This window comes from Planococcus maritimus, from assembly GCF_001592825.1.
Lineage (GTDB): Bacteria > Bacillota > Bacilli > Bacillales_A > Planococcaceae > Planococcus > Planococcus maritimus_C.
In genome coordinates this window covers 1,611,534-1,669,204 of sequence record NZ_LTZG01000001.1, presented here as the reverse complement: position 1 = coordinate 1,669,204, position 57,671 = coordinate 1,611,534, and the positions used below count along the sequence as shown (strand labels likewise).

The window sequence follows — 57,671 nt, the reverse complement described above, 5'->3', positions numbered from 1 at the left end:
TTTGTTCCGTGCTCCAGGCAATAAAGCACTCGCTGACCAAGCGAGCCATACCATTCATTACGGCCATATCGAAGATCCCGCGACAAACGAAATAGCGGAAGAAGTCATGGTCGCCTTAATGAAGGCACCGAAAACATTTACGAGGGAAGATGTGGTGGAGATTAATTGCCACGGCGGCATCGTATCGGTTAATCGTGTGTTATCACTGGCCCTAAGAGCCGGTGCACGGCTTGCGGAGCCTGGTGAATTCACTAAGCGCGCGTTCCTTAATGGGCGCATCGATCTGTCTCAGGCAGAAGCCGTGATGGACCTGATCCGCGCGAAAACGGACCGGGCCATGGACGTCGCGCTGACGCAAATGGAAGGGCGTTTATCCCGTCTCATCAGCTCGCTGCGCCAAGCGTTATTGGAATCGATCGCTCAGATGGAAGTGAACATCGACTATCCCGAATACGACGATGTGGAAGAAATGACACGCCCGATGATGCTTGAAAAAGCACAATGGGTGCAAGCGGAAATCGCTAAATTGCTCCAAACTTCCCAGCAAGGCAAGATTTTGCGCGAAGGCTTGTCCACGGTCATCATCGGCCGCCCAAATGTCGGGAAATCCTCGCTATTGAACAGCCTGGTGCAGGAAAACAAAGCCATCGTGACGGAAATTGCCGGTACGACGCGCGATATTATCGAAGAATATGTGAATGTGCGTGGAGTTCCACTGCGTCTCGTCGATACGGCAGGCATTCGGGAAACAGAAGACATCGTCGAGCGAATCGGTGTCGAACGTTCTCGTAAAGTGCTAAAAGAAGCCGATTTGATTCTCTACGTATTGAATTACGCAGAGGAATTGACTGAAGAAGACTTATTATTGTTTGAAGCAGTCCGTGACATGAATTATATCGTCGTCATCAACAAGACCGATTTGCCGCAGCAAATCGATTTGGAACAAGTCAGAGAGATTGCTGGAGACAAACGCCTCGTGACTACCTCATTGATTGAAGAAGAAGGCATCGATCAGCTCGAAGAAGCGATTGCCGAATTGTTCTTTGAAGGAGAAATTGAAGCAGGGGATATGACTTATGTCTCCAATGTCCGTCATATCTCGCTGTTGCACCAAGCGCATCAAACGATTTCCGACGCTATTTCAGCCGCCGAAATGGACGTGCCGGTTGATATGATCCAGATCGATGTGACCCGTACATGGGAAATTCTCGGTGAGATCATCGGCGATACGGCAGATGACGGCTTATTGAACCAATTATTCTCGCAATTTTGCCTAGGAAAATAAATTTTGAAGGGACTGAACGAACATGCCACAATATGAAGCAGGCACGTTCGATGTCATCGTTGTAGGCGCAGGCCATGCAGGGGCGGAAGCAGCACTTGCATCTGCACGCATGGGCGCTAAAACGCTTGTCTTGACGATGAATCTCGACATGATCGCCTTTATGCCTTGCAACCCGTCCATCGGGGGGCCGGCAAAAGGCATCGTCGTACGTGAAATAGATGCAATGGGCGGGGCAATGGGCCGCGTCATCGATAAAACACATATTCAAATGAGAATGCTTAACACAGCCAAAGGGCCGGCTGTCCGCGCACTTCGCGCACAAGCCGATAAAGTGCTTTACCAGCAAGAAATGAAGCGTTTGATGGAAGAGCAGAAAAACTTGAGCTTGCATCAAGGAATCGCGGAAGAATTGATTGTCGAAGACGGTGAAGTAAAAGGCCTCGTGACACAAGTAGGCGGCATTTACCGCGCCAAAACTGTGGTCATCACAACGGGTACGTTCCTGCGCGGCGAAATCATCATCGGTGATTTGCGCTACTCCAGTGGGCCGAACCATCAGCAGCCTTCTATCAAACTCGCGGAAAACCTGGAACAGCTAGGCTTTGAGACGGTGCGTTTCAAAACCGGAACACCACCGCGCATCAATAGCAACAGCATTGATTACTCGAAAACAGAAATTCAGCCAGGAGACGATGTGCCGCGCGCATTCAGTTTTGAAACGACGGAATTCATCATGGATCAGATGCCGTGCTGGTTGACTTACACAACTGCTGAAACGCATCAGATCATCGATGAGAACCTCCATTTGTCTCCGATGTATTCTGGGATGGCAAAAGGTACTGGGCCACGTTATTGCCCGTCGATTGAAGACAAAATCGTCCGTTTCAGCGATAAACCGCGCCATCAGATTTTCCTCGAGCCAGAAGGTCGCTCCACGCGTGAAGTTTACGTACAGGGCCTTTCTACGAGTTTGCCAGAACACGTTCAGCGCAAGCTGCTCGAATCGATTCCTGGCCTTGAGAAAGCAGATATGATGCGTTCAGGCTATGCCATCGAATACGATGCCATCGTGCCGACGCAATTATGGCCGACTCTTGAATCCAAGCAACTTCCTAACCTTTATACGGCAGGCCAGATCAACGGCACGTCCGGTTACGAAGAAGCAGCGGGGCAGGGGCTTATGGCTGGCATCAACGCCGCAGCAAAAGTACTAGGCAAAGAAGAAGTTATCCTCAGCCGTTCTGACGCATATATCGGTGTCTTGATCGACGATTTGGTAACGAAAGGGACGAGCGAGCCTTATCGCTTGTTGACATCTCGTGCCGAATATCGCCTATTGCTGCGCCACGATAACGCAGATTTGCGCTTGACGGAACTCGGTTATCAGCTCGGCATGATCACAGAAGAGCGGTATGCGCGCTTTCTTGAGAAAAAAGATCATATCGAAGAAGAAATCAAGCGCTTGCGCGGCATCATCATCAAGCCGAATGAGCAAACGCAAGAAGCGATTCGCAATGCAGGCGGCAGCGAGCTGAAAGACGGCATCCGTGCAGCCGATTTGTTGAAACGTCCAGAAATGAACTACGATATGATCGCGTCATTGACTGAATCCGACATCGCACTTAGCGACGAAGTGAAAGAGCAAGTCGAGATTCATGTGAAATACGAAGGCTATATTGAAAAGTCCCTTCTTCAAGTCGATAAGCTGAAGAAAATGGAAAACAAAAAAATTCCGGAAAACATCGATTACGATGCCATTTCAGGGCTTGCGACGGAAGCGCGCGGCAAACTGAAAGAAGTGCAGCCGCTCTCGATTGCACAAGCAACACGCATTTCCGGCGTTAACCCTGCTGACATTTCGATTTTATTGGTGTATATTGAACAAGGAAGAATCGCTAAAGTCTAGTTGGGATTTGAGCTCACTGGGCGGCACATAACAGAACTCGAAATGGGCTGGTATCCGCCAGCCCATTTGCTTTTACATAAAACGAAAATTCCGCTCCCGCAACTTTGCGGTGAGACCGGTGAGAGGGGGACCTATCGTGAACGAACAGCAATTTGCACAAGCACTTGAACAACAAGGCATCGAACTGTCCGAGCGTCAGCTAGAACAATTCCGCATCTATCACAAAGAACTTGTCGAATGGAATGAAAAAATGAATTTGACGGCAATCACGGAAAAAGAAGACGTGTATTTAAAGCATTTCTACGACTCCATCAGTGCTGCCTTCTATATGGATTTCACACAACCGCTATCACTGTGTGATGTTGGGGCAGGGGCTGGATTCCCGAGCATCCCGCTTAAAATCTGCTTCCCCCATATCGAAGTGACGATCGTCGATTCGTTGAACAAACGCATTCAGTTTTTAAATCATTTGAGCGAAGCCTTACAACTGGATAAAGTTTCTTTTGTCCACTCGCGTGCAGAAGATTTTGGCCAGTCCGAGCACCGTTCAAGCTACGACATCGTAACCGCCCGCGCTGTGGCCAGGCTGTCGGTATTAGCTGAACTATGTGTGCCGCTCGTTAAACAAGGCGGGGCATTTGCGGCCATGAAAGCTGCTTCCGCTCCTGACGAGCTGAAAGACGCAGACAAGGCGCTTCAAGTGCTTGGAGTGAAGCAAGAAGCCGTTCATTCCTTCCTCTTGCCAGTGGAAGAAAGCGAACGCCACATCCAAGTGTTCCGGAAATTCAAGGCAACGCCAAAGAAATACCCAAGAAAAGCAGGCATGCCGAACAAATCGCCAATCAGTTAATGTTTCACGTGGAACATACAGACCCAGGATTGCGTCTTTGGAATAAAACAACAAGAGCAAGTTTTTAATAAGGTGGTGCTTGAGCATGAAAAGTCCTTTTGCCCGTCTTTTCGGAGGCGGCGACAAAGCAAATGATGCAACAACAGCAGAAGCTTCAAGCCATGCTTCTGAAGAAGTCGTTAAAATTCCATTGGAGAAAATCCATGCGAACCAATTCCAGCCACGGACCGTTTTTGACGAAGAGAAAATCGAAGAGCTGGCCCGGACGATTCATGTCCATGGCGTCATCCAACCGATTGTCGTCAGAGATTCACAGCGGGAAGGCTTCTATGAAATTATTGCAGGTGAACGTCGCTTCCGTGCAATGACGTCTCTTGGCTGGGAGGAAGTTCCGGCGATCGTTCGTCAATTGAGCGATAAAGAAACAGCCTCTATCGCGTTGATCGAAAACCTCCAGCGCGAAGAATTGACGGCAATCGAAGAGGCGCATGCTTATTCTAATTTATTGCAGATCCAGGAAATCACACAAGAAGCGTTGGCTCAGCGCCTTGGTAAAAGCCAATCGGCTGTTGCCAATAAATTGCGGCTGTTAAAGCTCCCGGAAATTGTTCAGCAGGCATTGCTTTCACGGAGCATTACCGAACGCCATGCCCGTGCTTTGCTGCCGGTAAAAGACCCTGAACTCCAGCAACAATTACTCGAACAGTTATTGGAAGAAGGGCTTAATGTCAAAGAACTGGAACAACGCATCCGGAATTTGGCGGACCAAGCCGAGGCGAAACCTAAAAAGCGCAGAAAAGCCGTCAGCCGGGATATGCGCATTGCCATGAATACCATTAAAGAGTCATTGTCGATGGTCAAAAAAAGCGGCATCAAACTCGATACACAAGAGGAAGAACACGAGGATTATTATCAAATCACCGTGAAAATTCCAAAAAAACGCTCATAATCGCTCTTTCCGTTGAGGAAAGGGCTTTTTTTGGCAGATATATCTCTATGAAACAGGAAATTTGATACAATATAGAAATGAAAGCTGTCGCGGATAGCCATAAAAGCGTTTCCGCAGTAAACTAAAGACAGTATCGAAGAAAGTTGGTGCACGAGTGGGTAGAACGATTGCCATCGCCAATCAAAAGGGCGGTGTAGGAAAAACAACTTCATCAGTTAATTTAAGTGCCTGTCTTGCTTATCTCGGCAAGAAAGTGCTGTTAATAGATATCGATCCACAAGGCAATGCAACGAGTGGCGTCGGCGTCAATAAAGGCGATGTCGATCAATGCATCTACGAAATTCTGATTGACGATGTGGATGTCAAAGACACGATCATGGAGACAAAAGTCGAAAATCTTCATGTGGTACCGGCGACCATTTCACTGGCCGGTGCGGAAATTGAATTGGTTTCGACCATTTCACGCGAAGCACGCTTGAAAAATGCTTTGGCAGAAGTAAAAGATTTATACGATTACATCATCATCGACTGTCCGCCATCTCTTGGGTTGTTGACCTTGAATTCCCTAACCGCTTCAGACGGAATTATTATTCCAGTACAATGTGAATATTATGCTCTAGAAGGTTTAAGCCAGTTATTGAGTACCGTTCGGCTGGTCCAAAAACACTTGAACCATGACCTGATGATCGACGGCGTATTGTTGACCATGTACGATGCCCGGACCAATCTCGGCATGCAGGTCATTGAAGAAGTGAAGAAATACTTCCAGGACAAAGTGTATGACACGGTGGTCCCGCGCAACGTCCGGTTGAGCGAGGCTCCTAGCCACGGAGAGCCAATCATCATCTATGATCCGAAGTCGAGAGGCGCAGAAGTTTACCTAGAATTGGCGAAGGAAGTGATTCGTAATGGCTAAAGGATTAGGAAAAGGCATTAATGCATTGTTTCCTGGAGAAACGGTCAATGAAACGGATAAAGTAATGCAAATCAAAGTGACCGATATTAAAGAAAACCCTCATCAACCGCGAAAAGTATTCGACCAGCAAGCCTTAGAAGAACTGGCCGAATCGATTCGGGAGCATGGTATTCTGCAGCCAGTTGTCGTGCGCAAAAAAGGCGCGAAATTTGAACTTGTAGTCGGGGAACGCCGTTTTCGGGCGGCCAAGCTATGCAAATTGAAGGAAGTTCCTGCAATCGTCAAAGAATTCAACGAGCAGCAGATGATGGAACTGGCGATCCTTGAAAACTTGCAACGTGAGGATTTAACGCCGATCGAAGAGGCGGAAGCCTACCAGAAGCTCATGGATACATTGAATTTGACGCAGGAGCAACTAGCGTTCCGGCTTGGCAAAAGCCGTCCGCATATTACCAACCATATCCGTTTATTAACTTTGCCGAAAGAAGTGCGTGACCTCATTTCGGATAAGAAGTTATCGATGGGGCATGGCCGTACTTTGCTTGGTCTGCGCAGCAAAAAAAATATTTCCGAGACCGCGAAAAAAACGGTCAAAGAAGGATTAAATGTGCGCCAACTGGAAAACTTGGTGCAGCGATTAAATGACAATGTTCCACGTGAAACACCAGAAAAGAAAAAGGATATCTTTATAGAAGAAAAACAATCTGAGCTTCGTGACCGCTTCGGTACAAATGTCCAGATCAAAAAGCAAAAGAATAAAGGCAAGATCGAAATCGAGTTTTTCTCAGAAGATGATTTAGAGCGGATCTTGGATTTGTTGAAATAATGCGTTGACGTACGTGGCATTTTTAGTGGCCAGTATGCTTTTTACGAATTGAATGGTTACCTCAGCTTGAAGACGGCCTATTTTCCGGAAACGGGAAGTAGGCGTTTCTTTAGATGCGGGCCTCACAAGATTTGTCGAATGGATTAAAAGAGGGAGAAGAACTAGACGCCTATACCGAAGCATAGAGAGAAGGGAGCTCGATTATGGTTCTTTGGGGAACATTGGTTAACGCAGTTTTAATAGTCATCGGAACATTGATCGGGCGGGCATTGCGCAATATTCCCGACAAAATGAAAGAGACCGTTATGTATGTCATTGGGTTAGTGGTTGTCGTCTTAGGCTTGCAGATGGGCTTTGAGAGCCAGAATTTCATCATCGTCATCATTAGTTTGGTGCTCGGTGCCGTCATCGGTGAATGGGCAAGGCTGGAAGATAAATTGAATAGCTTTGGCCGCTGGATTGAACGAATGCTCGGCACGAAAGAAAGCCAAGGCAGCCTGGCACAAGGCTTTGTCACAGCGACCTTGATTTTTGTCATCGGCGCAATGGGCATTATCGGTGCATTGGAAAGCGGGCTCAGCAATGAACACGGTGTTCTTGTGTCCAAAGGGATCATCGATGGTTTTACGTCCATCATTCTCGCATCAACACTTGGCATCGGTGTTATGCTGTCGGCGATTCCGGTATTTGTGTACCAAGGCTTGATCGCCTTGTTCGCTACACAGATCAGTTTGCTTATTCCAGAAGCGGCGCTTGACTTGTTCATCACCGAGATGACGGCAACCGGAGGGGTAATGATTGCCGCAATTGGGCTTAATTTGATGGGCATCACGAAGATCCGTGTGGCGAATTTATTGCCGGGAATCCTCGTAGTTGCGTTTCTGGTCACGGCCGTGTTTAAATTCAATCTGATGTGAGTAATTTAAAGAAGGTGTAGACGTGTTTTTCGAAAGAAGTGTTGTGGAAAGATTTGTTAATCAGATGGTCACGAAGCTGCTTGATGAGGAAATGTGGGTCGACATTTCAGGAACGGCGCTGCGTGTCATATTAATCGCTGTCGGTGCCTATCTATTGACGCGCGTCGTGCGGGTCATTATCCGCAAATCGTTTTCGGTCCAATTAAAAGGGCCCCTTAAAACAAATGGACGCCGTCACCAAACTTTATCGAAATTAGTAGAAAATATTGCTACATACGTCATTGGATTTATGGCAGTAGTCGCCATTCTATCGGCTTTCTCAATCAATATTAGCGGGATCATCGCCGGTGCTGGTGTTATTGGCCTCGCTGTCGGTTTTGGTGCACAAAACTTGGTGCGCGACGTCATCACCGGATTTTTTATTATCTTTGAAGACCAATTTTCAGTCGGTGATTATGTCCGTATCAACCAAGCCGAGGGAACCGTCCAGGAAATCGGGCTGCGCACGACGAAAGTTCAAGCGTGGACCGGTGAGCTGTTTATCTTCCCAAACGGCACGGTGACAGAAGTCGTCAACTTCTCACTTCACAATTCCACTGCGGTCGTGGACTTGAGCGTTTCGCACGATTCCGATTTGGCTAAAGTAGAACGGCTGATCTTGGAGTTTTTGGAAACGGTCCAGCCCACTTATGAAGAAGTGATCAGTCCGGCCGAATTGCTTGGCGTGCAAAACATGACAGCAACCGAAGTGGTCATGCGCCTGACGGCTGAAACCTTGCCGATGCAGCATTTTGCCGTATCCCGCAGAATGCGCCGCGACTTGAAAGAGTTTCTCGATCAGCGTGGAGTCGAATTGCCGTATCCTCGCATGGTGGTCATGCACCGCGATCCCGGCGATCCGGTTTCATCAAATGCCAATAAATGATGGGGGAATGCAGCCATGGAAATGAAGGAATTTGGGTTACATGATATTGTCGAGATGAAAAAAGGGCATCCTTGCGGGGCGAATGCCTGGAAAATTATCCGCATGGGCGCAGACATCCGCATTAAATGCGAAGGCTGTCAGCACAGCGTTATGCTGCCTCGCGCGGAGTTCAATAAAAAAATGAAAAAAGTATTAGTGAAGGCCGAGGCGGAATGAGGAATGGACATTTCCGCCTCCTCTTTCTATAATGGAATGGTTGCAAAATTTGTGAGCGAAAAAGAAAGGTCGTGAATCCTTTGGCATTAACTGCAGGGATTGTAGGATTACCAAACGTAGGGAAATCCACATTATTCAACGCTATTACAAAAGCGGGCGCCGAAGCGGCGAACTACCCGTTCTGTACGATAGATCCAAACGTCGGCATCGTCGAAGTGCCAGATGAGCGCCTCGACAAACTGACAGAATTGGTCGAGCCGAAAAAAACCATCCCGACGGCGTTCGAGTTTACGGACATTGCGGGAATTGTCAAAGGCGCCAGCAAAGGAGAAGGGCTTGGAAACAAATTCCTTGCACACATCCGTGAAGTTGACGCCATCACGCAAGTAGTTCGCTGCTTTGCTGATGACAACATCACGCACGTATCGGGTGGAGTTGATCCGGTTTCTGATATCGAAGTCATCAACCTGGAGTTGGTACTTGCAGATATGGAAAGCATCGAAAAACGCATTAGCCGCAACGCCAAGCTATTGAAGCAAAAAGACAAAGACGCTGTTGCAGAAGAGCCGGTATTGGTGAAACTTCGCGAAGCTTTCGAGAACGGCGAATTGGCCCGTTCGATCGACTTCACAGAAGATGAGCTAAAAATCGCCAAAGGCTTGAACTTATTGACGCTCAAGCCAATGCTTTATGTCGCGAACGTATCAGAAGATGAAATCGCTGATGCGGCGAGCAACAAATACGTCCAGCAAGTTCGCGATTACGCAGCTGGCCACGATTCTGACGTCATCGTCGTTTGTGCGAAGATCGAAGAAGAAATGGCAGAGCTTGATGATGAGGAAAAAGAAATGTTCCTCGAAGAGCTTGGCATCGAAGAATCAGGGCTTGATCAATTGGTCAAAGCTGCTTATAACTTGCTTGGACTTGCGACCTACTTCACTGCGGGTGTGCAGGAAGTGCGTGCATGGACGTTCAAAAAAGGCATGAAAGCCCCACAATGTGCGGGCATCATCCACTCCGACTTCGAACGCGGCTTTATCCGCGCTGAAACCGTTGCTTACGAGGAATTGGTGGAAGCCGGTTCAATGGCTACGGCAAAAGAAGCCGGAAAAGTACGTCAAGAAGGCAAAGAGTACCTCGTGAAAGACGGCGATGTTATGCTGTTTAGATTCAACGTATAAGGCTTGTGCCGAATAGTTTATTGTCAGTCAGTGCCATGGAAACAAGTTAACAACGAAGTGGCGGCTGGAAAAAATACCGAACCGGGTGCTTTTTGAGCATCCGGTTTTTTATGAGGAGGGAAACGAATGTATTTATTCGCATATGGAACCTTAAAAAGAGGCGGCAAATACCATTTTTATTTGGAAGAAGCGGAATTGGTGGAAGAGCATGTGACGATTTCGGGAAGCTTGTATGATACGGGGCTTGGTTATCCGGCACTTGAATTGGCAGGAGACGATGTCATTCAAGGCGAGCTATACGACATTCCGGATGTCCTATGGCCGGCGATCAACGACCTGGAAGATTACACGGGGAACGCAAAAACGGACATGTACGACCGTTTGACGATCGATGTCGAGACCAAGCGGGGCACGAAACAAGCGATTGTCTATACGGCAAAAGCAGAGCGCTTGCTGAAGGAATATATCCCGGAAGGCGTATGGGATGTGGAACGGTCGTTTGCGAGATAAGAATTAAAAAGAAGGCATAGCAGGAAATCTGCTGTGCCTTCTTTTTTTATTTGTGCGGAACCTGCCATTCATTCATCTAGCGATGGGTAGCTGGAATAGACGTGGAGGCGGGGGAGATTTTGGTCGTCCAATATCCACGCATCGTTCGGCTCTTTGCGCAGTTCCCTGTACATGAGGAAGTCGCCGAATGCGCCGGCCGTCAGCATGGCGCCGAGCAAGACGAGTACTTGGTCGCCGGCCCAAAAGCCGATGACGCTCGGCAAAACCGCCGTCATCCAAAATGGCAGCAGCAGAACTGCCCGCATCGCCCGGTTTTTCACGGGCCGGTCGCTTGTCGCATAAGCAATGCCCAATTTTAAATTGAGGCCGTATTGAAGCGACGACAGCGGCACTTTGCCGAAAACGACAAAGCCGATCAAATGAAACAATTCATGCAGCACGATCAATAAGACGTAGCCGCCCAAAAAATAAAGGATGCCGAACAGCGAAAAGCTGAAAGACAGCGGCTCGCGGAACAGCTGGTAGGCGAGCGCGAAAACGACGACCAGGCCGATGTTGAACCACAGGGCTTTTGGGGCGATTTCTTCGATGTTCAAATCGATAATTTTATGCGGTTCCATTGGCAACACATCCCGAATTTTAATGCTTTCAGTATAGCCTAAATTACAACTTGCCGGAAGTCTATGCGTATGCTACAATATGTTGATGTGAGTAATATTTATGATTGCTTGCTCCTTGCCCGCTGGAATCAGCAGGGCCCAAGTCCATAAGGAGGTGACAATACGATGAGAGAATATGAAGTAATGTACATTGTACGCCCGAACATTGAAGAGGACGCTAAGAAAGCTCTAGTTGAGCGTTTCAGCGAAATCCTAACTTCTAACGGTGCGGAAATCATCGAGTCGAAAGAATGGGGTAAACGCCGTCTGGCTTATGAAATCAATGATTTCAAAGAAGGTTTCTACCAGATCGTTAAAGCTAATGCTGAGACAGAAGCTATCAACGAGTTTACACGTCTTGCGAACTTCAATGAAGACATTATCCGCCACATGGCTGTACGCCTAGACGTATAAGCAATAAGCGGAATACAGATAATACACGACTTGAAGAAGGAGGTTGAATTCTGATGATCAACCGGGTTGTATTGGTCGGAAGACTGACAAAAGATCCCGATCTTCGTTACACACCAAGCGGCGCGGCGGTGGCTCGTTTTACACTTGCTGTAAACCGGACATTCTCCAATGCGCAAGGTGAACGCGAAGCGGATTTTATCAATTGTACCGTTTGGCGCAAGCAAGCTGAAAACACAGCGAATTTCCTTAAAAAAGGAAGTCTCGCCGGTGTCGAAGGCCGCATTCAGACTGGCAGCTACGAAGGTCAAGATGGCAAGCGCGTTTATACGACGGAAGTGGTGGCAGACAGCGTTCAATTCCTTGAACCAAAAGGCGCCAACTCCGGATCTGGGGATCGTTCAAACGATCGCTCGTATGGACAGCAGCCGTCTTATCAACAGAACCAACCGTCTAGTCCAAGTCAGCAAAACAATACTCGTGTAGATGACGATCCGTTTTCAAGCGGAAGCGGGAAGATCGAAGTTTCAGACGACGATCTGCCGTTCTAAACCAGGCGCCCATCAGCGAATAGAAATCTGAAGATGAGGGAGGTAATTCGATATGGCACCACGTCGCGGAGGCAAGAAGCGTAAAAAGGTTTGTTATTTCACTTCAAACAACATTACACGCATCGACTACAAAGACACTGATTTGCTTAAGAAATTCATTTCTGAGCGAGGCAAAATTTTGCCACGTCGTGTTACGGGCACAAGCGCTAAATGGCAACGTCGTTTGACAATTGCAGTTAAACGCGCTCGTATCATGGCACTTCTACCGTTCGTAGCGGAAGAAAAATAAGATTTTTCAAAGAGGCCGGGAAACCGGCCTCTTTTTTATATGCTTTGGGAATGTATTCAAGTGAGTGGAAAAGATAAGGTGCGCTGCAAAGCTTACAATTGATGCGAAAGAAATATAAAGAAGTGAGTGGAATAGCTTGCACTATTAGACTGCGTTGCAGGGGGCTGCTTGGGGCTCGTAGGATACTAGAGAAATAATAAAGAAGTGAGTGGAAAAGCTTCCGCTTTTCGACTACGTTGCAGGGGGCTGCTTGCCGTGGGGCGGGTGTTGAGCCAACGTGCCGCAAAGGGCGCGACACGATTGTCTCGCCAGCCCGCGCGGTCCCACAGGCGTCAGCCCCCTTCCACTCCGTCTCTAGTTTTAGAGGGGAAGATTGTTTTTTCAGCTCATTAAATATTAAATGTAGAAACAACTCAGGTTTTCTATCTCAAGTCGTCTCTGGTGTTGAGAGACTAGTTAGTTCTGGTTCGCCAACAAAATTTTCGATCTAATCGCCAATATGCCAGACTCTACATCTCGAGAAGCGATTCCCCCGCTAGCCGGCAACATAATAAAGAAGTAGATCGATTTAAACGCACCCAAATCAACGAAATCTCTCAGCCGCCGAGCGTAAAGGGGTGAGCCGATGCCATAAGACAGGCGTTCTTCCTGGCTTATGGCAAGAGGCCAACCCAAAGTACGGCGGCGAAGAATAAGCAGAAGTACAAATAGAATGCTGAAACTGTTCGACCCGAAAACCCTTGCTATCTTCTTATCTGTTTTTCCGGGAAGTGATTTCCCCACTAGCCGGCAACTGAGTACAGAAGCAGACCTGTCTAAACACACTCGAATCAACGAAATCACCAAGCCGCCCGGCGTAAAGGGGTGAGACGATGCCATAAGACAGGCGTTCTTCCTGGCTTATGGCAAGAGGCCAACCCAAAGCGGCGCGGCGACTACTAAGCTGAAGCACCAATAGAATGCTAAAACTCTTCAACGCCTAAACTCTCACTAGCTGCTTCAAACATATCTCGGGAAGTGATTTCCCCACTAGCCGGCAACTGAGTACAGAAGCAAATCTGCCTAAACACACTCGAATCAATGAAATCAACAAGCCGCCCGGCGTAAAGGGGTGAGTCGATGCCAGAAGACAGGCGTTCTTCCTGGCTTACGGCAAGAAGCCAACCCAAAGTACGGCGGCGAAGAATAAGCAGAAGCACCAATAGAATGCTGAAACTGTTCGACCCGAAACCCCTTGCTATCTTCTTATCTGTTTTTCCGGGAAGTGATTTCCCCACTAGCCGGCAACTGAGTACAGAAGCAGACCTGTCTAAACACACTCGAATCAACGAAATCACCAAGCCGCCCGGCGTAAAGGGGTGAGCCGATGCCATAAGACAGGCATTCTTCCTGGCTTATGGCAAGAGGCCAACCCAAAGCGGCGCGGCGACTACTAAGCTGAAGCACCAATAGAATGCAAAAACCTTTCAACACCCAGACTCTCACTATCTTCTTATACATTTTGCCAGGAAGCGATTCCCACACTTTAATTTCCAACGATTATTCCCATCTACTGCCAAATCGGCGATAATCATTTTCTACAAGCTGCTCTTGAAAGACAGACACTTTTTCTTCTCAAAACGGAGAGCTAGGTGTACAGTAGGACAACCTCCCTTTTTTGTTCGGGAGATTGAATCATGGTACAATTATACGGATGAAATAAACCCGAAAGAAGATGAAAAACGCAGATATGCCTAACCAAAAGACAAGTCAACTAACGAACGGAGCCATGATGACGGCGCTGTTTGCCGTCCTATTGGCTATTTCTGTATATGTACCGGTGCTGAGTTTAGTCAGTACCTTGTTTTTGGCATTGCCGATCGCTTGGTATAGCGCCAAGTATCCGGCAAAGGCGTCGGCGCTGGTCGCAGTGGTCGGGGTCGTGTTAAGCTTCCTGATCGGCGGATTGCTGTCATTGCCACTGGCGTTGATTCACATTCCGCTGGGGCTTATGATCGGGCTGTCGATCCACTATAAAAAAAGCAAATTGTTCATGTTCATGGGCTCGAGCATCGTGTTGCTGCTATCATTGATGTTGCAATATGTAGCGGCGATTGCCTTTTTAGGAATTAATTTCCTGGAAGAATTCACAACGACGATGCGGAGTTCGTACGAACAGGCCGGAACATGGCTCGAACGGCTTGGTTCGGAATCGATGGAGGAATACGAGGAACTGGTCGCGCAGATCATGCTGACTTTTGAGACTTTGCTTCCGACGCTATTGATTTTGACGACGTTTACGACGGTGTGGGTGTTGTTGTTGATCCTATTGCCTATTCTAAAGCAGCTCGGGGTTGAAGTGCCGAAATTCCCGCCATTCCGCGAGATGCGCTTGCCGAAAAGTGTATTATGGTATTACCTAATCGTCATTTTAGTGTCCTTGCTGTCCGATTTCGAGCAAGGGACCATGGCGTATTTCATTTTCGCAAATGCCTCGATGCTGTTGCAGTTTCTATTGTTCTTGCAAGGGGTATCGTTCTACCATTTCTATATCCACCAAGAGGGCTGGCCCCGCTGGGTAACGGTGATCGTGACGATTTTTGCAGTACCGTTGCAGTCGTTTACGAGCATCATCGGAATTTTGGATCTTGGCTTCGATATCCGGGGCTGGATCAAGCGGGCGCATGAGTTTAAAGGAAAGTAAGGAGCTGAAGAGAAATGTCGGCTTTTTTCAGGAAACGTAATCTAAGATACCCATTGCTGGCATTGCTAGCTCTTGGAATGGCCGCTGTGATTCTTATTTCGCTATGGTCGGAGTGGGGCGCAGGCATTTTCGCTATCCTTTATGGGGCGGCCATCGCCTCGGCGTGGGTACTGGAGAAACGCAACTATGAAGAGACTGAAAAGCATATCGAAACGCTATCTTACCGAATGAAGAAAGTCGGCGAGGAAGCTTTGCTCGAAATGCCGATCGGGATTTTGCTGGTCAATGAAAACCAGCAGATTGAATGGGCCAATCCCTATATCACTTCAGCGCTTGATTATGAGACGTTGATTGGTGAATCGGTTTACAGTTTGACGGAAGAATTCAACCAATTGGTCAAATCGACCGAATCGAATGAAATGGTCATCTCGCTTGGCGGCCGTAAGTACCGCGTCTATTACCGGGCGGATGACCGGCTGTTCTACTTATTCGATATTACCGAACAAGTAGAGATCGAAACTTTGTATCATGCGGACCGGACCGTCCTCGGCATTTTGTTCATCGATAATTACGATGAATTGTCACAAGGGATGGACGACCAAGTGCGCAGTAATTTAAATAGCCTGGTGACGTCCTTGATCAATCGATGGGGGACGGACAATGGCATTTTTGTGAAACGAATTTCCTCGGACCGCTTTTTGGCGGTGTTCAATGAATCGATTCTCCAAAAACTGGAGGAAACGAAGTTCACGGTACTCGATGATATTCGTGAAGTGACAGCGAAAGACAATATGGCGCTGACTTTGAGCATCGGCGTCGGGGCGGGTTCCGCTTCGCTGATCGAACTTGGCGCCATGGCGCAGTCCGGGCTCGATTTGGTGCTTGGACGCGGCGGTGACCAAGTGGCAATCAAGCATCCGAGCGGCAAGGTCAAGTTCTATGGGGGCAAAACCAATCCGGTCGAGAAACGGACGAGGGTCCGTGCACGCGTCATTTCGCATGCGCTGCGTGATTTGATCCAGGAAAGTGACCAAGTGTTTGTCATGGGCCATAAAATGCCCGATATGGATTCGATTGGCGCGGCGGTAGGCGTGGCTAAAATGGCAGAGATGAACCGTGTCAAAGGCCGTATCGTCATCGATTTTGATGAATACGATCGCAGCGTTATGCGTTTGATGGAAGAAATCGAAAGTGATCCGCATTTGTTTGAACGTTTCATCACCCCAGAAGAGGCGCTATCGGAAATGACTGAGCATTCTTTGCTGGTCGTGGTCGATACGCATAAACCATCGATGGTTATTGATGAACGGCTGCTTCAGCGTATGGATCGCGTCGTGTTGATCGACCACCATAGAAGAGGCGAGGAGTTCATTACCAATACGATGCTCGTCTACATGGAGCCGTACGCATCGTCTACGGCGGAGCTGGTCACCGAGTTGATCGAATACCAGCCGAAACACGAAAAATTGACGATGCTCGAAGCGACCGCAATGCTTGCCGGCATCATTGTCGATACGAAAAGCTTTACGCTGCGCACGGGCGCCAGGACCTTTGAAGCGGCTTCCTATTTGCGCTCGAACGGTGCTGATACAGTCCTCGTGCAGCGCTTATTGAAAGAAGACCTCAATACGTATATTGAACGGGCGAAAATCGTTCAGAGCGTGGAATTTGTCGGCGACGGCATTGCCATCGCTAAAGGTGAATCGGGACGCATCTATAGCCCTGTGCTGATCGCACAGACGGCGGACATTCTGCTGACGATGAAAGACGTTAACGCGTCGTTTGTTGTCGCAGAACGGACAGAAGGCGGCGTTGGCATCAGTGCCCGTTCGCTTGGTGAAGTCAATGTCCAAATCGTAATGGAAAATCTCGGCGGCGGCGGCCATTTAACCAATGCAGCCACACAAATGCCGGACGCAAGTATTGAAGAAGCGGTCGGGCAACTAAAGACCGTATTAACCGAAAATGATAGAGGAGGATCTGAAGAATGAAAGTAATTTTCTTGAAAGACGTAAAAAATGTAGGCAAAAAAGGCGATATCAAAAACGTGGCGGACGGCTACGCGAATAACTTCTTGTTGAAGAACAACTTGGCAGTAGAAGCTGATCAAGCGGCCATGAGCAAACTGGCTGGCCAACAGAAGAAACAAGAAAAAGAAGCTGAACAAGAGCTAGATGAAGCGAAAGAGCTAAAAGCAAAGCTTGAAGCGTTGACTGTTGAATTGACAGCAAAATCCGGTGAAGGCGGCCGCTTGTTCGGTTCGATCACTTCAAAACAGATTGCCAAGGAGTTAGAGAAAACTCATGGCTACAAGCTCGACAAGCGTAAAATGGAACTCGATGACGCAATCCGCGCGCTTGGCTACACGAATGTGCCGGTGAAGTTGCATCACGATGTAACCGCGACATTGCGCGTACACGTTACTGAAGAAGCGTAAGGGGAATAGATATGAACGAATCGATTGACCGCGTCCCACCGCATAACCAGGAAGCCGAGCAATCCGTTATCGGGGCCATTTTCCTGGAGCCACAGGCACTGGTTTCCGTAGCGGAAATCGTCATGCCGGAAGATTTTTACCGCGTCGCCCATCAGAGGATTTTCCAGACGATGATCGATTTGACGGACCGCGGCAAAGCGGTGGATTTGGTCACCGTGACAGAAGAGCTATCGGTCAAAAAGGAGCTCGAAGATGTCGGCGGCTTATCGTACCTGACAGAGATTGCTAATGCGGTGCCAACAGCCGCAAACGTCGGGCATTATGCCCACATCGTGGAAGAGAAAGCCTTGCTCCGCCGACTCATCCGTGTGGCCACTACGATCGTCGAAGACGGCTTTACGCGCGAAGACGAAGTAGAAGCATTGCTTGCGGAAGCCGAGAAAAAAATGATGGAAGTGTCGAGCCGCAAAAATGCGGGCGACTTTATCCATATCAAAGACGTCTTGGTAAAAACTTACGATAATATTGAGCTATTGCACACGCGTAAAGGCGATGTCACGGGGATTCCGACCGGATTCCGCGATTTGGACAAAGTGACGGCAGGTTTTCAGCGCAATGATTTAATCATTGTCGCCGCTCGTCCGTCCGTTGGTAAGACAGCTTTTGCGCTCAATGTTGCGCAAAACGTCGCGACCAAGACCGAAGAAAACGTCGCCATTTTCAGTTTAGAGATGGGAGCAGAGCAGCTCGTTATGCGGATGCTTTGCGCTGAAGGCAATATCGACGCTCAAGTCATGCGGACCGGTGCGCTTCAAAATGAAGACTGGCGCAAACTGACGATGGCGATGGGCAGTTTATCAAATGCAGGCATCTTTATCGACGACACGCCAGGGATCCGCGTCAACGACATCCGCGCGAAATGCCGACGCTTGAAACAAGAATACGGCCTTGGCATGATCATGATCGATTATTTGCAGCTGATCCAAGGGCCCGGCAAAGCCGGCGAAAACCGCCAGCAGGAAGTATCCGATATTTCCCGTTCCTTAAAAGGGCTAGCGCGTGAACTCGAAGTCCCGGTCATCGCCTTGTCGCAGCTGTCCCGTGGGGTTGAGCAGCGGCAAGACAAACGGCCGATGATGTCCGATTTACGTGAATCCGGATCGATCGAGCAAGATGCCGATATCGTATCGTTTTTGTACCGTGAAGATTATTACGATAAAGAAACTGAAGACCAGAACATGATCGAAATCATCATCGCCAAGCAGCGGAACGGCCCGACCGGCACCGTCAAACTGGCGTTTGTGAAGGAATACAACAAGTTCGTCACCATCGATTGGGCAGACCATGAAGGCGGCGATTTCTAAAACATCTATTAAACACGAACGTTAAATGCAGAAATGCATTTTTATGTTCGTGTTTTCTTATGTTTCATATTGACGTGGCTAGTCTCTATTGGTACAATAAAGACTGTTTGAAACAGGGCGACAAGCCTAACGGAGGTGCGGACGATGACATCAGTCGTAGTAGTAGGAACGCAATGGGGAGACGAAGGAAAAGGGAAAATCACGGATTTTCTATCAGAACATGCAGAAGTAATCGCACGTTATCAAGGCGGAAATAATGCTGGGCACACCATCATTTTTGGCGGCGAAACGTATAAATTGCACTTGATTCCATCGGGGATTTTTTATAAAGAAAAAACATCGGTAATCGGCAACGGCATGGTCGTTGACCCGAAAGCGCTAGTGCAAGAGCTGAAAGGCCTTCACGATCGTGGAGTGACGACAGAGAACTTGCGCATTTCAAACCGCGCGCACGTCATTTTGCCATACCACATCAAGCAAGACGAAGTGGAAGAAGCGCGCCGAGGCGCCAACAAAATCGGTACGACTGGAAAAGGCATCGGGCCTGCATATATGGACAAAGCGGCACGCGTCGGGATCCGTATTGCAGATTTGCTGGACCATGTCGTATTCGAAGAAAAACTGCGCATGAACTTGAAAGAGAAAAACCGCATGTTCGAGAAATTCTATGAAACAGAAGGCTTCACGGTCGAGGAAATCATGGAAGAGTATTATCAATACGGGCAGGAAATTGCCCAATACGTGACCGATACTTCGAAAGTGCTAAACGATGCATTCGATGCCGGCCGCCGCGTGCTATTTGAAGGCGCACAAGGCGTCATGCTCGATATCGACCAAGGTACTTACCCATTTGTCACATCGTCCAATCCAGTAGCGGGCGGCGTTACGATTGGTGCTGGCGTAGGCCCGACGAATATTTCACACGTCATCGGCGTCTGCAAAGCTTACACATCGCGTGTCGGTGACGGACCGTTCCCGACTGAATTATTTGATGACATCGGCGACAAGATCCGCACAGTCGGCAAAGAATTCGGCACGACAACAGGCCGTCCGCGCCGCATCGGCTGGTTTGACAGCGTCGTCGTCCGCCATGCACGTCGTGTCAGCGGATTGACGGATTTGACCGTCAACTCCATCGACGTCTTGACGGGCCTCGATACGGTGAAAATCTGTACGGCTTACCGCTACAAAGGCGAGCTGATCACAGAATACCCAGCGAACTTGCGCATGCTCGCAGACTGCGAACCGGTCTATGAAGAAATGCCAGGCTGGTCTGAAGACGTAACATCGTGCAAATCATTGGATGAATTGCCAGAAAACGCGCGCCACTACCTAGAGCGCATTTCGCAATTAACCGATGTCCAGATCTCGATCTTCTCTGTCGGACCAGACCGCAACCAGACAAACATCGTCAAAAGCGTTTGGCGTTAATCGAATACTTACAAGCCACTGCCTAAAAGCGCAGTGGCTTTTTTAGTTGGCTACAATTTCGCCACAAATGAAACAACCGTTCAATGACCTTATATGATGTTTGTGACAAAAAAATCACAAAGAACGGCCACGAAATGGAAAACAAGGACAGAAATCATAATTTTTTTGCCTCTATTTGCAGAATTAAAGAAAATCATGACATTAAATGGATAATACTGTCTGATACATAACATATCAGTAACAATGAGTTTATCAGGTGAGCTATTGAAAACAGATGTGATAGAGTGGGGAAGTTAAAAAACCTCCTCACGGAAAGACGAAAGGAGCCCGACCCGCAACATGAACGCGAAACACCTAAACAAAGACAAATTGAACCTGCGCAAATGGAAAATCGGAACCGCCCTTGTGCTTGCGGCCAGTGCGTTCGGCGCCAACACGATTTTTGCCGAACCGAATGAACCGCAACACCTGGAGCCCGTTTATCATATCTATCACAACGCCAGCTACCTCGGAGCCGTCTCAGACGATGCGCCGATCGATGACTTAATTGATGAAAAACTGAAGACGACCGCAAGCGATTACGATGATTTGCGTCTCGCACCGAGTGAGGACCTGATCATCCGTACCGAACAAGCCGTAGCCTCGAATCCGACAGACGATGAAACGATCATCAGCCAGCTGGACGAGCAATTGGCCATCCAGGCAGAGGCCTTCGCCTTGCGAGTCGACAATGAATCAGAAGTCTATGTAAAAGACCGTGAAGCCTACGAAGAAACCATTCAGCTCATTAAAGAAACAGCTGTAAGCGAAAAGGAGCTCGAGCAATTCGAGCAGCAGCAAAACGAAACGGATTTGCCTGAGCTCAAAGCAGGCGAGTCGCGCAACACGGATATTTCCTTTTCGCAGCCGGTCAATGGCTTGTCCAAACAAATCGACCCGAAACAAGTCATAGCGCCAGATGAAGCGGCACAATACGTAACCGATGAACTCGGCGTAGACGTGCTTGTCAATAAAGCCGAAAAAGCATTAAAGAAAATGCCATATGAAACGGTCAAAAAAGACAGCGAAGACCTTTATATTGGCGAAACGAAAGTCAGCGAAAAAGGCCAACGTGGCGAAAAAGCGGTTAGCTACGCCGTACGAGAAGTTAATGGCGAACGTGTCGGCCGCTCCGAGACACGCGAAAAAATCCTGGACGAGCCGGTCGACAAAATCATCTTAGAAGGCGACAAGGAACTGCCGGGCGCCGGCACAGGCGAATTTACATGGCCCGCAGACGATGGCTACGTATCGAGCAAAAAAGGCCAACGTTGGGGCCGTGCCCATAAAGGCATCGACATCGCACGTCCCGAAACACTTGATATCGTCGCGGCTGACCACGGCACGGTCACCAAAGCCGGTGCAGCCGGCACATTCGGCAACCGCGTCGTCGTCGACCACAAGAACGGCTATGAGACGATCTATGCGCACCTGTCGTCGATTGACGTCCAAGTGGGCGACAAAGTATCCCCGCATACGAAACTCGGCAACATGGGCACGACAGGACGTTCTACAGGCATCCACCTGCATTTCGAGCTATCATACGAAGGCCAGGACCGTGACCCTTTGGATTATGTGAAGAAATAAACTAGTAAGAAGCTTCCGGCGTGCTGGGAGCTTTTTTTGTATTTCAGATAGATAGCTTGTGGGATAGTTTGAAAAGGATGATTAGAAAAGCTTCCGCTTTTTGACTGCGTTGCAGGGGGCTGCTTGCCGTGGGGCGGGTGTTGAGCCAACGTGCCGCAAAGGGCGCGTCACGTTTGTCTCGCCAGCCCGCGCGGTCCCACAGGCGTCAGCCCCCTTCCACTCCGTCTCTAGTTTTAGAGGGGAAGACAACTTCTTCTGTCCACTCGATAAAAAATGAGGAGATGCTACATGTCTGGTAGCTCATATCGTTTGGATCAAAGAGAGCGTGATTTCAGTTCAAACAGCTATTTGTCAGACACCGCATCTCAGGGAGCGATTCCCCAACTAGCCGGCAACTGACTACAGAAGCTGAACTGCCTAAACACATTCGACTCAATGAAATCTTCAAGCCGCCCAGCGTAAAAGGGTGAGCCGATGCCGTAAGACAGCTGCTCTTCCTGGCTTATGGCAAGAGGCCAACCCAAAGCAGGGCGGCGACTACTAAGCTGAAGCACAAACAGAATGCTGAAATAGTTGAATACGTAAACTCTCACTATCTACTTCAAACTCATCCCAAGAAGCGATTCCCCCGCAAGCCGGCAACTAGGTAAAGAAGCAAATCTGCTTGAACACACCTCAATCAACGAAATCTTCAAGCCGCCCAGCGTAAAAGGGTGAGCCGATGCCGTAAGACAGCTGCTCTTCCTGGCTTACGGCGAGAGGCCAACCCAAAGCAGTGCTGCGAAGACCAATATGATGCTTAGTTAGCATACAAAAATATGTCTGCACGAAATCCCTCACTCTTATCGCCAGGCTTTCACGCCTCTAGAACCCGTACACCGCTGAGCCCCGCTGTGACCACCCAAAGGTGCGAAATACGTGGAATAATGATAAAGTAAAGGGTAGCAAAGAATGTCAAAACGGCTAGGTACATGTGAAATAATTGGGATGCAGAGGGGGAGAAGATAGATGAACAAAACAATATTAGTTGTGGATGATGAGAAGCCAATTGCGGATATTTTGCAATTTAATTTGAAAAAAGAAGGCTTTAATGTGGTAGTAGCTTACGACGGCGATGAGGCCATCAAAGTGGCAGAAGAAATTCAGCCGGACTTGATGCTGCTTGATATCATGCTGCCAAACCGCGACGGCATGGAAGTGTGCCGCGAAGTGCGCAAGAAATTTGATTTTCCAATCATCATGCTGACGGCGAAAGACTCCGAGATCGACAAAGTGCTCGGACTGGAGCTCGGAGCGGATGATTACGTTACGAAGCCGTTCTCGACGCGTGAATTGATTGCGCGCGTCAAAGCGAACTTGCGCCGCCAGAACGTTGTGCCGGCAGAAGAGGAAGGCGTCGGCTCGAACGATATTCAAGTCGGATCGCTGACGATCCAGCCGGATGCGTATTTGGTGTTGAAACGTGAAGAGACAATCGAATTGACGCACCGGGAGTTTGAGCTGTTGCATTATTTGGCGAAGCATATTGGCCAAGTGATGACGCGCGAGCATTTGCTGCAAACGGTATGGGGTTATGATTATTTCGGCGACGTGCGGACAGTGGACGTTACCATTCGCCGCTTGCGTGAAAAAATTGAAGACAATCCGAGTCACCCAGCGTGGATCGTGACGCGTCGCGGCGTCGGCTACTATCTGCGGAATCCTGAACAGGAGTAGGCTGAATGCTAAAAACCAGTTTTTTTAAGTCGATTCATGTGAAATTTGTCTTGATCTATATTTTGCTGATTCTTTTAGCGATGCAGATCATCGGCCTTTATTTTTCCGAGCAGCTCGAAGAAACGCTACGGAAAAACTTTGATGATTCTGTTAGGGACCGGATGGAAATCATCGAATTCAGCGTACGCGAAGAGATGATTCGCAACCGGACGGAGGAGGACCTGACCATTGAGCAGAGCCTCCGGTCGGTCTTGACGAATTTTGACTCAGGCGACATCAATGAAATCCGCGTGGTTGATAACCGCTACCGGATTTTGGGCACGTCTTTAGGCGAGAATCAATCGCTCGTCGGCCAACGTTCGACAGACGACCAGATTCGCCGTTCTATCGTTGGGGAGACGCTTCTAGAGCAAACCTATATAGACGAGAGCATGGAAGAGCGGGTGTGGGTAAGAACCTTGCCGATTACAGCGGTCGGGGGCGAAATGCTCGGCACGCTGTACGTCAAAGCGGAAGTTGAGAATGTCTATGACCAAATGGACACCATTAACTCGATTTTGGCAGGCGGTACCGCCATTGCTCTCGTTATTACGGCGGTGCTCGGCATATTGGTTGCACAGACGATTTCACGGCCAATTGCCGATATGCGCAGGCAAGCACAAGCGATGGCGAAAGGTAATTTTTCGCGCAAAGTGCGTGTTTACAGTGAAGATGAAATTGGCCAGTTGGCCCGTGCGTTCAACCATTTGACGAACCGGCTGCAGGAATCACAGCAGTCGACAGAAAGCGAACGGCGCAAACTCGCCTCAGTGCTTGCCAATATGACAGATGGCGTGCTGTCGACCGACCGCAGAGGGCGCATTATCCTGATCAATGAGCCCGCCTTGCAGTTATTGAATGTTTCACGTGAAACGGTCATCAACCGTCCAGTGACGACAGTGCTTGGCTTGGATGAAGCCTACACATTCGAAGATTTGATCGATATGCGCGATGCGATCACGCTCGATATCAGCTCGCATGATCAGGCGACGCTCCTGCGTACGACGTTCTCGGTCATTCAAAAAGAGACCGGTTTTGTAAACGGTTTGATCGCTGTGTTGCACGATAATACAGAACAAGAGAAAATCGACATCGAGCGGCGCGAGTTTGTGGCGAACGTCTCGCATGAATTGCGGACACCGCTTACGACGATGCGCAGTTATTTGGAGGCGCTCGCTGACGGCGCTTGGCAAGATCCGGACCTCGCACCGAATTTCCTCAACGTCACGCAAACCGAAACCGAGCGGATGATCCGTCTCGTCAACGATTTGCTGAAACTGTCGAAGATGGATTCGAGCGAAGCGGACTTGAGCCGCGAAATGGTCGAATTCGGCGTGTTCTTTAACCGCATCATCGACCGTTTTGAGATGTCGAAATCGCAAAATGTGTCGTTTGAGCGTAAAGTGCCGAAATCACAGTATTTTGTGGAAATCGATACCGATAAATTGACGCAAGTCATCGATAATATTATTTCCAATGCCTTGAAATATTCTCCGGAAGGCGGCAAGGTCCGCTTTTCAGTCCGCGAGAAAGAAGGGGAATTGCTCGTGTCGATTAGCGATGAAGGAATGGGCATTCCGAAAGAAAACGTCGAGCGTATTTTCGACCGCTTCTACCGCGTGGACCGTGCGCGTTCGCGTGCAATGGGCGGGACAGGCCTTGGCCTGGCGATTTCAAAAGAAATGATCAATGCACATGGTGGGAAAATCTGGGCGGAAAGCCGTTACGGCAAAGGAACTTCGATTTATTTCACCTTGCCATATGAAATTGATGATGGAGGTGAATGGGATTGAAGTATTTGGAGCATGTAAAATCTGTTGCCTTATTCGTCCTGATTATGCTCAGCCTCGCACTGACATTCACCATTTGGACCTTCACCCCATCGCTTCAGGAGATTGAAACGCCGACACAAGTGGATGTAGCGATTGGCGACAATCGAACGGCCGATGAAGTGGTGCGCCCTGTGAAAGTGTTGTATCACCACGAAGAAGAAGTAACCGGTACATCCTCCCAGGCCGACATTGAAGCGATGCTGGAAACCATCCAGCGATGGGAGATTTCCGATGTCCAATTGTTTGAAGAAGAAGCGGGAACGGATGCCCTTAAGCAATATTTGCAAGAACCGGGGCGCACCGTACTGTATTATCCGGGTGCTGTACCGTTTCCTGTATTCGATGTCATTATGGACATTACCGATAATAATTTGCCGGAATCGACATTCAACCGCGTTGTTGTGGAATGGGGCACCGAGGAAAATCCTGAGTCCACGATGTACTTTATCAATACCGGTTCCGGCCGGATTTATGAAGCACAAGTATCGGAGGCTGAGTTGATCGAGTTCCGCGGGGATTATGTGCAACAGTCAAAAGAATATGACCGTTACGTAACGGATTCACGAATTGGCCGACTGCCGGTGTATGTGCCAGAAAATCCGCTAGAGAAGACCAGCTTTGATTATTTGCTGGACGAGACATCGCCTGCTACATTCGCCGATGCCATTATGGACAACCCGACGGCGGAGTTTGCGGGAGATTTGCAGAGCGAAGAATTTACGGATGATTCGGGGGCCATCATGCGTGAGTTGAATGGCCAAAAAAGCATCAATTACGTACAGCCAAAAGCCGAAACGTCTGATCCCGCCATTCCATCCGACCTCGTGTATAATTCGATTAACTTTGTGAACGAACATGGTGGATGGACCGACCAATATGTGTATTTCGGCATGAAATCGGTCAATCAACAAATCAGTTATCAATTGTTCTTCGAGGGCGCGCCGGTCTTTAGCAATACGACCGCTGTCAGCCTTGATGTGGAATGGGGCATTGATGATGGCATCGAGCAGGCATTCCGCTATAGCCGCCCAACCTATTTGCTCGATTCGGTCGTAGAAACCCGCACCATCGAAATGGCGTCTGGCGAAGCGGTTCTCGAGGCTGTGTCGCGCCTCGATATCGACCTTGAGACGATTGAGGCCGTGATGATCGGCTACGAGCTGACACGCAGCGAAGACGAGCAATTGATTGAATTGATCACGTTTCAACCGGCTTGGTATTATAAAGCAAATGGCAAATGGACACGGCTATCTGACGAATCAGTAGGAGGCGTGAGGCTTGGATTGGAGTAAAACAAAAACGATTTTCATTATTGTCTTTTCGATTCTCAATGTCTTTTTGTACTCACTTTATATCGACCGCTACACGGAAGCAGAACAGATTCAGCCGCTTCCGGAATCGACCATCGATGAAAAATTGAGAGGCGACAATATCACGTATTCGGCCTTGCCAGATTCGTCTGAGGACAAGCCTTATGTGCGCGGCGAGTCGAAGGCGTTTACCGAAACGGCAGTGGATATTGACGGTGTCGTCAATGTGCTCGATGGCCGAATGCTGCAAATCACTTACGATGAGCCGATTGAGCTTGATGGCGACAAAGAAGATGCGCTTGTGACATTCATCGAAGAAGAAGTACCGGAAAGCTCAGAATACTCGCTATGGCAAATCGATGAAGATCAAAACCATGCAGTGTTTTTCCAGAAGATTTCAGGCGTTCCACTGTTCCACAGCAAAGGCGGCCAATTGACCGTCTTTTGGAACGAAGACGATGAAGTGATCGGCTTTGAGCAAACTTTATTCGACAACATCATCGAAAATGAAGAACAGAAGAAATTGATTTCGCCATTGGAATCGATTCATACGCTTTACCAAAAGGGTCTGTTGAAAACGAACAGCCGCATCACCGAAGCTGAACTGGGCTATTCAACACATGTACAAGTGTCGGAGAACCGGCAAATGTTCGTTCCAACCTGGCGCATCCGGGTCAAAGATTCCGAAGGCAAGGAAACCGACCTTTACGTTAATGCCATCAAGGATGGGGTCATTGAATTGAACAAACAGAACGAGGAAACAGCAGAGTAAGGAGATTTTAACTATGCGCTTTAGTGTATTGGCCAGCGGTTCGACTGGCAATGCCATCTATATAGAAAACGACGAGCATGCATTTTTAGTGGACGCAGGACTCAGCGGCAAGAAATTGGAGTCGCTGTTCGCCTCTATCGGCCGCGATATGGGCAAGCTCGACGGCATTCTGGTTACCCATGAGCATAGCGATCATATTAAAGGGCTCGGCATCGCCGCCCGCCGCCACAAAGTGCCGATTTACGCCAATGCCAAAACGTGGACGGCGATGGACGGGCTCGTCGGCGCGATTCCCATCGAGCAGCGTTTTCATTTCGATATGGAGACGACGAAATCATTTGGCGGCCTCGACATCGAATCGTTCGGCGTGTCGCATGATGCGGCGGACCCAATGTTCTACGTGTTCCACGAGAACGGCCGCAAGCTCGCGCTGATCACCGATACAGGCTATGTCAGCGACCGCATGAAAGGCATCATCGGCGCGTCCGATGCCTATGTGTTTGAGAGCAACCACGACATCGGCATGTTGCAGATGGGGCGTTACCCGTGGTCGGTCAAACGACGCATCCTGAGCGATGTGGGGCACGTGTCGAATGAAGATGCGGCGGTGGCGATGTCGGAAGTATTGGCAGAAAAGCCGACGCGTATTTATTTGTCGCATTTGAGTAAAGATAACAATATGAAAGACCTCGCACGCATGAGCGTCGAGCAGACACTGCAGACAAAAGGCATCTTCGTCGGCGATTATGTCGATTTGTTTGATACGTCTCCGACTGAGGCGACGCCTTTGGTTGTGGTTTGAATAGAGGTAAGAGGAGAGACTGTTCTAGAAGCCTGAGAAATGGCTTGTAGGGCAGTTTTTTTTGTTTTTAGAGTCGCTGATGTCCGTGAAAGTGGACGCTTTCGGGCCCACAGGACGTCGCGGTGCCAGCTGCCGTGGGCATCGGGTAACTATGTTGCTCCCACATCTGCGATGCAGATGCGTCGCAAATAAATGGGCTTAGCGTGACTTCGCCCATTTATTCGCCGCTTACATTCCCAGCTAGTGTGGAATAAATAAAGAGAGCGCACCAACAGTTGTTGGAGTACATCATCTAACTGTCTTGTGCGCCAAATCACCAAGTTAAAAAGTGTACAAAGTAAGTTGGATAGAAGCTTTCTGAGAGGCTTGTAGAGGGAGGATTGCTTGCATTTTGACGGGTACATCTTATGATAAAAAGAGAAGCATAAGAGAGGATGGAGGCTATGGGTTATTACAATCAGACGCCGAATGGCCGGCAGCCGAAGCCGAGCCGTGCGGGTAGTTTTTTTGCAGGGGTGTTCGGCGTGATGATCGGGGCGCTGTTGATGTGGGGATTGTTTTCGCAAGCACCGGGTTTGTTGCCAGGGACGGATTCAGCGGATACCGGCACCCAGATCCAGCAGCAAAGCCGTGAACAGCAAGGCGCGTCGCTCGATATTACGACCGATGTGACGAAAGCAGTGGACGAAGCGTCGGACGCGGTCGTTGGCGTATCAAATCTCCAGACGGGCGGGGATTTCTTCTCGCAAAGCCAGGAGCAGGCAGTAGGAACGGGTTCTGGTGTTATTTATAAAAGCGAAGGCGATACGGCTTATGTCGTGACTAATTATCACGTTGTCGAAGGTGCTAGCAGCATCGAAGTGACTTTGGCCGATGGTGCGAAAGTGGAAGCACAAGTAGTCGGCAGCGATATTTGGACCGATCTTGCTGTCCTGAAAATGAGTAATGACAAAGTGCAGGACGTCGTGGAACTGGGCGATTCGGATGCGTTAAAGCGTGGCGAAGCGGTTATCGCGATCGGCAACCCGCTCGGACTTGAGTTTTCGGGTTCTGTGACGAGTGGTGTCGTATCAGGTACCGACCGGGCCGTTCCAGTCGATTTGGATGGTGACGGAACACAAGACTGGCAGGCAGAAGTTTTGCAGACGGATGCGGCGATCAATCCTGGCAACAGTGGCGGCGCGCTCGTCAATTTAGCAGGGCAATTGATTGGCATCAATTCCATGAAAATTGCTACTTCACAAGTCGAAGGCATTGGGTTTTCAATACCGATCAACTCAGCGCTTCCGGTCATCAATCAGCTCGAAGCAACGGGTGAAATGGTGCGACCGGCGATGGGCATTACCTTGATGGATTTGGCGCAAGTACCAAGCGCTTACCGAGCAGATACATTGAATTTACCGGAAGACATCATATCTGGTGTCGTCGTTAGTTCGGTCGTATCGTCTTCTGCGGCGGATCAAGCAGGCATGCGTCAATACGACGTCATCGTTGAGATGGATGGCGAAGAAATCGGTGATATCATCGAATTGCGTAAGCATCTCTATAATGAAAAGCAAATTGGGGATATCCTACAAGTAAAGGCATATCGAAACGGTGAATTGCTCGAATTTGAGCTTGAACTCACCGACAATTCCACTTTGTAAGATCCAGCAGTTCCAGAAGGTGTTTTATGCACCGATCGGAACTGTTTTTTTACGTGATTGAAATTGAGAGGAAGAAGCAAAAACGAGCTGAATATTATGCACTTTGCAGCTCAGATTTTGGACTGGCAAAGCCTAATTGTTCGGAAAAAGACCATGTGGATAACTTTTTTGTTAAATTTCGATTATTAACAATCCACAGGCAACAAAAGCTTCGCTATCCGTAGTGTTTTATATCTGTTAAAATGGATTGTGGATAAAAGGGAACGAAATGTGCATAACTGTGTTGAATATTCGGAAATCGAAAGGAGGCGTAAAAATGGAGCTATTTTGCTGCCAAACGCATGTGGGACAAGGGCTTGACGAATTCGTCGCCAAAACAGAAAGCTATCCTATACTGACTGAATTATCAGATAGCAAAAAGTTATCCACAAAGTGTAATTACTGCGAAGAGCAGGCATTGTATCTTGTGGCGAGTAAATAAAATTCTACAAGATGTAGAAATGCCTGTGGATATGTGCATAAACTCTGTGGGCAACTTGTTTGTAAATTTCATGTAAAGGGGGATAAGTTGTGAACATTTCAATTGTGACGGTCGGAAAACTGAAAGAGAAATACTTAAAAGCGGGCATTGCAGAATATGCAAAACGTTTAGGGGCTTATGCAAAAATCGCAGAGGTAGAAGTCGCGGATGAAAAAGCGCCGGAGCAATTGAGCGAAGCGGATATGGAAATCGTCAAAAAGAAAGAAGGCGAGCGCATACTCGCCAAAATCCCACAAGACGCCTACGTCATCGCCTTGGCGATCGACGGCAAAATGAAGACTTCCGAGCAGCTCGCCAAAGACATGGAATCGCTCATGACTTACGGCCGCAGCAAAGTCGTCTTCGTCATTGGTGGGTCGCTCGGCTTGCATGATGAAGTGTTGAAGCGTGCGGATGAGAAACTGTCGTTTTCCGAGATGACGTTTCCGCATCAATTGATGAAGTTGATCTTGTTGGAGCAGATTTATCGAGGTTTCCGGATAATGAAGGGTGAGCCTTATCATAAGTAAATGAGGTAACTTAGAATATACTCTTTGCTTGAATCTTACTTCAACCAATTTAGTGAGAAGAGACTAAGATATATGAGTTCATTATCCCAATGAATGAATAAGTATTTCGAAAAAAGATGTAGTTACTTGAAGGCCCTACGTCCTTCAATACTATTTCTAATGTAGTAACTAAAGGTGAGGAGAAGAATGTGATAATGATATTTCCACGTCAACTAATACAAGAAATTTCAGAAGGTATTAAATTTGCTGAAGAAGAAACACTAACTGATTATGATTTAAAGAATATCAATCAAGAAGATCCAATAACTTCAAGACTAGCCACTAGGATTCAAGACGAATCTAACAGGATTATTCAAAAGTCAAAATATAAAGGACTTTGGAGGTGTGATGTCATTGAATTATCAAATAAAGGCCCAAAGTCTTTAGAAAAAAAACATGGTTTTGATATGGGAATTACTATAAAGGATGATAGTCGAAAATTTGTCAAATCGTTAATAATACAAAATAAAATGGAAAATAGCGTAACGCAAAATTTAGAAGAACAAATCGAAAATATGAGTTCCTTATTTCCAGTATCTAGGGGTTATGTAGGTTTAGTCGACAAAGCGGGGATATACATTACTACAGGTGCTGAGATAATAAAACACAATTATGATCTTAAAGAGTTAAATTCTAAGGATATGACTAGACTACCAGACTTAGTTAGTGACTTTTTAAAATGTAAAGTAGGTCGAAGAAATTTAGATTTACAAAAACTATATGCTTATCGTAGATACCCTAAAAAACAAAAAAAAGATATCGTAGTAATCAATTTTGAAAAAATAAAACCGCAAATTGAATGAGTTTGCAGAAAGATATCATAAATAGATGAGGTTTTGACAAAGGAAAAATTTCTAACAGAGGCAAATTAAATTGTAAAAAGAATCGTTTTCTATTCAATTTTGAGAACTAAAAGAGAGAGCAGCGTGAGTGTTTTAAAAAGAGTATTAAAGAAAGGAGGAAAAACATGACTAAAGAAAGGTACAAGGGTGTAGTCTATTACGAAGAGGCAGATTTAGCAAAAGGATATATGCTAAATAAAGCTAGAGAAGTTTATGAGAATTTATCACTAGGTCATACAATAAAGAGTATCAACGAAGCTTTGGAATTATATTCTATAAACAAGTATGTAGAGGATAATACGTTCCTACTTTATCTTGGTAAAGATAAAGAGAGATGGCTCAAAGAAAAAAATAGAATAGCTAACTCTTCGTTAGGTAAATACATTAATCAACATTCAGACATATTAGCCGAATATGGAGATATTGAATTCAAATACAAATATTACTTTTGGGAGATAATAGAAAAAAGAAAATTGAGTGCTATCACAGAAATCAGATTTAAAGTATTTCTTGATAGTCTTGATGAATTTGCATCACAAATATTTGAGCAATATGGGCTAGTAAGGAAATTTGATGTGGAATTAAAAGAATATATGCTTAGTCATCCAGAAGGAAGTACGAGTTTGCTTTTAAATAAATATTTATTAAAGAATAGAAGCGAACGAACAACCCTCTATTTACCAAATTCACTAACTATTGAAGATAAAGAGAAAATTATCAATTACTATCTAGATCTTGATAACCCTAATTTAAATTACACCAGGCTTCTTAGTATTGTGCAGAATATGAATGAGTTTGCTCTTAATGCTAAAGTTAAACTGAAAGCTAAAAGAGTAAGCGAAAGACTTGAAAGTGAAATTTTTAAAGATGATAGAGGGCATGGTACCAATATAGAAGTCGAGTTCAAAGAAAATATAGAGGGTATTGTAAAGCAACATTTCACATTAAATAAAGTTGGCACAGAAGTTGATAAGAATTGGTTAGAATCAAATCTTGATAATCCAACAGTATTGAACAACTTTATTTACATATTCGAGTTCGTAAATAATGACATGCTCTCTGAATTTCCATATAAAGAAGTATACGCAAGCATTTTTGAAAGATTTGATTTTAACCATGAAAAAGAATATAAAACTGGTCCAGTTTTTTCACTAAAAGAATCTTTGTCCTTAGCACAAATGCATGTTTATTATTTATTCTTGAAAAGTAAAGAGAAAAATTTAGAGATAATAACTGAATGGTTCTTCAACATTTATTTAAAAGAAGAATTTAATCTTGAAAACTTTAATATTAAGCTCCCTCCTACAGATAATCCGAATTTTGAAAAGTGTAAGTCTATATTTCCAACTATTGAAAGCATAATTAAGAAATATAGATTTTATTTAGAGGATGGTTATATTGATGAAGAACTTATACAAATGGAGAGCAAACCCTTACCGTTTTCGGAATGTCCAAGCAAGACAAATGAAAGATATGTATATATAGCACAAGACAATGCCGAGGCTATTATTTTAAATAATATTATGTTTTCTGACCAGAGTAACATTACTTATTTTCCTAAATACGGTGATAGTCAATATAATACGCTTTTCGAAAGGTTAGGTACTGATAAGTTGTATTTAGAAGACATAGAAGATTATCAAAAAACATCTTTAGATTGGCTTATTAAAAAGAAATACGTCTTAATAAATGACGATAATGAAATAGTATTGATTAATAAGAATCGAACTTTAATATATTATTATATCTACAATAACGGTGTAACTGTACCTAATAAGCTTACTAATAGTTTAAAGCAAGAAGTTGATAAACTATTGAGAGACGGATTCTTAGTTGCTGAAAATACATTATTAACAAGACAAGAAGTTGATTATATAGATTATTATCTAAATAAAAGCAAATTTATTAATGGGTATGACTTGAGGAACAAGTATTTACATGGAACATCTTCTGATTATAATAATGAAAACGAGCATTATACGAATTATTTGCATGCACTTAGAATATTGATAACGATTATGATAAAGATAAATGACGATCTTTGCACAGCGGAGGTTGAAGGGGATTAATATGGGAACAGGTAGAAATGAACGTTGCCCTTGTGGCAGTGGTAAAAAATATAAGAATTGTTGTTTAAATAAGAAAGATATGTCGTCTATGATATTGACAAAAGAGGTATATGAGAAAGATTTTTTTCCTGTCTATAATTTAGAACTGTGTGAGCCAAAAACTTTTATTGAATTCGAAGTAGTGCTGCCATTTCATATACCAATGTACATTAGTAAGACAATAACTATGGGTATAGAACAGGGATATTTGAGCTTTAGATTTGATATGGTTACAACGAATGAATCTTATAAGTATCCACTTGGAAAAAACTTGCCTGTTTTCAACATCCATAAAACGAAGATGCTTATGATGGTAGCTATTGATTTAAATTATAAGGAAATTTTAAAAAATAAAGAGGATTACTACAATACTTATTTTGATATATTGCTGAGCGAGTTGAATAAACTAGTATTGAGCTATATGGTTTCAAGTAAAGACGAAGACTGTCATTATCTAACTAAGGAAATGTTGCAATCGACAGTATTGGTTAGATCAACAAATCTTGAAACGTGGGAAAATGAGCTTAGTTTATTCCTGCTACATACACATATTCCTTTTGAAAAGAATCCACTTACGAATAATGAGTTTGATGACTTTATAAGATTACAGACAGTTGTTTTATGGAATAAGAATCCTTTTGTAATGGGTGAACAGCACGTACTAAGTGCAAAGAGATATTTCAAACAGGGATTCTATATGGAAGCTATAAACCACGCTCAAATAAGTGTTGAAGTTTTAGTGAGAACATTATTCGAAGAACTGTTAAAGAATGATGGCATGACAGATGACAAAGTAAAAGAAATATTAGAAAACACTTCATTTATGGCAATGATTAAAAAGAAAATGTCAGCTTACTTAGGTGGAAATTGGGACGTCACCCAAAATAATACAGAAACTGGACAATGGTATAAAAACACATATGAATTAAGAAATAGAGCGATACATAGAGGGAGAATCCCTACATTCGAAGAAGTAGATGAAGCTATTCATGATGCTATAGAGTTCAGACAGTATATTGTAAGACGAGTTAAAGAGAACAAGAAAAAGTATCCAAAAATAAGTGAATTTTTTATATAGTAAAAGTAAAAAACTTTTAAGTAGACAGTTATGGTTGTATAGATCGTAAGCGGTTTGACAAAAAAAGAACTTTAAATTTACAGAATTAAAGAGTTCAGTAAAATTAGAATACTTTAATAAATTTTTAATTGTCATTGTCATTTAGATATAATACGGAGAACCGTACCATAAGTAAATGAGGTTTATACTAGTAAATAAACCCTAACTTATGCATGATTTGTCCAAATGCCAAAGACAATCCAATTGTTAAACCGAATTCCAATGCTTTCCTTACGCCGATAAATCAATTTACTTCAGTTATTGAAACTAGCTAAAGGAAACAGATTTTGATCATTCGGATATGCTAAACTTTGGACTGAGTTTTATTATTTTAATTGGATACATCCATGGAAAGCTTAATGTCTTATGAGGATAGCCTTATCAATGATGCAATTGGACCAATTTACTTTTTTTCAAAAATTTATCATGATAAAGAATGGATTTTTATTTGGAAGTATCTATTAAGGCGTTTTATCATTCGGGTTAAGAGAGCTTGAAGTATAGAAGGTGGGACTGAATTTAATGAAAAAAATTGGATTTGACTCGGAGAAATATTTGCAAGAACAATCAGCCTACATCCTGGAACGGGTGCAGCAGTACGATAAACTTTACTTGGAATTTGGCGGGAAATTGATAGGCGACAAACATGCCAAGCGCGTGTTGCCTGGATTTGATGAAGATGCCAAAATCAAACTATTGCATACACTGAAAGAAAAGGCGGAAATCATTATCTGTGTCTATGCTGGAGACATCGAACGAAACAAAGTTCGGGAAGATTACGGCATCACTTATGACCAAGATGTCCTGCGCTTAATCGATGAATACCGGGCATACGGCATTTCTGTCAACAGTGTCTTGATCACCCGTTACCAAGGGCAGCCAACAGTCAAAGTATTTATGACAAAGCTTGAGAGAAGCGGAATGAACGTCTGTATTCACCGCGAAATCGAAGGTTATCCGGCAAACGTGGAGGCGGTCCTTGGGGAAGAAGGATTTGCGACGAATCCTTATATTAAAACGACAAAACCAATCGTAGTAGTAACGGGCCCTGGCCCAGGAAGCGGAAAGCTTGCCACCTGCCTTAACCAAATGTATCACGAGAACAAACTGGGAAATGAAGTCGGCTATGCCAAGTTTGAGACTTTTCCAGTTTGGAATTTGCCGTTAAAGCACCCAGTAAACATCGCTTATGAAGCGGCTACCGTCGATTTGAAAGACGTAAACATGATTGATAATTATCATTATGAAGCGTATGAGAAAGTAGCGGTCAATTACAATCGTGATATTGAGACCTTTCCTGTCATCAAACGGATTATTGAACGGATTACCGGCAAAGAGTCTGTCTACAGCTCACCGACTGATATGGGGGTCAATCGCCTGAAATCGGGCATTACTGACGACCAGATTGTCCAGGAAGCTGCCAAGCAGGAAATCATTCGGCGCAGTTTCATCGTAGAGAACGATTATAAAAAAGGGCTTGCCGATGAAGACAGTGTGCGCCACATGCAAGTGATTTTAGAAGAGACCGGTTTAAAGAAAGAGGATCGGGCACCTGTATGGCCGGCACGTAATTATGCGAAAGAAGTCCAAGCGCAAAATGACAGCACGAATTTACAAGCCGTCATTGCGTTAGAACTGCCGAATGGCGAGATGATCACAGGTCGAACGACCACTTTGATGGATGCTTCGGCAGCCGCGATTCTGAATGGATTGAAGAGATTGACCAATATTTCCGATGAAATTGATTTGTTGTCGCCGGTGATTTTACAAACGATTCAACGCTTGAAAACCGATGACTTGAATAGCCGCGTCCCGACATTAAGCGCCAATGAAGTGCTCATTGCACTGGCAATCAGTGCGGTCACCAATCCTACTTCAGAGCTGGCTTATAAGCAATTGCCACATTTAAAAGACACCCAGGCTCATTCTACGGTTATATTGAATAGAGAAAACGAACAGACCTTTAAGAAGCTTGGTATCGACATCACCAATGATCCGGTCTATCCAACTGAGAACCTGTATTACAATTAGATTTTAGAAAACACCTGCCTTTTCCTTCTTATAATAGAATCCTGAGGCGGATGTATTTTCCTTTAGCTTGTCGAGAAAGTAAAGTAGTTGTATTTTCCGAAGCTTATTGCTCGCTTTCCGTGGAGCGGGAATCGAGCCTCCTCGTCACTGCGTTCCTGCGGGGTCTCTCAAACCCGCTAGTCCCACAGGAGTCGAGCAAACGCTTCTCCAAATACTTAAATAGGTCATTGATTTTTGAATGTCGAAAAGATCGTTAGCTTTCAATTTAATATCTGTCTATCAGAGTTCTTCAACACTTTGAAGGTTCATTCTTCTTTTAATGAGAAGAATGAACCTTTTTGCTTTGTTGAATTAATCAAGCGCTACTTATGAAAAACTGTAAAAAATAAATTTGTTTCATCCGACAGGAAAATAATTTTATTCTGTTTCCCAAGTCTATTTATTTTAACGAATACCCACCATCTACAACGATTTCCGCCCCGTTTATATAAGATGCCTTGTCTGAAGCCAAGAACAGCACGACTTCTGCGATCTCGCTCGGTTTCCCGTAACTTCCTCTAGGATGCCCCTGAGATTGCTTGTCGTAATTTTCTTTTCCGCCGTATGCCTTGATGGCCAGGTCGGTTTCTGTCGGGCCGGGGGAGATGCAGTTGACGCGGATGCCTTGATTGGCAAAACGAAGGGCCGAGCTTTGAGTCATCGCGACGACAGCTGCTTTGGTGCCGCTATAAGCTGGCAGCATCGGATTGACTTTGTCGTTTCCAAGGATCGCTGCATTATTGATCACGACGCCATGTTTTTGCTTGCCCATCACGGCCAACGCATATTTCATGTAGAGAAAAATCGCTGTTTGATTGACGGCAATCAACTGATTCCAGTCATCTAGCTTTACGCGAGACAAGGGCCCCATTCCGGTAGAGAGAACACCGGCGTTGTTAAAGAGAATGTCGATTGTCTGTCCTTCAGTTTTCAGTGTGTTAAAAAAGCTTTCGATTTCTTCCGGATTTTTGTTATCGACTTGGTGAAAGTGAGCGTTTCCGTCGCAGTCACTCTTGACTTGTGCTCCTTTGTCACGGTCTCTTCCCGTAAAGTGAACGCTAGCGCCTTCTTTGCAAAAAAACCGAACTACTTCCTTGCCAATTCCATCCGTTCCACCATTTACAATGACCACTTTGTCTTCGAACATCATCTGATCTCCTCCAAATATCATAGTAAATTCTGTATAATCAGTATATAGCAATCGCTTCGCTAGAGGAAATTTAGGTACTGGTCACTTAGACGGTAAAAAAAAACGAAAAAGGGGGAGAAGGCATGGAATTAGAAAAGCAGATAGAGGAGCTGGACTTTGCGTTATTGCAGTCTTTTTCCAAAAAGCACGACCGGCCTTGGGGCGCGTTGTTCAGCAACCCCGAGCAGCCGGACTATTATGATGCCAACCACGCTTATGTGAACCAGCCACCGGGGGAGCCTGACAAAATCATTAGCGAAGTCGTTTCGTTTTACCGGGCGTCAAGAATCACACCCCGGTTTTATTTGGGAAATATCGAGTCTTTGACCTCCTTTATCGGGACATTGAAAGAAAGCGGGTTTCAGATCGAACAGTTTTCACAGCCGATTCAGTTGTGGAACCAGCAACTGACGCCGGTTCCGTTCAATGAACACATTGCCATTGAAAAAGTGACCGAACGAAATTACGACGAAGCGTTGGCGGTGGAATGCCAAATTGAAGAGTTTGGCGGGAAAGCGGTGCGCGAAAAAGCGTTTGAGACGGAATTCAACGATCCGCGCTACCGCCATTACGTCTTGAAATACGACGGCGTCCCGTGTTCTTCTGCCTGCTTGTTTGTCCACGGCAGCCAGGGGAGAGTTGAAAGTGTCGCGACCATTAGAGCGTACAGGGGAAAAGGGTTAATTGGCGCGTTGCTCGAATACATACAACAGGAAGCACAAGTGATGGAGCTGGAAAAATTGTGGGTGCATCCCATTAACGAACGGGTCGAAAAAGTGTATGCCCGCTCTGGATTCGAGACCGTCTTGAATATGCAGACGGGCCATGCGTTCTTGGATGGCAAAAGCATCAAAGAGATACAAGCGCGCTCATAAGCGGTGGAAGCCCACGAGGAGGAACGCAAAAGATGGAGAAAGACAATCAAAGGCAAGCTGTATTTGAGTCGGATAGGTGTTACATCAGGCCTTTTCTTGAAAGCGATTTGGATGCTTTTATTACATACCGCAATGATCCCGAATGGATGGAATTTCAATATTTTAAAGGGTTGACTCGAGAAGAATATAAGGAAGTGTTAGTGAGAGAACCCTCGGTGGAAAAGGGTGCCCAATTAGCCATTATCCATAAAGCCGACGACTGCTTACTTGGGGATGTGTTTATTAAAAAGGAAGCGGATGCCTGTTGGATCGGCTATACCATCCATCCAGCTGTTAAACGACAAGGCTATGCGTTTGAAACGGTCCAGGCAATGATTCAGTGGATCCAGCAGTCGTATCCGGGGCTCAAAATTTTAGCGGGAACTTCTCCGCAAAACCTGGCTTCCATTCAGTTGCTCGAAAAATTGGCGTTTGCGCCGGCGGGAACAGAAGAAGGCGAACTCATTTTTCAATACGTGTAAACAATTTTTACAACGGGCTATCAATAGGAAAGCAGTTAAGTAGAGACATAACGGAGGAATGAAACGATGAAAAAGTTTGCAGCGGGCGTATTGGTGGCCTTGATTTTAATAGCGGGAGCTTTATTTGCATTTGCTCAAATGGATCTCTTCAAGGTTACCACCAACAATAGTTCCGAAACGGGTTTGATCCAGGAGCGAATTGTAGAATTGTCGGAATGGACGACATTAAAGTACGAGTACAAATACGCATTCGTAAGCCGGACAGGTGAAAATAAAAATATTCCATTTACAGATATAAATTTTGTGGAGGCGATCAAGCTAATCGAGTATTCCGGGTACTTAAAGGCAGGATCTAACTTTTCAGGACTGGAAGTAACGGATGATGATGGATCCGAAAAAATATCCCTTAGAGTTCCAAAAGCTAAGATACTCGATAATGTGGTAGAAACAGAGAAAACAGCAGTAACAGATGTTAAAGGCAATATCTTCTCAGACTATCCAACTCAAAAAGTGTTCGACGAAGTAAATGAAAACAAAAAACAGCTTGAGGAAGAAAAAATTGAGCAAGGTTTTTTGGAAGAAGCGGATAAAAGAACGGAAGAGTTGCTGACGGCGTTCCTGAATATGCAAGGTTACACGGAGGTCTCTATCGAATTTTATTAATACATACCAGCAAAGCCATCACCGTCCCTGACTGTGGTGGCTTTTGGGATCCGGGGCTAATAGTTCACTCCGCGCACCGACTAGCGTAAACTGAACATTATTAGAGAAGAAAAGGTGGTTTTGAGGGATGGCCAGATTGCCGATCATAATCGATACAGACCCGGGGATTGACGATGCGATGATGCTGACCTTGGCGTTTGCGCATGAGGACAAATTGGATGTGCGCTTAGTGACAACGTGTTCGGGGAATATTTCACAGGACAAGACGAATTACAATGCACGCACGTTCTTGAGTTACATCGGTGCGATTGTGGAAGTGGCGCGCGGTTTAGAGCAGCCGGTGTTCCGCGAACTCGAGATGGCAGAAGAGATTCACGGGGAAAGTGGTTTCGGAAACATTGAATTTCCACCACCGACTTTGCCAGTAAGTGCTCGTCCGGCGGTTGCCGCGATGCGGGAAACTCTACTTTCGAGTGAAGAGAAAGTGACTTTAGTCGCCACCGGCCCGTTGACGAATGTGGCGGCCTTGCTCTTGGCGCATCCGGAAGTCAAGCCGAAAATCGAGCGCATTTCGTGGATGGGCGGAGCGGCAGTGGGCGGCAATATGTCACCGTCCGCTGAATTTAATGCGTATGTCGACCCGCACGCGGTGGAAATCGTCTTTCGCTCGGGCGTGCCGGTCGTCATGAGCGGCTTGGATGTGACACATAAAGCGTTCGTAACCTTAAAAGAAGCGCAAGGCATGTTGGAGATCGGCACAGAATTTGCCGAGAAGGCGTATGGCCTTATCACGTATTATTTGGATGTTATCAAAAGAACGCCTTTTCATGAGGAGAATTACGACCAGGTGCTGCATTTCCACGATGTCTGTGCGGTCATGTGTTTATTGAAACCGGAATTGTTTGAAGGACAGGACTGCTTTGTGGAAACCTCGCTCGAAGGTGTGACAGCGGGTGCGACGGTGGTGGATTATACGAATCGGACAGGAAAAGAGCCAAACGTCCACGTGCTGCATAGCGTGGACAGAGAAGTGTTCGTCGCGGAAATTTTGAAGGCGGTCAAGGTGATTTCGGACCGTGTCGAAGCGCTTTGACTCTTTCCGAGCAGTTATAACTTGAATAAAACCCTAAGAAAGCAAGGTGAAGCCTGATGAAAATCATCGTATTCGGGGCAACGGGCGGTGTAGGCCGGTTGGCCGTCCAACAAGCTATGGAGCAAGGCTTTGATGTGACAGCGTTTGTGAGAACTCCTGATAAATTAAAAGTGACGGGGGACAACTTAACGGTCGTCCAAGGAGATGCGTTCCACGTGGAACAAGTCGCCGCAGCGATTGCTGGACATGACGCAGTGGTGTCTTGCTTAGGTTCGAATCAAGGCATGAAAAAATCAGACGATCTGCGAACGATGGCGAAAAACATGGTGGCCGGCATGCAACAGCATGGCGTCAAGCGTATCGTCTATACGGCCTCTGCGGGTATTAACGATGAACTCCCAGGCATTGGCGGGAAAGTGATGATGGGTGTATTAAAGCAAGTGCTGATCGATCACCGCGCTGCTGTTGATGCGATTGAAGAAGCGGGGCTGAATTACACAATCGTCCGGCCGATGGGCTTGACCAATGATTCCTTTAGCGGAAAGTACCGGGAAGCAGAGACAGGTGTGCCAGGGAAATCAAGAACCATTCCACGCGCGGACGTGGCGCATTTTATCTTGAAGGCGCTGAAAGATTCAGCTTATGACAAGAAGTCTGTTGGGATTGCGACGTGAATCACCAGCAAGCTAAGCAGCTGCATACATTTGCGGCTGCTTTTTTAGTTCATCCTCGTGATTTTCTTTACGATGGATTTGGCTTATAGTAGAAACATCTGTTTACCAGAACTTTTCGGCAGTAAAGAATGAGGTGCATCATGGCATTTTTATCGCGATTCAAATTGAATACCATTGTTCTTCTATTTGTTTTATTGGTGGTACTGGTGTCGCTGGCGATTACAAATTTGCTAGTGGCCGATACATCGGGCGAACGGATCGAACAGCAGCTCGAAGACAAAGCCGTCAGCATTTCCCGGACAGCGGCAGAGTCGGAAGTCATTCATGAAGGCCTCAAGAGGGAAGCGGCGGAAGCGAATATCCAGGATTACGCGCTGGCTGTGCAACAGGCTGCCGATGTGTTATTTGTCGTAGTTATGGATATGGAAGGCATCCGCAAATCGCATCCGAATCCAGACAATATCGGCAGAGCATTCGCCGGGGGCGATGAACTTCGCGTGCTAGCAGGCGAGGAATACACCTCGCGGGCAGAAGGGACGCTTGGTCAATCGGTCCGTGCATTCACACCGGTGTTTGATGAAAACGACAATCAAGTCGGCGCGGTTGCGGTCGGTATTTCCTTAGAGGAAGTAGAAGCAGCGGTTGGGCAAAACCGGCAGACGCTGTGGATCGGCTCCTTAAGCGGTTTGTTATTCGGCATTATCGGCGCCTTGTTTTTGGCGCGTTATATAAAAAAGAGTTTGTTCGGGCTGGAACCTTCTGCAATCGCACGCATCCATGAAGAACGCAACCAGATGCTTCAATCCGTTTACGAAGGCGTCATCGCGATCGACCAAGCTTCGCACATCATGCTTTCCAACCGATCTGCACGAGAGCTGTTCGAAAAAGCGGGGTTTAAGGACCGTGAGCCGATCGGCAAGGACATCCATGAATTTCTGCCAGGCCTTATGGCAGACCGTGTATTACTTGAAAAACGCACTGTGTTGGATGAGGAACAAGAGCTCAATGGCTTGGCCATCCTGTCGAATCAAGTGCCGTTATTGGTGGATGGCCGAGTAATCGGAGCGATGATCACTTTCCGGGACAAGACGGAAATCGATGTGCTTGCCGAACAGCTGACCGGTGTTGAGATGTATGCAGAAACTTTGCGGGCGCAATCGCACGAATTTATGAATCAACTGCATGTCTTGCTTGGCTTAATCAAAATGGAACAATACGAGCAAGTGTCGCAATTTATCGTGAAATTGGTCCAACATCAGGCTGTGGAAGTCGGAAATGTGACGCGCTCCATCAAAGATCCGGTGCTGGCAGGCTTTACTCTCGGGAAAATCAGTTTCGCGAGAGAAGCGCAAGTTAATCTTTCAATCAGCTGCGAGACCGATATCCCAAAACCAGACGATCCCTCGGTCACACACGAGCTAATTACGATTATCGGCAATGTGATCGACAACGCAATCGACAATGTCCAAGCGACTGAACATAAACAGGTGCACGCCACTTTTTCCTATATCGATGAATTACTGACGATCACGATCAGCGATACAGGAACCGGCATCGACACGGAATTGCAGGAAACGATGTTCGAAAAGGGCGTCTCTAGCAAAGAGGGCTACCACCGTGGATTTGGGTTGCATTTAGTGAAAAATAGCGTAGATAAACTCGAAGGCTCAATTGAAGTGGCTTCCGAGGAAAACGAAGGCACGACGTTTGAGTTGGTGTTACCGTATGAAGCAAGGGGTGAAACCGATGATTAAAGTAATGATAGTAGAAGATGACCCGATGGTTGCTGCCTTGAACCGGCAATTCGTCGGGCGGATGGAAGGTTTCGAGGTGATCGGTGCTGCCGAAAACGCCCAGCATGCCATCGCGATCCTGGCTGAATCAGACATTGATTTGGTGTTGCTCGACATCCATATGCCCGGGCTGACCGGCATCGAATTTTTGCAAATGCTCCGCGAACAACAGCAGGACCTCGACGTCATCTTGATCACGGCGGCCTCTGAAATCCAGCAAATCCAGCACGCCTTAAGGCTCGGGGCTTCCGATTATTTGATTAAGCCCTTCGAGTTCAGCCGTTTCCAGGAAGCACTCCTGCAATATCAAAGCAATTTCCATAAACTGCACGATGCTAAACAAATTAGCCAACAGGAAATCGACAGCCTGCTCGGCAGAAAACAGCCATCTGTTTCTCCGTCAACGTCGGTGCAATCATTACCAAAAGGGTTGACCAAAGCGACCTTGCAGACGATTCAGCAAGTGATCCTGGCGAAAGATGCCGCGGTGTTTTCAACAGATGAACTGGCGCAGTCGGCCCAAATTTCCAGGGTCTCCGTCCGGAAATACCTGAAATTCCTCAGCGCCATCGGCTATTTGCAGGAAGACTTGACCTACGGCGTCGGCCGGCCCATCTATCAATACCGTTTAGTCCCAGAAAACGCCCATCGTCTCGATCCTTATCTTTGAAAGTGAGGATGGAGCTTCGGAAAATACGATTTCTCAACACCTCATAAAAAGCAGCCAAAGCGGCTGCTTTTTTTAATTACAATAAAATCAATAGTTTCATAAGCTATAAGTTATCTGAAAGTTATCTAAAATATGAAATACAGTGAAAGCGCTTACCTTAATGAGGCGCAAGTTCAAGAAAACGAGGTGTCGAACGATGAAGGAAACAAATAAGATCCCGCCGCAGCTACCAGCGAGAAATTTGAAAGACAAATTCACGATTTTCAATATGCCGATTCTGTGGTTTGGGATTTTCGCAGCTATTGCGATTTATGCAATGTATACAGAAAATTTGCCAGCTGGCATGATCGGCGCATTGCTCATTACGATGGTGCTCGGAGAATTACTGGGCTGGTTCGGCAATCATATGCCGATTGTCCGCACCTTCCTTGGAGGCGGCGCCATTGTCGCTATTTTCGGGTCTGCTTATATGGTCTATAGTGGTCTTATGCCCGAAAGCACGACGGCGGGGATTACGGAATTCATGAAAGACGGAGACTTTCTCAACTTCTATATTGCGGCTTTGATTACAGGCAGTATTTTAGGGATGGAATCGAAGATCTTGGTAAAAGCAGGCGTCCGCTATGCGTTGCCATTGCTCGCTGCGGTTGCAGGAGCGGTTGGTCTGGCTGCCTTAGTCGGCATGGTATTAGGGTTTAGTGTTCAAGAAGCGGTGCTTGTCATCGCCATGCCGATCATGGGCGGCGGAATGGGTGCAGGTGCTGTGCCGATGTCGCAAGTGTATTCGGAAATGCTCGGCAATGAACCGGGTTATTACTTGTCGATACTCGTCCCGGCCTTAGCGCTCGGGAACGTCTTCGCCATCATTTTGGCGAGCGTATTGAACTTGATCGGCAATAAATATCCGAGCTTGACAGGGAATGGCCAACTGATCCGCAATTTCCATTACGAGAAAAAAGAAACACCGAGCTATGATTTGGCGAAAATGGGCATCGGCGTCTTGGCTGCTGTATCGTTTTATATTTTAGGGAATATATTGGGTGATTTCATCCCGCTTCATCCGTACGCCATCATGATCATTTTAGTGGCAGCTCTCAAAGTTGCGAACGTCATGCCAGAAATCATCGTAGAAGGCGCGAGCCAGTGGTATGAGTTCGTGGCGCGCAATTGGACCAATGCGTTGCTAGTGGGCATCGGGGTCGCCTATACCGATCTCGAAGCCGTGCTGAATGCCTTGAGCATTGAGTATGTACTGATTGTCTTGGCTGTCGTCCTCGGGGCTGTTGTGGGAGCAGGAGTTGTCGGGAAATTCATGGGCTTTTACCCGATCGAAGCGGCCATCACGGCAGGATTATGCATGGCGAATATGGGCGGAACCGGTGATGTGGCGGTATTGTCTGCGGCAAGACGCATGGAATTGATGCCATTTGCGCAGATTTCATCCCGCCTCGGCGGCGCGTTAATCTTGTTATTGGCCAGTATCTTTATCCCGTTTTTCATTTAATAAAGTAGACTTTGGGGGAGGGGAGAAATCCTTTCCCTCTTTCTGATGGAGAGTGAACGCCATGATTGTCAGTGAAATCATCAATGTCATTTTGCCGGTTTTTGTCTTGCTCGGGATCGGCTTTTTTGTCGGCAAATTCATGGATATTGAAAAGAAGCCCGTGTCTGATCTGTGCATCTATGTGTTCAGCCCAGCTCTGTTTTTCCATTCTGTCACCACATCTTCGTTGGATTTAGGGGATTTAGGAAGAATTGTGCTGTTTGCAGTCTTGCTGTTTGTCTTATTTGCAGGGCTGATCACATTTCTAGGCTTCGTATTCGGATGGGATCTGTCGTACCGCAATACAATGATGCTCGCGAGCGCGTTTCCAAACACAGGAAACTATGGCTTGCCGATCGTGTTGTTCGCCTTCGGGGATGAAGGTATGGCGATTGCGATTATTTATGTGGTTATGCAATCTTTGCTGATGAATTCAGCCGGCATTTATTACGCATCGAATCACGCAGATGTGTCCAAGACGGCGATTTTCATTACCATCATCCGCATGCCCGGCTTTATCGCCATTGCCATCGGGCTGATCCTGAAAATAACGGGCATTGCGGTTCCTGAAGCGCTTGGCAATGCGACGGACTTGCTGGGGCAGGCGGCGGTGCCGGTGCTGTTGACGCTGCTCGGGATCACCTTGGCCTCGATTCAGATCAAAACCGTGCTGAAGTTCATCGGGACAGCGGCCGTGCTGAAATTAATCGCGTTCCCAGCCATCGCGTTTGTGCTGTTGGCCTGGTTGTATCCGAGTGGATCACTGGAAGTGAAAGTGCTGTTAGTTTCTGCAGCGACACCAGCTGCTGCCACGACGACGCTGCTCGCCATCAAATTCAATATGAACCCGGATATGGTATCGAGTGCGATGTTCGTCAGCACCTTGGCGAGCATCATTACCATTCCTGTCTTGCTATTGGTTTTGTAAACACAAAGGATTTGGAAATCCACAAGGGGCAATGCCGGTATCCTGACAAATTCTTGTTATAATAAAAGAGTGTCCAAAGCAACTTGGCTTGGATGCTCTTTTTTTTTTGCAAACACACGGATTTTATTAGCTGGGAGTTGGAAATAGAGATGAACAAAAAAGACATTGCCGAGATCCGCAAGCAATTCAAGCTGGAGACGGATTTATTGAAAATTGCCGAGATTTACAACGTATATATTAAGCAAGAGACAAGTGAGATTTTCCACGAGGAGGGCCGCTCGTTTGCGATGCTCGAGCGCGAGCAGCAAGAGCTATTTTTGGCCAATTTTAAGAAAGTGCTCGCAGGCAAGCTCGATATCAAGCTATTTGAAGTGAAGTTTCAGCGCCCGGAAGAAGGGCAGGCCGACCATACGCAAACGCTATTGTACGAAGGGCTTCACGCAGATGATGCAGAAGGCTGGAAAGACAATATGCAGCGCGTCGCCTTGAAGATGGTCGAAGAAACGCCATACGACAAAGACATGGTCATCACGTTCATCCGCGGGACGTATTTCAAGACGACGAAACGCGAACCCGACGAAACGGAAACTGCGCTTCGCGACGAAGTCTATACGACGCCGTTCGTCCTCAGCAGCATGAATCAGACCGAACTGCCAAAATCGTCGCTGGTGTTTGATTTTATTGAAAAGGAATTCAAGTCGAACGTCATGGCGGACCCGGTCATCAAGCTGTCGTCGCCTGTTGGCGGGTTCTTGTTTCCGAGCTTCACGAATAATGCCGCAGACGTCAACCGCATCCTGTATTCAGCGGCCAAAGCCAATAAGCCGGATTTTCAGTTTATCGAAAACGTGCTGAATGGTGATGAAATCACCACCGCAGAAGACGATAAAGTGGTGTTTGAAGAAATCGTCAAGCAAGTGATCGGCGATGAGGTCAATTCAAGAACGCTCGCGGGCGTCTACGACGAGATCAACAGCATGCTCGAAGTGGAAGCAGAAGACGAGGACGAGCCGGCGCCAATGCTCGATTCCAAGGAAGTCGAGCGCGTCTTGAAAGCGAGCGGTATCAAAGACATCAGCACGGAGAAAGTCGAGCAAGCGTTCCAGCAAGTGACGGATGACCGCCAGTATGAGATGAAAGCCAGTCACATCGTGCCGAAATATGGGGCCAAATCGATTAAGATCAACACGAAAGTCGCCGAAATTAAGATCGGCCCCGAAGACTTACGTTACGTCAAACAAGTCAATTACAAGGGCCGGCGCTGCATCCTGATCGAAGTGGAAGAGGATACAGTGGTGGAAGGATTTAAGTTGTTGGCGGAAGAAGAATTGGAGTAGACATAAAAAGAAGCGTTCACACAAGTAGGCTGGTGTGAACGCTTTTTTATGTTACCGGTGCTGGTCGAACAAAATCGGGTTGCCATCCGGGTCTTCGAGCGTGAAGCTCGCAGGGCCCTCGCCCGTTGCATCTGCTTCGCTTATGAACTCGACCCCTTTGGATTTCAGGCCTTGTTGCAGCTCCCGAATGTCAGTAAATGTATCGAGTTCCTGTGCGTGTTCATCCCAGCCTGGATTAAACGTCAGGATGTTTTTGTCGAACATCCCTTGAAACAAGCCAATGGAGGTCGTGCCATTTTTCATGATGAGCCATTTCTGCTCGATGTCGCCTCCAAAAACGCTGAAACCGATTTTTTCGTAAAAGTCTTTTGAGGCCTCGATGTTCTGGACGTTCAAGCTAATAGAAAAAGCGCCTAACTGCATATGAATCCCTCCGTTTTGTGTGAAGTGCTTAACGATTCGTCCTCTTTAGCCTTTATACCATTCAAGAAACAAAATCTGAATTCCTGCATTTGCACGGGGGGAGATAAGATAGGGAAATTGAGTTTTCAGCAATTGAGCGTGAAAATGATAGAAACAGGTTATATGTATTGGACAGAGAAAAGAATGGAGGAGTGGTATAGGTGATCAATGAGACCGATCTGCAGCATTTAAAGCACTGTGTAAAATTTGCCGAACAGGCGCTTGAGAAAGGGGACGAGCCCTTTGGTTCGATCCTTGTATCGGCACAAGGAGAAGTGCTGTTTGAAGACCATAACCATGTGGCATCAGGTGACCATACGCAACATCCGGAGTTTGCGATTGCGCGCTGGGCAGCCGAACATCTAGCCCCAGAAGAACGGAAACATGCAACTGTCTATACATCTGGCGAGCATTGCCCGATGTGCGCGGCGGCGCATGGCTGGGTCGGCCTCGGCCGTATCGTTTACGCCAGTTCGTCTGAGCAATTGGGCGAGTGGATGAAAGAACTCGGAGCCGCGCCTTCGCCTGTGCGCAATTTATCGATTGGGGACATACTTGTAGAGCCGCGCGTAGACGGGCCGGTGCCAGAACTTGCCGAACAGGTACATGCGCTCCACCGGCGTCTTCACGAAAAGAAGCACTGAGCTAAAAAGGACTGCGGAACATTTTCTTTCGTAGTTTTTTTGCTTTATTTTCTACCAACAGCAGCGATTGTGTTTGAGTCGAATTCGAGTATGTTGGGAGGATATTGCAATCTAGGATAGAGACAAAAGGGGGGGATGGCATGGGCATCAAGGTAGGCATCATCGGTTGCGGGGCCATTACGAAAATGCGCCACGCACCGGAATATACAGCCAATCCATACGTGGATGAAATCGTCTTTTACGACCGCAATCTCCATCGTTCCGAAGCGATGGTCGAACGGTTCGGCGGCCGCAACGTGAAAAGTGTCGAGGAGTTATTTAACGATCCCGACATTGCAGCGATCAGTGATTGTTCGTCGAATGAACAGCATCATGTGTTCTCAACGCAAGCTTTGTTAAGCGGCAAGCATGTCTTATGCGAAAAACCGATCTCCTTAACGATCGAGCACGCCAAGGAAATTTTGGCGGCACAGAAAAAGTCCGGCAAAAAACTGATGGTCGCCCACAATCAGCGGTTTACACCTGCACACCGAAAAGCACGAGACATCCTAGCGGGAGGAGAGCTCGGGAACGTTTTGACCTTCCGCACCGCTTTCGGCCATGCAGGCCCGGAATCCTGGGGCATCAATAAGACCAAGTCGACATGGTTTTTCAAAAAAGAGCGTTCGGGTTTTGGTGTCGGCGGCGACCTCGGCATTCATAAAATCGATTTGCTGCATTATTTGCTTGATGACGAAATCGTTCAAGTAAGCGCCTTTCAGGGAGCTTTGCACAAAACGGATGAATTCGGTGAGCCGATTGAAGTGAGTGACAACGTCGTTTGCAGCATGAGGACTAAAAAAGGGAGCATCGGGACTGCTGCCTTTTCCTGGACCTATTACGGCGAAGAGGACAATAGCACGGTCATTTATTGCGACAAGGGCATCCTGAAAATTTACGACGATGACGAATATCAGCTCGAGCGCATCCTGGCTTCGGGCGAAAAAGTGAACTATCAGCTCGAAGCGATCCAAAGGAATGATTATCAGGTTTCGAGCGGCGTCATTGATGCGTTCATCGACGCTATCCGCTTAGATGAAGAGCCACTCGTCACTGGAGAAGAGGCTTTGAGATCACTGGCCGTTATGTTAGGTATCATGAAAGCAGCCGAAACGAAGCAAGTGGTCAGCATTGAAGAAGCAAGATAAGAGTTGCCCACCATCTCGGGCGTCGAAAACGCTCGTATGGACCGGAGTCACATTCTGCAATTAAAACCTAGTTGACAAGTAGGTTTTAAATATAGTCTAATATGAATAAGCTTTTTGACTCGCTGCACTGAAGGCTGAAATAATTGGCTTTATTTTAAAACGACTGGAGGAGGGCTTGCATGAATGAACGATATCCTGTCATCGAAGGGGCGGAAGCTTTCTTTCTGAAAGGCCATAGTACCGGTATCTTATTGTGCCACGGTTTTCTTGGCACGCCGCAAAGCGTTAGGGAATTAGGGGAAGCGCTTGGCAAACAAGGCTATACGGTTTCCTGTCCGCGGCTGCCGGGCCATGGTACGCATTACAAGGATCTGGAACAGTTTTCTTATGACGACTGGTTCGGGACTGTCGAGCGGGCCTATACCGAACTCAGAAAATCGTGCGCAAAGGTTTTTGTCATCGGGCAATCAATGGGCGGTACTCTGAGCTTGGATTTGGCCAGCCGCCATCCTGAAATTGAGGGCATCGCGTTGATCAATCCGGCAATCGACATCCCCCAGTTTGAAAATTTCCGCCATCAGCCGGCCCACGTTTACGTCACAGAAGATGCGCCCGATATCAAAAAAGCGGACGCGGTGGAAATCACTTATGAGCAGGCGCCAATCAAAGCATATCAGCAATTGCTCGGCTATATGGATGTTGTCCGCGCAAAACTTGGCGAAGTTCGCTGCCCCGCCTTGTGTTTCCAGTCACTTGAAGACCATGTCGTGCCGCCTTCTAACTCAGACTATATTCTCAGCAAAATCCGTTCAGAACATAGAAAAAAGCATCAACTCCATAACTCCTACCATATTGCGTCAATGGACTATGAATTGGATGTCATCGTTAACAAATCCATAGAATGGATCAAACGGGTGACTGCTGCCCCGGCTGATGCTGCGAAAAATTCATTATATGCATAAAAAGGCATCTTCCTGTTTACGAAAACAGAGAAGATGCCTTTTTCAATGGGGACCATGGTTTTTTGAAGAGTTTCTTCCTCGCAAACTTCTACCTAACAAAGGTAGAAATATCTACCTAACAAAAGTAGAAATATCTATCAAACAAAGGTAGAACTTTGCAAATGTGAATGTAAACTTGAAAATGACAGCCAAGAAAATGAAATATCTAACAAATTTACATACAAAAGAAACTAAAAAATCGATTTTCAAGTAAAATAAGTGTATAGGTTAAGAAAGACCTGCAATGCACGCGCTTCCAGCTTGAAAATTGGAGGCCACAATAGGCCGTGAAGCCTGTGATCGCAACATAGAAAAGAGCCATTTGCCGCTGGGGGGAGAATACGCATTGCTATTGTTATTTGAAGATTTGTTTATCAATTTATCTGTGCTCATTGCATTGATTTTCATTTATTTGCAATTGAGGCACAGGATGGGCCTGGAGACGATGCCTGCTAAAAAGGCGATCGCGATTGATGGGTTCACCGGCGGTGTATTAGGATTTTTGCTAATGTATTTTTCCATTCAAGTAAGTACCGAAGCGATTGTCGATCTGCGTTTTATCCCGGTCATGCTCTTATTGATTTTCCTAGGGCCTCCACAAGCGATGCTCAGTGCAATGCTCATTATCCTCGGCCGCTTTTTACTCGGCGTTAATACCTCTGCACTGGCTGCAACGATTTTAATGGTTATTTTAATCATCGGCTTTCTGGCGATCCGGAAATTTTTCAGTAGCCGTCAGCGCCATGCGACTCCCTACCAAATGGGATTCGTAATGATCATTTTCTCTAATATTGTGTTCAGCACTATCATCACCGTGCTTATACAGGATGCAGCGATATTAAGAGACTTACTGCCGTCTTATTGGCTGGTCTCGATTGTTGGCGGCATCACGGCGATTTTTTTCGTGGAATACATTCGAAAAACACAGTACCTATTAACGAAATATGAACAAGAGTCGACTACTGATTTCCTGACAGGCTTGAACAATGTGCGTCAATTTGATGCAATTTGGAATGAACTGATTAGGAGTGCCGTTGAGAAAGATGAAAAATTATCATTATTGATCATCGATATCGACCATTTCAAAACGGTCAACGATGCATATGGGCATCCGGTGGGGGACAAGATTCTAATTGAGCTCGGCAAAGTATTGAAAAGTGCCAGCCGCTCAGTGGATATCGTTTCGAGAAATGGCGGAGAAGAATTTTCTGTTATTCTTCCTGACTGCCCGCACGAAAAAGCGATTGTCATTGCGGAAAATATCAGGAAGGCAGTTGAAAACCATAAATTCAGGGTATCTTCAAGCCATTCCATCACCATTACCATCTCAATCGGTGCTGCCACCTACCCGGAGACTGTGGCTGATACCGCTCATATTGTTGAAAAAGCAGATGAGTATTTGTATAAAGCTAAGCGAACAGGCCGAAACAAAGTCTGTGCCAGTTATTGAAAAATCAGGAGTTACAGAAGGCTGCAAAAAAAGTATCGTATTTTTTACCATATTGCTGTTCAGTTCGGCTCTAGTTTAGTATAATTCTAATGTAAGAATGATTATACGTAGTTGATTGCTTTAAAACACGTGAGCAGTAACTAGCAATACATTCATTAGGAGGTTTTTAACAGATGGATAACAACGACCAAAAGCGCCATACAGCTGCATCAGATGCACAATGCCCTTTCACGGGAGCAGGAAGCGGCCAACCGACAAGCCAAACAGGTGGACATCAGGACAGCGCCATCACGACTTCAAATAAGCCAGGCAAAACACAAAATAAAGACTGGTGGCCGAATATGTTGAATGTCAACATTCTGCACCAGCATGACACGAAAACTAATCCTCTAGGGGACGAATTTGATTACCAAGCGGAATTCGAGAAATTGGATTACGATGCATTAAAACAAGATCTCCGTGATTTGATGACCGACAGCCAGGACTGGTGGCCAGCGGATTACGGCCATTACGGCGGATTGTTCATCCGTATGTCTTGGCATGCTGCGGGTACTTACCGCACAATGGACGGCCGCGGAGGCGGTTCTACAGGCAACCAACGTTTCGCGCCGCTTAACAGCTGGCCGGATAACGTCAACTTGGACAAAGCGCGCCGTTTGCTTTGGCCGATCAAGAAAAAATACGGAAACAAAATTTCATGGGCTGACTTGCTTGTCCTAACAGGCAACGTGGCACTTGAATCCATGGGCTTCAAAACTTTCGGATTCGGTGCTGGCCGCGAAGATATTTGGGCGCCTGAAGAAGACGTCTACTGGGGTAATGAAAAAGAGTGGTTGACGGATAACCGTTATTCAGGCGACCGCGAATTGGAAAACCCGCTGGCAGCCGTTGAAATGGGCTTGATCTATGTAAATCCAGAAGGGCCAAACGGCAAACCGGATCCACTTGCAAGTGCAAGAGATATCCGTGAAACTTTCTCACGCATGGGCATGAACGACGAAGAAACCGTTGCCTTGATCGCAGGCGGCCACACATTCGGTAAAGCACACGGCGCTGGAGACCCTTCCAACGTAGGTGACGATCCAGAAGCGGCAGTCATGGAAAACATGGGCATTGGCTGGAAGAGCACGTACGGCTCAGGAAAAGGCCGCGACACCATTTCAAGTGGTATCGAAGGCGCTTGGACGGCTAATCCGACTCAATGGGACAATGGCTATTACGAGCAATTGCTAGGCTATGAGTGGGAATTGACAAAATCTCCTGCCGGCGCTTACCAATGGACAGCTATAGATCTATCTGAAGGCCAGATGGCACCAGATGCAGAAGATTCTTCGATCAAAGTGAAAACGATGATGACAACTGCCGATATGGCGCTTCGCGTAGACCCGGATTATGAGAAAATCTCCCGCCGTTTCTACAAAAACATGGACGAGTTCCAAGATGCGTTTGCGCGTGCTTGGTTCAAGCTTCTTCACCGCGACATGGGCCCGAAAGTCCGTTACTGGGGACCAGAAGTTCCAGAAGAAGAGTTGATTTGGCAAGATCCGACACCAGCAGCACCAGCAACGTTGAAAGACAAAGAACTCGATGAACTGAAAGCGAAAATCCTCGAGAGCGGCATTAACCCGCAACAGCTTGTTAAAACAGCATGGGCTTCTGCCAGCACATACCGCGGATCAGACAAACGCGGCGGTGCCAACGGGGCGCGTATCCGCTTTGCACCTCAGCGCAGCTGGGATGCCAACGAGCCGCAAGAATTGGAAAAAGTGCTTAGCTTCTACGAAGATTTGAAGGCAGAAACAGGCGATAAAGTAAGCATCGCTGACTTGATCGTTCTCGGCGGTAACGCAGCGATCGAACAAGCAGTGAAAGCAGCTGGCTTCGATATCGAAGTTCCATTCGCACAAGGCCGCGGAGACGCTCTTGAAGAGCAGACGGATGCCGAAAGCTTCAAAGTTCTTGAGCCGCTATCTGATGGTTTCAGAAACTTCCATAAGAAAGAATACGCAACGAGCCCGGAAGAAATGTTGTTGGATAAAGCACAATTGCTTGGCCTGACAGCTCCGGAAATGACTGCACTTGTCGGCGGCATGCGCGCACTTGGCGCCAACCACGAAGGTTCGACAGCAGGCGTTTTCACTGACAATGTCGGTGTCTTGAACAATGATTTCTTCACGAAACTATTGGACATGAACATCGAATGGTCACCGGTAGAGTTCAATAAATACGAAGGCACAAACCTTGCAACAGGCGAATCAGCCGGTACTGCAACGCGTATCGACCTAGTATTTGGCTCGAACTCCATCTTGCGTGCGATTGCTGAAGTGTATGCTCAAGACGATAACAAAGAAAGATTCGTCCGCGACTTCATCAAAGCATGGAACAAAGTCATGAATGCCGATCGTTTCGATTTGCAGAACTAAATCAATGCACAAACTGGTCAGCTCCGCGCTGGCCAGTTTTTTGTGGGTTCATTCGTTAGGAAGCTAGCGGAAAGTGAACGAATTGTAAAAAAATTATCTGATGTCTATAAATAATGAAAGCCTATCGTGGGTAGTGTCATACCCTCAATAGGCTTTCTAGCTTTATGAATTTGTTGACTAAATGAAATTCGGCATCACAAGTTAGAATTTGTTTTAACAAAACCATATTTTTGCTCTCTTAATTCAAAAGCTTGTTGGCCGCCTTTGTTACTGGCATTTGAGGAATGTAGTGTTTGGCAATTAAGGGAATGCATGAATTGCCGCATATTCAACGCTTTATACGGAGTGGCGGGTATGATAAGCTCGTGTGCTACGCAAAGTCACATAGCGCATTCCTTTGCGTGAAATCGTACCCGCAGAGGCTCCGTGTCAAGCGACATAGGGTAGAGAATTTATACATCCAACCGAATATCCTTAATTGCCATTATATACATTTCTTATCTGCCAAATACAGCCGCCTTCCAATATTGAACAAGCATGATCTCGTATACCTTTATCAGTCAACTTATCACCTTGATGTGAAAAATTACATTCTAATGCCCCTGATAAATACTCAAATCGAAACTCTTCATTTTCGATAATTTGTGGATCTTGATTAGCCACAATAACATTTTCAGAGTCTGTCAAAATAACTAAATTAGCATTATGAGTAACTACAATAATTTGTCGTTCTTTACTTCTTTCTCTAATAAATTTCACTAATTCCGTTGAAATAGTTCTATTATCTAAATTATCTTCTGGTTGATCAAGTAGGATTGGGTGCTTTTCATCATTTATACTTAAGAAAAGTTCTAGAAGCACTAACCCTCTTTTGCCTGGTGACATTTCACTGATTATGTCATTGTCTTTTTCGACATCTAAAATAACTACTGTATACAATTTGAATAAATCATCTATCACTCTAGCTAGATCAAAAGAATTTTTGTAACGATCTCGAGGAAGGTTGATAATTACTTCAAGCAAATCTCTTATTTTCTCTAAGTAATCATCTTGATTGTAAATAAAGCATCTTTCTGTATCTACAATATTTTCTGGAAGAGAGACAGATAAACTTTTTCTAAGGTTAAAATTCTCAATAAAGACTTCTTGAAATTTTTTCTGATTAAATTTGATTGTAGCCTGAACTTTTAAACTTCCTTGATGTTGACTATTTATTAATTGAATAAAATCTATCTGATTTGAAAAAACAGTAAATAAAGAATTTGATAAACTTTCTTTTATTGAAGAGATATCTTCCGAAATTTTGTCCTTTTTTAATTTTAAATCGAGTAAAACTTTAATGGAATCTTCTTGCATTTTTATTTTTTCTCTTAAAGATTTAATTTTTTCGCTGTTAGAGTATTTTTCTTCTATTTCTTTTATACCACTAACACAACTATTCCAGCTTTTTTCATTTGATTCGATTTGTTCTTTTGAAAATGCTAGTTTAATAGCAATTTGTTGAATAGATTCGTTTATTTCTTTAGACAAGTTTTCAAAGTGCAAAGCAGAATCTTCAATAATAGAATCGACAGTAAAGTTTAGATTGTGAAATTGCTCTTTCACATAGAAATTAATATTTTCTAATTTTTCGGCAAGTAAACTGAGTTCGTCAGTGTTACGTTCCAATAGATTAGCTTCCTTTTTTAAAACATCTCGATTTTTTAATAATTCTTTATGAGTTTGTTCATCTTGTGCAGTCATTTTCGAAGCTTCTAGTAAGTAAGATAATTCTGCTTCGAGTTTTGATTTTTCTTCTTCATATATAGATTGAGATTGAAGAGTTCGAAAATCTGCAGACAAATTTTCTAGACTTGATATCTTTTCGGCTAATAAATAACTGTTTTGATTTAATTCAGAATGATAGTTTTTTTCTAGTTCATTTTTTTGGTGAAGTTTTTGAG

At 46.2% G+C, this 57,671-nt stretch carries 51 protein-coding genes (2 of these 51 cut by a window edge); 47 read left to right on the top strand and 4 right to left on the bottom strand.

The window, feature by feature from the left end; all coding sequences use genetic code 11:
* The 11 genes from mnmE to AY633_RS08155 form a co-directional block, all read left to right on the top strand.
* Nucleotides 1-1,285, top strand: the 3' portion of a protein-coding gene (mnmE, locus tag AY633_RS08205; protein WP_068487914.1) for a tRNA uridine-5-carboxymethylaminomethyl(34) synthesis GTPase MnmE. Its footprint begins 101 nt before the window's first position; 1,285 of the gene's 1,386 nt are visible here — the last part of the coding sequence; its start codon lies off the left edge, out of view; its stop codon occupies nucleotides 1,283-1,285.
* A gap of 22 nt (nucleotides 1,286-1,307) precedes the next feature.
* Nucleotides 1,308-3,191, top strand: a complete 1,884-nt coding sequence (gene mnmG / locus AY633_RS08200; protein WP_068487819.1) for a tRNA uridine-5-carboxymethylaminomethyl(34) synthesis enzyme MnmG — start codon at nucleotides 1,308-1,310, stop codon at nucleotides 3,189-3,191.
* A 136-nt stretch (nucleotides 3,192-3,327) separates the two neighbouring features.
* Nucleotides 3,328-4,041, top strand: coding sequence for a 16S rRNA (guanine(527)-N(7))-methyltransferase RsmG (gene rsmG / locus AY633_RS08195; RefSeq protein WP_068487818.1), 714 nt, complete (start codon nucleotides 3,328-3,330; stop codon nucleotides 4,039-4,041).
* An 85-nt stretch (nucleotides 4,042-4,126) separates the two neighbouring features.
* A complete protein-coding gene (gene noc / locus AY633_RS08190) occupies nucleotides 4,127-4,990 on the top strand; it encodes a nucleoid occlusion protein (RefSeq protein ID WP_068487817.1) in 864 nt (287 codons plus the stop codon).
* Between the two features lie 154 nt (nucleotides 4,991-5,144).
* The gene (locus tag AY633_RS08185) at nucleotides 5,145-5,906 is read left to right on the top strand and encodes a ParA family protein (protein WP_068459477.1); all 762 of its coding nucleotides are present in this window, start codon (nucleotides 5,145-5,147) and stop codon (nucleotides 5,904-5,906) included.
* The gene (locus AY633_RS08180) at nucleotides 5,899-6,732 is read left to right on the top strand and encodes a ParB/RepB/Spo0J family partition protein (RefSeq protein WP_068487816.1); all 834 of its coding nucleotides are present in this window, start codon (nucleotides 5,899-5,901) and stop codon (nucleotides 6,730-6,732) included. Before AY633_RS08185 ends, AY633_RS08180 begins: the two co-directional genes overlap by 8 nt.
* Before the next feature lie 203 nt (nucleotides 6,733-6,935).
* Complete coding sequence (locus tag AY633_RS08175; protein ID WP_068487815.1) at nucleotides 6,936-7,649, top strand: DUF554 domain-containing protein; 714 nt, start codon at nucleotides 6,936-6,938, stop codon at nucleotides 7,647-7,649.
* Nucleotides 7,650-7,692: 43 nt separating this feature from the next.
* Nucleotides 7,693-8,574 carry a mechanosensitive ion channel family protein gene (locus AY633_RS08170; RefSeq protein ID WP_260804541.1) on the top strand — a complete coding sequence of 294 codons (882 nt, stop codon included), beginning with the start codon at nucleotides 7,693-7,695 and terminating at the stop codon, nucleotides 8,572-8,574.
* Nucleotides 8,575-8,589: 15 nt separating this feature from the next.
* Nucleotides 8,590-8,790 (top strand): DUF951 domain-containing protein, encoded by a 201-nt coding sequence (locus AY633_RS08165; protein ID WP_058382277.1) that lies wholly within the window; start codon nucleotides 8,590-8,592, stop codon nucleotides 8,788-8,790.
* Between the two features lie 80 nt (nucleotides 8,791-8,870).
* The gene (gene ychF / locus AY633_RS08160) at nucleotides 8,871-9,971 is read left to right on the top strand and encodes a redox-regulated ATPase YchF (RefSeq protein WP_068487912.1); all 1,101 of its coding nucleotides are present in this window, start codon (nucleotides 8,871-8,873) and stop codon (nucleotides 9,969-9,971) included.
* Between the two features lie 126 nt (nucleotides 9,972-10,097).
* The gene (locus tag AY633_RS08155) at nucleotides 10,098-10,481 is read left to right on the top strand and encodes a gamma-glutamylcyclotransferase family protein (RefSeq protein WP_068487814.1); all 384 of its coding nucleotides are present in this window, start codon (nucleotides 10,098-10,100) and stop codon (nucleotides 10,479-10,481) included.
* A 68-nt stretch (nucleotides 10,482-10,549) separates the two neighbouring features.
* Here the strand turns inward: AY633_RS08155 and AY633_RS08150 are convergent, their stop codons facing one another.
* A complete protein-coding gene (locus tag AY633_RS08150) occupies nucleotides 10,550-11,101 on the bottom strand; it encodes a DUF3267 domain-containing protein (RefSeq protein WP_068487813.1) in 552 nt (183 codons plus the stop codon).
* 165 nt (nucleotides 11,102-11,266) lie between these two features.
* On the opposite strand from AY633_RS08150, the gene rpsF reads away from it, so the two are divergent.
* The 21 genes from rpsF (at nucleotide 11,267) to AY633_RS08035 (ending at nucleotide 37,236) form a co-directional block, all read left to right on the top strand.
* A complete protein-coding gene (gene rpsF / locus AY633_RS08145) occupies nucleotides 11,267-11,554 on the top strand; it encodes a 30S ribosomal protein S6 (protein WP_068459466.1) in 288 nt (95 codons plus the stop codon).
* Nucleotides 11,555-11,607: 53 nt separating this feature from the next.
* Entirely contained in the window at nucleotides 11,608-12,102 is a 495-nt protein-coding gene (ssb, locus tag AY633_RS08140; RefSeq protein ID WP_068487812.1) for a single-stranded DNA-binding protein, read from the top strand.
* Between the two features lie 52 nt (nucleotides 12,103-12,154).
* Nucleotides 12,155-12,391 carry a 30S ribosomal protein S18 gene (gene rpsR / locus AY633_RS08135; protein ID WP_058382282.1) on the top strand — a complete coding sequence of 79 codons (237 nt, stop codon included), beginning with the start codon at nucleotides 12,155-12,157 and terminating at the stop codon, nucleotides 12,389-12,391.
* Nucleotides 12,392-14,105: 1,714 nt separating this feature from the next.
* Complete coding sequence (locus AY633_RS08120) at nucleotides 14,106-15,074, top strand: YybS family protein (RefSeq protein WP_260804540.1); 969 nt, start codon at nucleotides 14,106-14,108, stop codon at nucleotides 15,072-15,074.
* Between the two features lie 14 nt (nucleotides 15,075-15,088).
* Nucleotides 15,089-17,065 (top strand): DHH family phosphoesterase, encoded by a 1,977-nt coding sequence (locus AY633_RS08115; RefSeq protein WP_068487809.1) that lies wholly within the window; start codon nucleotides 15,089-15,091, stop codon nucleotides 17,063-17,065.
* The gene (gene rplI / locus AY633_RS08110; protein ID WP_068487808.1) at nucleotides 17,062-17,511 is read left to right on the top strand and encodes a 50S ribosomal protein L9; all 450 of its coding nucleotides are present in this window, start codon (nucleotides 17,062-17,064) and stop codon (nucleotides 17,509-17,511) included. The genes AY633_RS08115 and rplI overlap by 4 nt, the downstream gene beginning before the upstream one ends.
* A gap of 11 nt (nucleotides 17,512-17,522) precedes the next feature.
* Complete coding sequence (gene dnaB / locus AY633_RS08105; protein ID WP_068487807.1) at nucleotides 17,523-18,875, top strand: replicative DNA helicase; 1,353 nt, start codon at nucleotides 17,523-17,525, stop codon at nucleotides 18,873-18,875.
* A 144-nt stretch (nucleotides 18,876-19,019) separates the two neighbouring features.
* A complete protein-coding gene (locus AY633_RS08100; protein WP_068487806.1) occupies nucleotides 19,020-20,306 on the top strand; it encodes an adenylosuccinate synthase in 1,287 nt (428 codons plus the stop codon).
* A gap of 339 nt (nucleotides 20,307-20,645) precedes the next feature.
* Nucleotides 20,646-21,932 (top strand): M23 family metallopeptidase, encoded by a 1,287-nt coding sequence (locus AY633_RS08095; RefSeq protein ID WP_068487805.1) that lies wholly within the window; start codon nucleotides 20,646-20,648, stop codon nucleotides 21,930-21,932.
* A 1,008-nt stretch (nucleotides 21,933-22,940) separates the two neighbouring features.
* Entirely contained in the window at nucleotides 22,941-23,648 is a 708-nt protein-coding gene (gene yycF, locus AY633_RS08090) for a response regulator YycF (RefSeq protein ID WP_058382289.1), read from the top strand.
* A gap of 5 nt (nucleotides 23,649-23,653) precedes the next feature.
* Entirely contained in the window at nucleotides 23,654-25,480 is a 1,827-nt protein-coding gene (gene walK, locus AY633_RS08085) for a cell wall metabolism sensor histidine kinase WalK (RefSeq protein ID WP_068487804.1), read from the top strand.
* Entirely contained in the window at nucleotides 25,471-26,811 is a 1,341-nt protein-coding gene (locus tag AY633_RS08080) for a YycH family regulatory protein (protein WP_082799204.1), read from the top strand. The genes walK and AY633_RS08080 overlap by 10 nt, the downstream gene beginning before the upstream one ends.
* Complete coding sequence (locus AY633_RS08075) at nucleotides 26,798-27,601, top strand: two-component system regulatory protein YycI (RefSeq protein ID WP_068487803.1); 804 nt, start codon at nucleotides 26,798-26,800, stop codon at nucleotides 27,599-27,601. Before AY633_RS08080 ends, AY633_RS08075 begins: the two co-directional genes overlap by 14 nt.
* Before the next feature lie 13 nt (nucleotides 27,602-27,614).
* Nucleotides 27,615-28,403 (top strand): MBL fold metallo-hydrolase, encoded by a 789-nt coding sequence (locus tag AY633_RS08070; RefSeq protein ID WP_068487802.1) that lies wholly within the window; start codon nucleotides 27,615-27,617, stop codon nucleotides 28,401-28,403.
* Nucleotides 28,404-28,846: 443 nt separating this feature from the next.
* Entirely contained in the window at nucleotides 28,847-30,049 is a 1,203-nt protein-coding gene (locus tag AY633_RS08065) for a S1C family serine protease (protein WP_068487801.1), read from the top strand.
* Nucleotides 30,050-30,317: 268 nt separating this feature from the next.
* The gene (locus AY633_RS16340; protein WP_313903500.1) at nucleotides 30,318-30,530 is read left to right on the top strand and encodes a CxxH/CxxC protein; all 213 of its coding nucleotides are present in this window, start codon (nucleotides 30,318-30,320) and stop codon (nucleotides 30,528-30,530) included.
* Between the two features lie 89 nt (nucleotides 30,531-30,619).
* A complete protein-coding gene (gene rlmH / locus AY633_RS08055) occupies nucleotides 30,620-31,099 on the top strand; it encodes a 23S rRNA (pseudouridine(1915)-N(3))-methyltransferase RlmH (RefSeq protein ID WP_068487799.1) in 480 nt (159 codons plus the stop codon).
* A gap of 194 nt (nucleotides 31,100-31,293) precedes the next feature.
* Nucleotides 31,294-31,941: a hypothetical protein gene (locus AY633_RS08050; RefSeq protein WP_068487798.1), complete on the top strand. Its 648-nt coding sequence runs from the start codon at nucleotides 31,294-31,296 to the stop codon at nucleotides 31,939-31,941.
* Between the two features lie 164 nt (nucleotides 31,942-32,105).
* Nucleotides 32,106-34,049 (top strand): hypothetical protein, encoded by a 1,944-nt coding sequence (locus tag AY633_RS08045; RefSeq protein WP_068487797.1) that lies wholly within the window; start codon nucleotides 32,106-32,108, stop codon nucleotides 34,047-34,049.
* A gap of 1 nt (nucleotide 34,050) precedes the next feature.
* Complete coding sequence (locus tag AY633_RS08040; RefSeq protein ID WP_068487796.1) at nucleotides 34,051-35,166, top strand: SEC-C domain-containing protein; 1,116 nt, start codon at nucleotides 34,051-34,053, stop codon at nucleotides 35,164-35,166.
* Nucleotides 35,167-35,727: 561 nt separating this feature from the next.
* Entirely contained in the window at nucleotides 35,728-37,236 is a 1,509-nt protein-coding gene (locus AY633_RS08035; RefSeq protein ID WP_068487795.1) for a DUF1846 domain-containing protein, read from the top strand.
* 439 nt (nucleotides 37,237-37,675) lie between these two features.
* Here the strand turns inward: AY633_RS08035 and AY633_RS08030 are convergent, their stop codons facing one another.
* Nucleotides 37,676-38,425, bottom strand: coding sequence for an SDR family NAD(P)-dependent oxidoreductase (locus tag AY633_RS08030; protein WP_068487794.1), 750 nt, complete (start codon nucleotides 38,423-38,425; stop codon nucleotides 37,676-37,678).
* A 122-nt stretch (nucleotides 38,426-38,547) separates the two neighbouring features.
* Here AY633_RS08030 and AY633_RS08025 point away from each other — a divergent pair, with 122 nt between their 5' ends.
* The 10 genes from AY633_RS08025 to AY633_RS07980 all read left to right on the top strand — a co-directional run bounded on the left by AY633_RS08025 (nucleotide 38,548) and on the right by AY633_RS07980 (nucleotide 48,561).
* Nucleotides 38,548-39,339 carry a GNAT family N-acetyltransferase gene (locus AY633_RS08025; protein WP_068487793.1) on the top strand — a complete coding sequence of 264 codons (792 nt, stop codon included), beginning with the start codon at nucleotides 38,548-38,550 and terminating at the stop codon, nucleotides 39,337-39,339.
* Nucleotides 39,340-39,371: 32 nt separating this feature from the next.
* Nucleotides 39,372-39,860: a GNAT family N-acetyltransferase gene (locus AY633_RS08020; protein WP_069576989.1), complete on the top strand. Its 489-nt coding sequence runs from the start codon at nucleotides 39,372-39,374 to the stop codon at nucleotides 39,858-39,860.
* A 66-nt stretch (nucleotides 39,861-39,926) separates the two neighbouring features.
* Nucleotides 39,927-40,523, top strand: coding sequence for a DUF4230 domain-containing protein (locus AY633_RS08015; RefSeq protein ID WP_068487792.1), 597 nt, complete (start codon nucleotides 39,927-39,929; stop codon nucleotides 40,521-40,523).
* A 127-nt stretch (nucleotides 40,524-40,650) separates the two neighbouring features.
* Nucleotides 40,651-41,616, top strand: coding sequence for a nucleoside hydrolase (locus AY633_RS08010; protein ID WP_068487791.1), 966 nt, complete (start codon nucleotides 40,651-40,653; stop codon nucleotides 41,614-41,616).
* A gap of 56 nt (nucleotides 41,617-41,672) precedes the next feature.
* Nucleotides 41,673-42,290 carry an NAD(P)-dependent oxidoreductase gene (locus AY633_RS08005; RefSeq protein WP_068487790.1) on the top strand — a complete coding sequence of 206 codons (618 nt, stop codon included), beginning with the start codon at nucleotides 41,673-41,675 and terminating at the stop codon, nucleotides 42,288-42,290.
* Between the two features lie 140 nt (nucleotides 42,291-42,430).
* Nucleotides 42,431-44,044: a DcuS/MalK family sensor histidine kinase gene (dcuS, locus tag AY633_RS08000; RefSeq protein WP_068487789.1), complete on the top strand. Its 1,614-nt coding sequence runs from the start codon at nucleotides 42,431-42,433 to the stop codon at nucleotides 44,042-44,044.
* Complete coding sequence (locus AY633_RS07995) at nucleotides 44,037-44,753, top strand: response regulator (RefSeq protein WP_068487788.1); 717 nt, start codon at nucleotides 44,037-44,039, stop codon at nucleotides 44,751-44,753. Before dcuS ends, AY633_RS07995 begins: the two co-directional genes overlap by 8 nt.
* A 196-nt stretch (nucleotides 44,754-44,949) precedes the next feature.
* Nucleotides 44,950-46,257, top strand: coding sequence for a 2-hydroxycarboxylate transporter family protein (locus AY633_RS07990; RefSeq protein WP_068487787.1), 1,308 nt, complete (start codon nucleotides 44,950-44,952; stop codon nucleotides 46,255-46,257).
* A 61-nt stretch (nucleotides 46,258-46,318) separates the two neighbouring features.
* Nucleotides 46,319-47,224, top strand: coding sequence for an AEC family transporter (locus AY633_RS07985; RefSeq protein WP_068487786.1), 906 nt, complete (start codon nucleotides 46,319-46,321; stop codon nucleotides 47,222-47,224).
* A 149-nt stretch (nucleotides 47,225-47,373) separates the two neighbouring features.
* A complete protein-coding gene (locus AY633_RS07980) occupies nucleotides 47,374-48,561 on the top strand; it encodes a DUF4317 domain-containing protein (protein ID WP_068487785.1) in 1,188 nt (395 codons plus the stop codon).
* 51 nt (nucleotides 48,562-48,612) lie between these two features.
* Here the strand turns inward: AY633_RS07980 and AY633_RS07975 are convergent, their stop codons facing one another.
* Complete coding sequence (locus AY633_RS07975; RefSeq protein WP_068487784.1) at nucleotides 48,613-48,984, bottom strand: VOC family protein; 372 nt, start codon at nucleotides 48,982-48,984, stop codon at nucleotides 48,613-48,615.
* A 200-nt stretch (nucleotides 48,985-49,184) separates the two neighbouring features.
* On the opposite strand from AY633_RS07975, the gene AY633_RS07970 reads away from it, so the two are divergent.
* The 5 genes from AY633_RS07970 (at nucleotide 49,185) to katG (ending at nucleotide 55,728) form a co-directional block, all read left to right on the top strand.
* Nucleotides 49,185-49,667: a nucleoside deaminase gene (locus AY633_RS07970; protein ID WP_068487783.1), complete on the top strand. Its 483-nt coding sequence runs from the start codon at nucleotides 49,185-49,187 to the stop codon at nucleotides 49,665-49,667.
* A 140-nt stretch (nucleotides 49,668-49,807) separates the two neighbouring features.
* Complete coding sequence (locus tag AY633_RS07965; protein WP_068487782.1) at nucleotides 49,808-50,854, top strand: Gfo/Idh/MocA family protein; 1,047 nt, start codon at nucleotides 49,808-49,810, stop codon at nucleotides 50,852-50,854.
* 179 nt (nucleotides 50,855-51,033) lie between these two features.
* Nucleotides 51,034-51,816 (top strand): alpha/beta hydrolase, encoded by a 783-nt coding sequence (locus AY633_RS07960; protein WP_068487781.1) that lies wholly within the window; start codon nucleotides 51,034-51,036, stop codon nucleotides 51,814-51,816.
* 307 nt (nucleotides 51,817-52,123) lie between these two features.
* Entirely contained in the window at nucleotides 52,124-53,305 is a 1,182-nt protein-coding gene (locus AY633_RS07955; protein ID WP_260804538.1) for a GGDEF domain-containing protein, read from the top strand.
* Nucleotides 53,306-53,478: 173 nt separating this feature from the next.
* Nucleotides 53,479-55,728 (top strand): catalase/peroxidase HPI, encoded by a 2,250-nt coding sequence (gene katG, locus AY633_RS07950; RefSeq protein WP_068487780.1) that lies wholly within the window; start codon nucleotides 53,479-53,481, stop codon nucleotides 55,726-55,728.
* Nucleotides 55,729-56,202: 474 nt separating this feature from the next.
* On the opposite strand, the gene AY633_RS07945 is transcribed toward katG, so the two are convergent.
* Nucleotides 56,203-57,671, bottom strand: partial view of a TrlF family AAA-like ATPase gene (locus AY633_RS07945; protein WP_186008758.1) — the 3' portion only. It continues 1,333 nt past the right edge of the window; the window shows 1,469 of its 2,802 coding nt (coding positions 1,334-2,802); the start codon falls outside the window, past its right edge; its stop codon occupies nucleotides 56,203-56,205.

Bases quoted from the DNA above. Each gene is read 5' to 3' on its own strand.
- mnmG (WP_068487819.1), top strand. From the start codon at position 1,308: ATGCCACAATATGAAGCAGGCACGTTCGATGTCATCGTTGTAGGCGCA.
- noc (WP_068487817.1), top strand. From the start codon at position 4,127: ATGAAAAGTCCTTTTGCCCGTCTTTTCGGAGGCGGCGACAAAGCAAAT.
- AY633_RS08180 (WP_068487816.1), top strand. From the start codon at position 5,899: ATGGCTAAAGGATTAGGAAAAGGCATTAATGCATTGTTTCCTGGAGAA.
- AY633_RS08175 (WP_068487815.1), top strand. From the start codon at position 6,936: ATGGTTCTTTGGGGAACATTGGTTAACGCAGTTTTAATAGTCATCGGA.
- AY633_RS08165 (WP_058382277.1), top strand. From the start codon at position 8,590: ATGGAAATGAAGGAATTTGGGTTACATGATATTGTCGAGATGAAAAAA.
- AY633_RS08155 (WP_068487814.1), top strand. From the start codon at position 10,098: ATGTATTTATTCGCATATGGAACCTTAAAAAGAGGCGGCAAATACCAT.
- AY633_RS08150 (WP_068487813.1), bottom strand. From the start codon at position 11,101: ATGGAACCGCATAAAATTATCGATTTGAACATCGAAGAAATCGCCCCA.
- rpsF (WP_068459466.1), top strand. From the start codon at position 11,267: ATGAGAGAATATGAAGTAATGTACATTGTACGCCCGAACATTGAAGAG.
- ssb (WP_068487812.1), top strand. From the start codon at position 11,608: ATGATCAACCGGGTTGTATTGGTCGGAAGACTGACAAAAGATCCCGAT.
- rpsR (WP_058382282.1), top strand. From the start codon at position 12,155: ATGGCACCACGTCGCGGAGGCAAGAAGCGTAAAAAGGTTTGTTATTTC.
- AY633_RS08120 (WP_260804540.1), top strand. From the start codon at position 14,106: ATGAAAAACGCAGATATGCCTAACCAAAAGACAAGTCAACTAACGAAC.
- AY633_RS08115 (WP_068487809.1), top strand. From the start codon at position 15,089: ATGTCGGCTTTTTTCAGGAAACGTAATCTAAGATACCCATTGCTGGCA.
- rplI (WP_068487808.1), top strand. From the start codon at position 17,062: ATGAAAGTAATTTTCTTGAAAGACGTAAAAAATGTAGGCAAAAAAGGC.
- dnaB (WP_068487807.1), top strand. From the start codon at position 17,523: ATGAACGAATCGATTGACCGCGTCCCACCGCATAACCAGGAAGCCGAG.
- AY633_RS08100 (WP_068487806.1), top strand. From the start codon at position 19,020: ATGACATCAGTCGTAGTAGTAGGAACGCAATGGGGAGACGAAGGAAAA.
- AY633_RS08095 (WP_068487805.1), top strand. From the start codon at position 20,646: ATGAACGCGAAACACCTAAACAAAGACAAATTGAACCTGCGCAAATGG.
- yycF (WP_058382289.1), top strand. From the start codon at position 22,941: ATGAACAAAACAATATTAGTTGTGGATGATGAGAAGCCAATTGCGGAT.
- walK (WP_068487804.1), top strand. From the start codon at position 23,654: ATGCTAAAAACCAGTTTTTTTAAGTCGATTCATGTGAAATTTGTCTTG.
- AY633_RS08080 (WP_082799204.1), top strand. From the start codon at position 25,471: ATGGGATTGAAGTATTTGGAGCATGTAAAATCTGTTGCCTTATTCGTC.
- AY633_RS08070 (WP_068487802.1), top strand. From the start codon at position 27,615: ATGCGCTTTAGTGTATTGGCCAGCGGTTCGACTGGCAATGCCATCTAT.
- AY633_RS08065 (WP_068487801.1), top strand. From the start codon at position 28,847: ATGGGTTATTACAATCAGACGCCGAATGGCCGGCAGCCGAAGCCGAGC.
- AY633_RS16340 (WP_313903500.1), top strand. From the start codon at position 30,318: ATGTGCATAACTGTGTTGAATATTCGGAAATCGAAAGGAGGCGTAAAA.
- AY633_RS08050 (WP_068487798.1), top strand. From the start codon at position 31,294: ATGATATTTCCACGTCAACTAATACAAGAAATTTCAGAAGGTATTAAA.
- AY633_RS08045 (WP_068487797.1), top strand. From the start codon at position 32,106: ATGACTAAAGAAAGGTACAAGGGTGTAGTCTATTACGAAGAGGCAGAT.
- AY633_RS08040 (WP_068487796.1), top strand. From the start codon at position 34,051: ATGGGAACAGGTAGAAATGAACGTTGCCCTTGTGGCAGTGGTAAAAAA.
- AY633_RS08035 (WP_068487795.1), top strand. From the start codon at position 35,728: ATGAAAAAAATTGGATTTGACTCGGAGAAATATTTGCAAGAACAATCA.
- AY633_RS08030 (WP_068487794.1), bottom strand. From the start codon at position 38,425: ATGATGTTCGAAGACAAAGTGGTCATTGTAAATGGTGGAACGGATGGA.
- AY633_RS08025 (WP_068487793.1), top strand. From the start codon at position 38,548: ATGGAATTAGAAAAGCAGATAGAGGAGCTGGACTTTGCGTTATTGCAG.
- AY633_RS08020 (WP_069576989.1), top strand. From the start codon at position 39,372: ATGGAGAAAGACAATCAAAGGCAAGCTGTATTTGAGTCGGATAGGTGT.
- AY633_RS08015 (WP_068487792.1), top strand. From the start codon at position 39,927: ATGAAAAAGTTTGCAGCGGGCGTATTGGTGGCCTTGATTTTAATAGCG.
- AY633_RS08010 (WP_068487791.1), top strand. From the start codon at position 40,651: ATGGCCAGATTGCCGATCATAATCGATACAGACCCGGGGATTGACGAT.
- AY633_RS08005 (WP_068487790.1), top strand. From the start codon at position 41,673: ATGAAAATCATCGTATTCGGGGCAACGGGCGGTGTAGGCCGGTTGGCC.
- dcuS (WP_068487789.1), top strand. From the start codon at position 42,431: ATGGCATTTTTATCGCGATTCAAATTGAATACCATTGTTCTTCTATTT.
- AY633_RS07995 (WP_068487788.1), top strand. From the start codon at position 44,037: ATGATTAAAGTAATGATAGTAGAAGATGACCCGATGGTTGCTGCCTTG.
- AY633_RS07990 (WP_068487787.1), top strand. From the start codon at position 44,950: ATGAAGGAAACAAATAAGATCCCGCCGCAGCTACCAGCGAGAAATTTG.
- AY633_RS07985 (WP_068487786.1), top strand. From the start codon at position 46,319: ATGATTGTCAGTGAAATCATCAATGTCATTTTGCCGGTTTTTGTCTTG.
- AY633_RS07980 (WP_068487785.1), top strand. From the start codon at position 47,374: ATGAACAAAAAAGACATTGCCGAGATCCGCAAGCAATTCAAGCTGGAG.
- AY633_RS07975 (WP_068487784.1), bottom strand. From the start codon at position 48,984: ATGCAGTTAGGCGCTTTTTCTATTAGCTTGAACGTCCAGAACATCGAG.
- AY633_RS07965 (WP_068487782.1), top strand. From the start codon at position 49,808: ATGGGCATCAAGGTAGGCATCATCGGTTGCGGGGCCATTACGAAAATG.
- AY633_RS07960 (WP_068487781.1), top strand. From the start codon at position 51,034: ATGAATGAACGATATCCTGTCATCGAAGGGGCGGAAGCTTTCTTTCTG.
- katG (WP_068487780.1), top strand. From the start codon at position 53,479: ATGGATAACAACGACCAAAAGCGCCATACAGCTGCATCAGATGCACAA.